Origin of the sequence: Methanobrevibacter sp. UBA412 (genome assembly GCA_002495685.1) — an archaeon.
Lineage (GTDB): Archaea > Methanobacteriota > Methanobacteria > Methanobacteriales > Methanobacteriaceae > Methanobrevibacter_A > Methanobrevibacter_A acididurans.
The window spans coordinates 181,136-238,806 of record DAGJ01000021.1; the positions used below are offsets into that span (position 1 = coordinate 181,136).

59 protein-coding genes, 1 tRNA gene and 1 pseudogene (1 of these 61 cut by a window edge) are annotated in these 57,671 nt (G+C 27.0%); 37 read left to right on the top strand and 24 right to left on the bottom strand.

Annotation, left to right across the window (positions count from 1 at the left end):
• The 3 genes from BP997_RS06325 to BP997_RS06335 all read left to right on the top strand — a co-directional run.
• Positions 1-242, top strand: a 242-nt coding sequence (locus BP997_RS06325; protein ID WP_413829038.1) for a heavy metal-binding domain-containing protein, incomplete at its 5' end; no start/stop codon positions are given.
• 33 nt (positions 243-275) lie between these two features.
• Positions 276-614: a heavy metal-binding domain-containing protein gene (locus tag BP997_RS06330; protein WP_409198610.1), complete on the top strand. Its 339-nt coding sequence runs from the start codon at positions 276-278 to the stop codon at positions 612-614.
• Positions 615-621: 7 nt separating this feature from the next.
• A complete protein-coding gene (locus BP997_RS06335; protein WP_413825222.1) occupies positions 622-1,425 on the top strand; it encodes a hypothetical protein in 804 nt (267 codons plus the stop codon).
• Between the two features lie 14 nt (positions 1,426-1,439).
• Here the strand turns inward: BP997_RS06335 and BP997_RS06340 are convergent, their stop codons facing one another.
• Positions 1,440-2,402 carry a transcriptional regulator gene (locus BP997_RS06340; RefSeq protein ID WP_409198612.1) on the bottom strand — a complete coding sequence of 321 codons (963 nt, stop codon included), beginning with the start codon at positions 2,400-2,402 and terminating at the stop codon, positions 1,440-1,442.
• A 149-nt stretch (positions 2,403-2,551) separates the two neighbouring features.
• Here BP997_RS06340 and BP997_RS06345 point away from each other — a divergent pair, with 149 nt between their 5' ends.
• The 21 genes and pseudogenes from BP997_RS06345 to BP997_RS06445 all read left to right on the top strand — a co-directional run bounded on the left by BP997_RS06345 (position 2,552) and on the right by BP997_RS06445 (position 22,134).
• A complete protein-coding gene (locus BP997_RS06345) occupies positions 2,552-3,820 on the top strand; it encodes a TiaS agmantine-binding domain-containing protein (RefSeq protein ID WP_413825219.1) in 1,269 nt (422 codons plus the stop codon).
• A 128-nt stretch (positions 3,821-3,948) separates the two neighbouring features.
• On the top strand, positions 3,949-4,902 hold the full coding sequence (locus tag BP997_RS06350; protein WP_413825217.1) for a DUF3100 domain-containing protein: 954 nt from the start codon (positions 3,949-3,951) through the stop codon (positions 4,900-4,902).
• A gap of 2 nt (positions 4,903-4,904) precedes the next feature.
• A complete protein-coding gene (locus tag BP997_RS06355; RefSeq protein WP_413825214.1) occupies positions 4,905-5,387 on the top strand; it encodes a hypothetical protein in 483 nt (160 codons plus the stop codon).
• Between the two features lie 68 nt (positions 5,388-5,455).
• The gene (locus BP997_RS06360; RefSeq protein ID WP_413825211.1) at positions 5,456-6,877 is read left to right on the top strand and encodes an MmgE/PrpD family protein; all 1,422 of its coding nucleotides are present in this window, start codon (positions 5,456-5,458) and stop codon (positions 6,875-6,877) included.
• A 14-nt stretch (positions 6,878-6,891) separates the two neighbouring features.
• Entirely contained in the window at positions 6,892-7,794 is a 903-nt protein-coding gene (locus tag BP997_RS06365; RefSeq protein WP_413825208.1) for a peptidase, read from the top strand.
• 30 nt (positions 7,795-7,824) lie between these two features.
• Entirely contained in the window at positions 7,825-8,673 is an 849-nt protein-coding gene (locus BP997_RS06370; protein WP_413825205.1) for a fumarate hydratase, read from the top strand.
• Positions 8,674-8,715: 42 nt separating this feature from the next.
• Positions 8,716-9,552, top strand: a complete 837-nt coding sequence (locus BP997_RS06375) for a citryl-CoA lyase (protein WP_413825202.1) — start codon at positions 8,716-8,718, stop codon at positions 9,550-9,552.
• Positions 9,553-9,571: 19 nt separating this feature from the next.
• Positions 9,572-10,084, top strand: a complete 513-nt coding sequence (locus BP997_RS06380; RefSeq protein ID WP_413825200.1) for a nitroreductase family protein — start codon at positions 9,572-9,574, stop codon at positions 10,082-10,084.
• Between the two features lie 196 nt (positions 10,085-10,280).
• Positions 10,281-11,279 carry a response regulator gene (locus tag BP997_RS06385; protein ID WP_413825197.1) on the top strand — a complete coding sequence of 333 codons (999 nt, stop codon included), beginning with the start codon at positions 10,281-10,283 and terminating at the stop codon, positions 11,277-11,279.
• Positions 11,280-11,346: 67 nt separating this feature from the next.
• Positions 11,347-11,745, top strand: coding sequence for a hypothetical protein (locus BP997_RS06390; protein WP_413825194.1), 399 nt, complete (start codon positions 11,347-11,349; stop codon positions 11,743-11,745).
• Positions 11,746-11,907: 162 nt separating this feature from the next.
• The gene (locus BP997_RS06395) at positions 11,908-12,270 is read left to right on the top strand and encodes a hypothetical protein (protein ID WP_409198622.1); all 363 of its coding nucleotides are present in this window, start codon (positions 11,908-11,910) and stop codon (positions 12,268-12,270) included.
• Between the two features lie 242 nt (positions 12,271-12,512).
• Positions 12,513-12,827, top strand: a complete 315-nt coding sequence (ahaH, locus tag BP997_RS06400) for an ATP synthase archaeal subunit H (protein ID WP_413829040.1) — start codon at positions 12,513-12,515, stop codon at positions 12,825-12,827.
• Between the two features lie 10 nt (positions 12,828-12,837).
• A complete protein-coding gene (locus BP997_RS06405) occupies positions 12,838-14,838 on the top strand; it encodes a V-type ATP synthase subunit I (protein ID WP_413825188.1) in 2,001 nt (666 codons plus the stop codon).
• Between the two features lie 106 nt (positions 14,839-14,944).
• A complete protein-coding gene (locus BP997_RS06410; protein ID WP_413825186.1) occupies positions 14,945-15,430 on the top strand; it encodes a V-type ATP synthase subunit K in 486 nt (161 codons plus the stop codon).
• Positions 15,431-15,443: 13 nt separating this feature from the next.
• Positions 15,444-16,130 carry a V-type proton ATPase subunit E gene (locus tag BP997_RS06415; protein WP_413825183.1) on the top strand — a complete coding sequence of 229 codons (687 nt, stop codon included), beginning with the start codon at positions 15,444-15,446 and terminating at the stop codon, positions 16,128-16,130.
• 11 nt (positions 16,131-16,141) lie between these two features.
• Positions 16,142-17,296, top strand: coding sequence for an ATP synthase A1 subunit C (gene ahaC, locus BP997_RS06420; RefSeq protein ID WP_413825180.1), 1,155 nt, complete (start codon positions 16,142-16,144; stop codon positions 17,294-17,296).
• The gene (locus BP997_RS06425) at positions 17,293-17,610 is read left to right on the top strand and encodes a V-type ATP synthase subunit F (protein WP_409198628.1); all 318 of its coding nucleotides are present in this window, start codon (positions 17,293-17,295) and stop codon (positions 17,608-17,610) included. Before ahaC ends, BP997_RS06425 begins: the two co-directional genes overlap by 4 nt.
• A complete protein-coding gene (locus BP997_RS06430; protein WP_413829042.1) occupies positions 17,607-19,364 on the top strand; it encodes an ATP synthase subunit A in 1,758 nt (585 codons plus the stop codon). The genes BP997_RS06425 and BP997_RS06430 overlap by 4 nt, the downstream gene beginning before the upstream one ends.
• 4 nt (positions 19,365-19,368) lie before the next feature.
• Positions 19,369-20,763, top strand: coding sequence for an ATP synthase subunit B (locus BP997_RS06435; protein ID WP_413825175.1), 1,395 nt, complete (start codon positions 19,369-19,371; stop codon positions 20,761-20,763).
• 61 nt (positions 20,764-20,824) lie between these two features.
• A pseudogene (locus BP997_RS06440) lies at positions 20,825-21,457 on the top strand (V-type ATP synthase subunit D); the annotation flags it as partial.
• A 521-nt stretch (positions 21,458-21,978) separates the two neighbouring features.
• Entirely contained in the window at positions 21,979-22,134 is a 156-nt protein-coding gene (locus tag BP997_RS06445; protein WP_409198631.1) for a hypothetical protein, read from the top strand.
• Here the strand turns inward: BP997_RS06445 and BP997_RS06450 are convergent.
• The 9 genes from BP997_RS06450 to dnaG all read right to left on the bottom strand — a co-directional run bounded on the left by BP997_RS06450 (position 22,131) and on the right by dnaG (position 29,901).
• On the bottom strand, positions 22,131-23,402 hold the full coding sequence (locus BP997_RS06450) for an ATP-grasp domain-containing protein (RefSeq protein ID WP_413825173.1): 1,272 nt from the start codon (positions 23,400-23,402) through the stop codon (positions 22,131-22,133). The two genes, BP997_RS06445 and BP997_RS06450, sit on opposite strands and share 4 nt — an antisense overlap.
• A gap of 115 nt (positions 23,403-23,517) precedes the next feature.
• A tRNA-Gln gene (locus BP997_RS06455) sits at positions 23,518-23,589 on the bottom strand.
• A gap of 95 nt (positions 23,590-23,684) precedes the next feature.
• The gene (locus tag BP997_RS06460; protein WP_413825170.1) at positions 23,685-24,080 is read right to left on the bottom strand and encodes a DUF1284 domain-containing protein; all 396 of its coding nucleotides are present in this window, start codon (positions 24,078-24,080) and stop codon (positions 23,685-23,687) included.
• 33 nt (positions 24,081-24,113) lie between these two features.
• Entirely contained in the window at positions 24,114-24,254 is a 141-nt protein-coding gene (locus tag BP997_RS06465) for a hypothetical protein (protein ID WP_413825167.1), read from the bottom strand.
• Between the two features lie 71 nt (positions 24,255-24,325).
• Positions 24,326-24,931 carry a biotin transporter BioY gene (locus tag BP997_RS06470; RefSeq protein WP_413825301.1) on the bottom strand — a complete coding sequence of 202 codons (606 nt, stop codon included), beginning with the start codon at positions 24,929-24,931 and terminating at the stop codon, positions 24,326-24,328.
• Between the two features lie 147 nt (positions 24,932-25,078).
• Positions 25,079-25,888, bottom strand: coding sequence for a type 1 glutamine amidotransferase (locus BP997_RS06475; protein WP_413825165.1), 810 nt, complete (start codon positions 25,886-25,888; stop codon positions 25,079-25,081).
• A gap of 28 nt (positions 25,889-25,916) precedes the next feature.
• Positions 25,917-27,284 carry a MurT ligase domain-containing protein gene (locus BP997_RS06480; protein ID WP_413825163.1) on the bottom strand — a complete coding sequence of 456 codons (1,368 nt, stop codon included), beginning with the start codon at positions 27,282-27,284 and terminating at the stop codon, positions 25,917-25,919.
• A gap of 184 nt (positions 27,285-27,468) precedes the next feature.
• The gene (xerA, locus tag BP997_RS06485) at positions 27,469-28,434 is read right to left on the bottom strand and encodes a site-specific tyrosine recombinase/integron integrase (protein WP_413825160.1); all 966 of its coding nucleotides are present in this window, start codon (positions 28,432-28,434) and stop codon (positions 27,469-27,471) included.
• A gap of 177 nt (positions 28,435-28,611) precedes the next feature.
• Positions 28,612-29,901: a DNA primase DnaG gene (dnaG, locus tag BP997_RS06490; protein WP_413825158.1), complete on the bottom strand. Its 1,290-nt coding sequence runs from the start codon at positions 29,899-29,901 to the stop codon at positions 28,612-28,614.
• A gap of 867 nt (positions 29,902-30,768) precedes the next feature.
• Here dnaG and BP997_RS06495 point away from each other — a divergent pair.
• The 4 genes from BP997_RS06495 (at position 30,769) to BP997_RS06510 (ending at position 34,353) form a co-directional block, all read left to right on the top strand.
• Positions 30,769-31,557 (top strand): RraA family protein, encoded by a 789-nt coding sequence (locus BP997_RS06495; RefSeq protein ID WP_413825155.1) that lies wholly within the window; start codon positions 30,769-30,771, stop codon positions 31,555-31,557.
• A 78-nt stretch (positions 31,558-31,635) separates the two neighbouring features.
• Positions 31,636-32,736, top strand: a complete 1,101-nt coding sequence (locus BP997_RS06500; RefSeq protein ID WP_413825152.1) for a UPF0104 family protein — start codon at positions 31,636-31,638, stop codon at positions 32,734-32,736.
• 343 nt (positions 32,737-33,079) lie between these two features.
• Positions 33,080-33,400 (top strand): H/ACA ribonucleoprotein complex subunit GAR1, encoded by a 321-nt coding sequence (locus tag BP997_RS06505; RefSeq protein WP_413825149.1) that lies wholly within the window; start codon positions 33,080-33,082, stop codon positions 33,398-33,400.
• A 20-nt stretch (positions 33,401-33,420) separates the two neighbouring features.
• Positions 33,421-34,353 carry a transcription initiation factor IIB gene (locus BP997_RS06510; RefSeq protein WP_409199069.1) on the top strand — a complete coding sequence of 311 codons (933 nt, stop codon included), beginning with the start codon at positions 33,421-33,423 and terminating at the stop codon, positions 34,351-34,353.
• A gap of 53 nt (positions 34,354-34,406) precedes the next feature.
• On the opposite strand, the gene BP997_RS06515 is transcribed toward BP997_RS06510, so the two are convergent.
• Together BP997_RS06515 and BP997_RS06520 are read right to left on the bottom strand one after the other, a co-directional pair.
• On the bottom strand, positions 34,407-36,395 hold the full coding sequence (locus tag BP997_RS06515) for an MJ1255/VC2487 family glycosyltransferase (RefSeq protein ID WP_413825147.1): 1,989 nt from the start codon (positions 36,393-36,395) through the stop codon (positions 34,407-34,409).
• Positions 36,396-36,447: 52 nt separating this feature from the next.
• Positions 36,448-37,548, bottom strand: a complete 1,101-nt coding sequence (locus BP997_RS06520) for a hypothetical protein (protein ID WP_413825145.1) — start codon at positions 37,546-37,548, stop codon at positions 36,448-36,450.
• Between the two features lie 200 nt (positions 37,549-37,748).
• Here BP997_RS06520 and BP997_RS06525 point away from each other — a divergent pair, with 200 nt between their 5' ends.
• Positions 37,749-38,513 (top strand): sulfite exporter TauE/SafE family protein, encoded by a 765-nt coding sequence (locus tag BP997_RS06525; protein ID WP_413827075.1) that lies wholly within the window; start codon positions 37,749-37,751, stop codon positions 38,511-38,513.
• On the opposite strand, the gene BP997_RS06530 is transcribed toward BP997_RS06525, so the two are convergent.
• The 4 genes from BP997_RS06530 to pyrH all read right to left on the bottom strand — a co-directional run bounded on the left by BP997_RS06530 (position 38,510) and on the right by pyrH (position 40,715).
• Positions 38,510-39,376, bottom strand: coding sequence for a heavy metal-binding domain-containing protein (locus tag BP997_RS06530; RefSeq protein ID WP_413825142.1), 867 nt, complete (start codon positions 39,374-39,376; stop codon positions 38,510-38,512). The genes BP997_RS06525 and BP997_RS06530 overlap by 4 nt on opposite strands.
• Positions 39,377-39,400: 24 nt before the next feature.
• Complete coding sequence (locus BP997_RS06535) at positions 39,401-39,724, bottom strand: YbjQ family protein (protein WP_413825139.1); 324 nt, start codon at positions 39,722-39,724, stop codon at positions 39,401-39,403.
• A gap of 92 nt (positions 39,725-39,816) precedes the next feature.
• On the bottom strand, positions 39,817-40,008 hold the full coding sequence (locus tag BP997_RS06540) for a DUF2116 family Zn-ribbon domain-containing protein (protein ID WP_409198646.1): 192 nt from the start codon (positions 40,006-40,008) through the stop codon (positions 39,817-39,819).
• Positions 40,009-40,037: 29 nt separating this feature from the next.
• Positions 40,038-40,715: a UMP kinase gene (gene pyrH, locus BP997_RS06545; RefSeq protein ID WP_413825136.1), complete on the bottom strand. Its 678-nt coding sequence runs from the start codon at positions 40,713-40,715 to the stop codon at positions 40,038-40,040.
• A gap of 271 nt (positions 40,716-40,986) precedes the next feature.
• On the opposite strand from pyrH, the gene prf1 reads away from it, so the two are divergent.
• From prf1 to BP997_RS06565, 4 genes are all read left to right on the top strand, one after another.
• Positions 40,987-42,216, top strand: a complete 1,230-nt coding sequence (gene prf1 / locus BP997_RS06550; protein ID WP_409198648.1) for a peptide chain release factor aRF-1 — start codon at positions 40,987-40,989, stop codon at positions 42,214-42,216.
• A 56-nt stretch (positions 42,217-42,272) separates the two neighbouring features.
• A complete protein-coding gene (locus tag BP997_RS06555) occupies positions 42,273-42,494 on the top strand; it encodes a hypothetical protein (RefSeq protein WP_409198649.1) in 222 nt (73 codons plus the stop codon).
• 310 nt (positions 42,495-42,804) lie between these two features.
• Positions 42,805-44,139, top strand: coding sequence for an NADP-specific glutamate dehydrogenase (gene gdhA, locus BP997_RS06560; protein ID WP_409198650.1), 1,335 nt, complete (start codon positions 42,805-42,807; stop codon positions 44,137-44,139).
• Positions 44,140-44,693: 554 nt separating this feature from the next.
• On the top strand, positions 44,694-44,999 hold the full coding sequence (locus BP997_RS06565) for a hypothetical protein (protein ID WP_409198651.1): 306 nt from the start codon (positions 44,694-44,696) through the stop codon (positions 44,997-44,999).
• Positions 45,000-45,060: 61 nt separating this feature from the next.
• Here BP997_RS06565 and BP997_RS06570 read toward each other — a convergent pair whose 3' ends face one another.
• The 6 genes from BP997_RS06570 to BP997_RS06595 form a co-directional block, all read right to left on the bottom strand.
• Complete coding sequence (locus tag BP997_RS06570) at positions 45,061-45,675, bottom strand: orotate phosphoribosyltransferase-like protein (protein ID WP_409198652.1); 615 nt, start codon at positions 45,673-45,675, stop codon at positions 45,061-45,063.
• A gap of 35 nt (positions 45,676-45,710) precedes the next feature.
• Entirely contained in the window at positions 45,711-46,661 is a 951-nt protein-coding gene (locus BP997_RS06575; RefSeq protein ID WP_409198653.1) for a Gfo/Idh/MocA family protein, read from the bottom strand.
• A 216-nt stretch (positions 46,662-46,877) separates the two neighbouring features.
• Entirely contained in the window at positions 46,878-47,747 is an 870-nt protein-coding gene (hemC, locus tag BP997_RS06580) for a hydroxymethylbilane synthase (protein ID WP_409198654.1), read from the bottom strand.
• A gap of 57 nt (positions 47,748-47,804) precedes the next feature.
• A complete protein-coding gene (gene cfbE / locus BP997_RS06585) occupies positions 47,805-49,295 on the bottom strand; it encodes a coenzyme F430 synthase (protein WP_409198655.1) in 1,491 nt (496 codons plus the stop codon).
• A gap of 32 nt (positions 49,296-49,327) precedes the next feature.
• Positions 49,328-51,202 carry a bifunctional NADP phosphatase/NAD kinase gene (locus BP997_RS06590; RefSeq protein WP_409198656.1) on the bottom strand — a complete coding sequence of 625 codons (1,875 nt, stop codon included), beginning with the start codon at positions 51,200-51,202 and terminating at the stop codon, positions 49,328-49,330.
• A 33-nt stretch (positions 51,203-51,235) separates the two neighbouring features.
• Positions 51,236-51,694, bottom strand: coding sequence for a pyruvoyl-dependent arginine decarboxylase (locus BP997_RS06595; RefSeq protein ID WP_413825133.1), 459 nt, complete (start codon positions 51,692-51,694; stop codon positions 51,236-51,238).
• Between the two features lie 343 nt (positions 51,695-52,037).
• Here BP997_RS06595 and BP997_RS06600 point away from each other — a divergent pair, with 343 nt between their 5' ends.
• Together BP997_RS06600 and speB are read left to right on the top strand one after the other, a co-directional pair.
• Complete coding sequence (locus BP997_RS06600) at positions 52,038-52,445, top strand: translation initiation factor IF-5A (RefSeq protein ID WP_409198658.1); 408 nt, start codon at positions 52,038-52,040, stop codon at positions 52,443-52,445.
• Between the two features lie 121 nt (positions 52,446-52,566).
• Positions 52,567-53,478 carry an agmatinase gene (gene speB, locus BP997_RS06605; protein ID WP_413825130.1) on the top strand — a complete coding sequence of 304 codons (912 nt, stop codon included), beginning with the start codon at positions 52,567-52,569 and terminating at the stop codon, positions 53,476-53,478.
• A 19-nt stretch (positions 53,479-53,497) separates the two neighbouring features.
• Here the strand turns inward: speB and BP997_RS06610 are convergent, their stop codons facing one another.
• Positions 53,498-54,025 carry a nitroreductase family protein gene (locus BP997_RS06610; protein WP_413825127.1) on the bottom strand — a complete coding sequence of 176 codons (528 nt, stop codon included), beginning with the start codon at positions 54,023-54,025 and terminating at the stop codon, positions 53,498-53,500.
• Positions 54,026-54,178: 153 nt separating this feature from the next.
• On the opposite strand from BP997_RS06610, the gene BP997_RS06615 reads away from it, so the two are divergent.
• Together BP997_RS06615 and ade are read left to right on the top strand one after the other, a co-directional pair.
• Positions 54,179-55,426, top strand: coding sequence for a TIGR00300 family protein (locus BP997_RS06615; protein ID WP_413825124.1), 1,248 nt, complete (start codon positions 54,179-54,181; stop codon positions 55,424-55,426).
• Positions 55,427-55,484: 58 nt separating this feature from the next.
• The gene (ade, locus tag BP997_RS06620; RefSeq protein ID WP_413825121.1) at positions 55,485-57,203 is read left to right on the top strand and encodes an adenine deaminase; all 1,719 of its coding nucleotides are present in this window, start codon (positions 55,485-55,487) and stop codon (positions 57,201-57,203) included.
• Positions 57,204-57,211: 8 nt separating this feature from the next.
• Here ade and BP997_RS06625 read toward each other — a convergent pair whose 3' ends face one another.
• A protein-coding gene (locus tag BP997_RS06625) for a DUF447 domain-containing protein (protein WP_413825118.1) crosses the window boundary here: on the bottom strand, positions 57,212-57,671 show its 3' portion. Its footprint extends 173 nt past the window's final position; only the last 460 of its 633 coding nucleotides appear in the window; the start codon falls outside the window, past its right edge; it ends in the stop codon at positions 57,212-57,214.

Sequence of the window (57,671 nt, forward strand, 5' to 3'; positions counted from 1 at the left end):
GAAGTCGTGGTGTTGGTGGAAATGTTACTGCTGGTGTTAGATCTTTATTTGGTGGTGAAATTAAAGAATATGTGAAAATGATGGAAGAAACACGTAATGAAGCATTAAATAGATGTATTGAACACACTAAAGACTTAGGTGGAAATGCAATTATTTCATTAAGATTCGATTCTGACAGTATTTCTCAAGATATGCAAGAAGTATTAGCATATGGTACTGCAGTTGTAGTAGAAAAAGAATAAATTTAAAATAGAATCATGTTGAGGTGAAAAATTATGGTTTCAATTGATGAGTTTCCAATTTCTTCTGCTAATTACCTTCCGGGTTTTAAAGTTGTTGAATCTAAAGGTTTTGTTTATGGTTTAACTGTTAGAAGTCGTGGTGTTGGTGGAAATCTTACTGCGGGTGTTAGATCTTTATTTGGTGGTGAAATTAAAGAATATGTTAAAATGTTACAAGATTCACGTGAAGAAGCATTAAATTTATGCATAGAACATGCACAACAATTAGATGCAAATGCTATAATCTCATTAAGATATGATTCTAACAGCATTTTTCAATATATGCAAGAAGTATTAGCATATGGTACTGCAGTAATAATAGAAGAAGAATAATGAGTAGGTGTTAAATATTTTCAATGAAAAATTAAAATTCAAAGATAAAGAAATTTCAAAAACAATTCTTGGAACAGCTACATTCACAGGAGAAACATATTTCGGACATAGATCTCGTTTATATGAATTAGATTTAGAAACTCAACCTGAAAATATAGCTAAAATAATCCAAAAAGCTTATGATTTAGGTGTAAGATCTATAAACTTAGTTAATCATGAAAATTTATTAAAAGCTTATGATATGGCATGTGAAAATGGTGTTGAAATGGAGGTCATTGCAACAATCGGTAAATCTAATGTGAATTATTTAATGCCTGATTATGAAAAAGCAAAAGAAGTAGATTGGTTAAGTGATATTCATAAATTAAGTAAATACAATCCAAGTATAATGTTAATAGATGAATTTTTAGTTAACAGTTATGACTGGAAATACCTTGAAAATATGTTAAATCAGATAAATAAATTAAACATTTTCAGTGGACTAATAACTTTTTCACCATTTGAAACAACAAAAAAATTATTAGATTCTCCAATAAGAAATGATTTTGATTTTTATATGATACCAGTTAATAAATATGGTTACACTATGGATAGTGAATCTTTCTTAAAAGATGATCAAATCAAGTTAACAAAACTATTAAAAGAATTAGATAAAAAAATAATAATTCAAAAAGCATTAGCAGTAGGTATACTACAACCTAAAGAAGCATTTGAATTCATTAAAAAATTAGAATTTGCTGACATGATAACTGTTGGAATAGCTAGTATAAAAGAAGCAGAATCAACATTTAATACTTTAAATAATTTATAATATATTATTTTTTTTTAATTATCTCTTCTTTCTTTAACTATTTTTAAAAATTCAGCAGAATCTCCAACTTCTTTCATTTCCCAGGATTTAACTACAGGTATACCATCTAGTGATTCACCAATTTTTTTATTATTCACTATGAAAAAAGAGTCAGATAATGTAATTAAAGATAAATCTTTTAAAGTTATTGCCATTTTTTTAAGTGTTTTTGAGTTCCGATTATTCTCTAAATTAGTAATTAATGGGTTATTTGGATTAATTTTAGGATTATTTAATTTAGCTAAAGCATCAAAAGGACTTTTTTCTGTTGAAACTATTCCAAAACCTAATTTAGCTAAATCTTTAACACGATTATCATTAGTAGATAAGTCAGCTTTTAATTTTATTTCTTCATCATTTTTATATGGTTTGAATAGGTCAATATCTAATGTTATTTTTGTGTTTAAAATATCTTCTAAAGCCATTGCTGTTTCAGTATTCGCTCTAACTTTACCATTCTCATATTTATACATTGTTGCCCGTGAAACATGAGCTAAATCAGCTAAATCTTTTAGGGATAAAGAATATTCTTCACGATATTCTTTTAAAACATTTCCATTAATTTGAACATAATACCCTCCACGATCTGCTAAAATTTCAGGGTATTCATCATACATAATCATATTTTTAAGAGTTTGAACACCTATTGTAGGAATACCATGTCTTTCATAAACAACATCTTCTTCAAGAAGATGATTTTTACTTTTTAAACCAACAAGTATAGGTGAAGCTAAAAAAGAATTAGATAATCCTCTAATTTCTTCAACATGTGCTTCATTAACACTATCAACATTTATAAGGATTTTTAACATTAATAATAATGCTTTTTTACGAGCAATCATATCAAAACAACTATGTTCATAAATATGAGATGTTTCAAATCCTTCATTAATTAATAGTTGATGTATCCCTTGTATCAATTGAGCCCTATTATTCATAGATAATTACCTCAGTATAAAATCTTAAATAATTTTTTTATCCAGTTTAAACTAATTAATATATTTAAATAAGAAAATATTAATTATTATAATATATTATATATTTTGGAAACTATATAATAATTATTATAAATTATTTTTTCTTGTAGGTGATTTTTATAAAATTTCTTCATATAGGTATAGATGATACTGACTCTCCAAATGGAATGTGCACAACTTATTTAGGTGCTAAAATAATCGACGAATTAAAAGAAAACAAAATTGAAATAGAAGGTTTTCCAAGATTAATTAGATTAAATCCATTTGCCCGATTTAAAACTAGAGGAAATGGCGCAATACACTTCAAAATTCCATATGAAGGTACAGATATTAATTTTGTTAAAGAATTAATTTTAAAAACTGTTTCAGATTTAGCAATGTTTGATTGTGACAACACTAACCCAGGTGTTGTATTTTACAGTGGTGAAATAACTCCTGAAATGATTGATTACTCATATAAAGCTATTCATTCAGTTATTACCATAAAAGAAGCTGAAGATTTTGCCAAAAAAATTGGTGCAGATATTTATAAATTTAAAAAAGGAAGAGGAATAATTGGATCTCTTGCTGCAATAGGATGTCCATTGAAAGATTATACCTATGAATTATTAGCTTACAGGATACCTGAAAATTATGGTACTAAACGTGCAATTGATTATGATTCAGTGATTGAAATGGATAAAAAAACTTTTCCGGATACTTTTGAAAATTATGATAAAGCTGAAGATTATATTGCCATTGAACCAAAAACTCCATGTCCTGTAATGTATGGAATTCGTAGTAACTCTCCAGATACATTATTATTAGCGAAAAAGATTGTTAAATTAAATGAACCTGTTGAAAGGTATAGAATTTATTTAACTAATCAGCATACAGATATGCATGTTGAAAAAGCGAAAAAAATTGAGGACATGAAACAATATAGTTGTTATATTATTCAGGGTAAAGTTAAAAATAAACCTAAAATAATTGAAGGTGGCCATATGTTTTTCAATTTATATGATGAATCTGGAGAAATTGCATGTGGGGCATATGAGCCAACCAAAGATTTTCGTAAGGTTGTTAAAAAATTATTACCTGAAGACATAGTTAAACTTTATGGTGGAATAGGGGAGCACGGAACATTCAATATAGAGAAATTTCAAGTAATTAAATTAATAGATGTTGAATATAAAAACCCAAAATGTAAATGTGGAAAAAGAATGACTTCTGCAGGTAAAAATAAAGGTTTTAAATGTAAAAAATGTGGAAATAAGATTAGTTCAAATCAAAAAGTCCCTGAAACAATTTCACGTTCCCTTGTTGAAGGTAAATTCTATGAAACACCTATTTCTGCACGAAGACACTTAGCTAAACCAATTGTTAGAATGAATTTATAATTATTGAAAAAATTAAATACTATTAATTTATAAATTTGAAGTTAATAAAGAATAATTAATTATAATTTTAAAACTGTAAGATAATATTTTGAACTTCAATAATAAAATGTTTATAATTTTTTCTTACCTTGGAAGTGAGAGTTATATCTGCTAAAAAAGATCAACCACATGAACATGCATTTCGTGAAAAAACGGATAAACAAATTAAAAAGCCTTGGCGGGAATATAAACTTCATATAACCGTTTTAATTATATCTATTATTTCCATGTCTATTGGAGTTCAAAAGATTTACTTATCAAAAACAGTAAGTATTGTATTAATGCCTTTACTTTATGCAATGATAATTGGTTTAATACTATATTTAGCTAAACCTATAAAATTCGTTGGTAAAAAGCAATCTAAAATGGCTGAAGGTGCTATGTTAGTTTTTATAGGTCCTTTACTTGCTAAACTTGCTGTTGCTAGTGGTCAATCTTTATATGTTTTAGCTCAAGTAGGCCCTGCACTTATTTTACAAGAATTAGGTAATTTAGGAACAATTTTCTTTGCATTACCTATCGCATTACTATTAGGATTTAAACGTGAATCAATTGGTATGACAAGTTCAATTTGTCGTGAACCTAATTTAGGGATTATTATAGATAAATATGGATTTAAATCTCCTGAAGCAAAAGGAGTTTTAGCAGTTTTTGTTATAGGGACTATGATAGGTACAATTTATATTAGTTTTTTAGCAAGTGTTTGTGCATCTGTTTTACCATTACATCCTTATGCTTTTGCAATGGCAAGTGGTATTGGAAGTGCGAGTATGAATGCGGCAGCAATTTCTCCACTTGTTTATATGTATCCTAATATGGCCAATACATTATTAGCATTTGCAGGTTTCAGTAATTTATTATCTTTTTGTTTTGGAATATATGCAAGTATATTTTTAGGAATTCCTTTAACAGAATATTTATACAAACATTTAGAACCTATAATTGGAAGAAATGTGCCAGATGTTTTAAGTTCAATATCATTATCTTCTAAAGATACTTCAACTACTGAATCTTCTGAAGAAAAATCCCTGGGGGATGATTAAAAATGCCATTTGATCCAGATCCAAAAGTTATAACTTTTAAAAGAGTCCTATATTGGATTTTATTATTATTGATATTTTCAATCATCACTGTAATAGCAAATTATGTAGGTTATAAACATCCAATGGGTGAAGCACTTATAGGAATGTTTATTTTATCAGGTATTACATTAGTTGGGCTTTTAATGGAGAGACTCTTACCATATCAAATTTCAAACATTATTTATATAAGTATTATAGGATGTATACTTGCATTACCATTTGTACCAACATCTGGATTTGTAACTTACTATGTTTCTAAAGTAGATTTAATCTCAATTGTTACAGTATTCCTCGCATATGTAGGAATTGGAATTGGTAGAGATTGGAAAGACTTTAAACGTATTGGGTGGAGAGGAGTTATTGTAACAATATTCGTAATTTCAGGGACTTATATCTGTTCTGCAACCGTAGCTCAAATAGTATTAGTCTTAACTGGTGCAATTTAAAATATTTTTCTTATAAATTAATTTTTTACACTTTTTTTTATTTAAATAAATTAAATGAGAATTTAATAATGATTGTTGAAAAAATTTCAGATTTTATTTTAGAAACAAACTATGAAAACATATCTAAAAAGGATATTGAATTAATTAAGTTATGTTTTTTAGATTATTTAGCTGTAACAATTAAGGGTATTAATCAAACTCCTACTAAATATCTTATAAAAACTTTAAATGAATTAAATTATCCATTTTCTAATTCTAAACAATTTCAAGATTCTTGTAAAGTCATAGGATATGATAATTCTTATTTTAATACATTAAATGCAGGTTTTATTAATGGAGTTTCAGCCCATGTTTTAGAATTAGATGATGGTCATAGACTTGCACAATTACATCCTGGAGCAGTAGTATTTTCAACAGCTTTAGCAGTTTCACAATCAAATGATTCAAGTTCTAAAGAATTTTTGGAATCTGTTATAATTGGTTATGAAATATCAATAACTTTAGGAAAATTAGTAAATCCTAATCATAGGAATCAAGGATTTCATTCTACTGGAACAATTGGGGCTATAGCTGCTGGTGCAACTGCATCTAAATTATTGAAATTAAATAAAGTTCAAATCATTTCTGCTTTAGGACTTTCAGGAACGCAATCTTCAGGACTTTTAGAATCAGATCATCAAGGAAGTATGGGAAAAGTTTTACATGTAGGTAAAGCCGTTACAAATGGTATTTTAGCAGCTTACCTTGCAAAAAATGGTTTCACTGGTACAGAATCAATAATTGATGGGGATGAGGGATTTATTCATGCTATGTCAACTAACACTGTAATAAGTCATGATTTATTAAATGGTTATATAAATGAAAACTTAAAAAAATCCCATATTAATGAAGTTTATCATAAAAAATATCCATTCTGTAGACATATTCACTCTACAATAGATTCTATATTTAAATTAAAGAATCAATTAAATCACAATAAAATAAGCATAAATCAAATAGATAAAGTTATAGTTAATACATATAAAATAGCAGCAGAACATGATAATTATAATCCTCTTAATAAACAAGATTTAAAACAATCATTACCCTTTGCAGTAGCAATAGCCTTAATTTATGGCAATGTAAATATAGATTTAATTGGTTCTTTAATTAAAAAAGACTTATTAACTACAAATGAAAGTAACATTGAAGAAATTAATAATATAAAAAATTTATTAAATAAAATAATAATTATAAATGATGAAAATTTAACTAAATTGTTTCCAGAAAAGAGACCCGCAAATGTAAAAATTGTAGTAAATACAAAACATAATAATAAAATATTTGAAGATGAAACTTATTATCCATTAGGAGAAGCTGAAAATCCTTTAACTAAAATGGATATTTTAAAAAAATTTAAGATATTAAATCCTGATTATGATATGGAAAAACTTAAAATCATTGAAAATATGGAAGATTACAAACTTAATGAATTATTAAAAATTATTTAAAAGGTATATAGCTTATGAAAGAAACTAGAATATCACTTGAAAAATTAGGAATCCATGAAGCCACAACTGAATATGTGTCAAATAAAAGATTTAATGATAAAGGACAATACCGTTTAGAAGTTCCAGGAATTCAAACTCCAAATGCATTAAGTTCCCTCATTAATGCTTGTGAAGATGAAAATATAATAATCCACAGAGCCACACAGACTAAAGGGATCATGTTTTTAAGAGATTCTGAAATAAATGAAATGGTAGAATTAGCAAAAAGTGCTCGAATTGAACTATTTTTAAGTGTAGGTCCTAGAGCAACTTATGATACTAGTGCAACAGTCCAAACATCAGAAGGAAAACGTATAGGGTATCGTCTTAGAGGATTCGATAACCTTGTATACGCTATTGAAGATGTTAAAAGAGCAACAAATTTAGGTGTTAGAGGAATACTCTTATATGATGAAGGTTTACTTTATGCATTATCCCAAATGAGAGAAAATGGGGAAATACCTAAAGATATTCATTTCAAATTATCTGCACATGCAGGATGCAGTAATCCTGCATCAGCTAAACTATTTGAAAAAATAGGATTAAATTCATTAAATCCAGTTAGAGATTTACAAATACCAATGCTTGCAAGTATGCGAAAAACTATTAATATTCCTATAGATATCCATACAGAAAACCCTAAATCAACTGGAGGATTCATAAGACATTATGAAGTTCCAGACATGATTAAAGTAGCAAGTCCAATATATTTAAAAACTGGAGGATCAATAGCTAAAACTCATAACTGGGACACTACAAATACTGAGGCTAAATTAAGAATAAAACAAGTTGGATTAGTACAAGATGTTATAGACAGATATTATCCAGAAGCAAAAATGTCTCCAAAATCTTCTAAAGATTTAGCAATACCATTATAATAAAATTCATTTAAAAGGAAAAAAATATTTATGGATTTAACTAAAGAAGTATCAAAAGCAGTAATACAAGCAAGTACAACATATCCTAAAAATCGTTTAACTGCTTTTAAAAAAGCTATAAAAAACGAAACTAATGATAATGCAAAATGGGCTTTAAAAATCATGATGAAAAATGAGGAAATTGCTAAAAATAAAAAATTACCTATGTGTGATGACACAGGTATTCCCCATATTTTCATAGAGCAAGGAAAAAATTCTCCTATATCTATTGAAATTTTAAATGAAATCCAATTAGGTATTGCCGAAGGTTTAAAAAAATTACCCGGAAGACCAATGGCAGTTAAGGGTCAAGATATAGAAAGAATTGAACAATCCCAAGGATTATATGATTCACCTTCAATGGTTAAATCTGCACCAATATTATTAGATAAATCTCATAATGAAAACACAAAAATACATATCTTACTCCTAGGTGGAGGTCCTGAAATAAGAGCAAAAACTTATAGAGTTTTCCATAAACATTCCTATGAAGAAGTATTAAATTTTGCAATTGACTGGTTAAAATCATCTCTTCCAATGTTAGGTTGCACACCGTCTATTCCCTGTATCGGTATAGGCCGTACACATTTTGAAGCATCTTCCTTAATGATTAAATCAATGATTTATGGAAATTTATCTAATCAATCAAATTTAGAACAATTAATATCAAATGAGATAAATAAAACTAATATTGGTCCAATGGGTTTAGGTGGAGACACTACAGTTTTAGGTTCTTTTATTCAAATTGGAAATCAAAGAGCAAGTGGTGTTAGAATCGTTTCTATTAGACCTTCCTGTTTTGTTGAACCTAGAGTTGCTACAATTACATTGAAAAAATAAAATAATAATCAATTTAATTAAAATTTTTAAGGAAAAAAAATCATGGAACCTGAGAAACCAATCTTAAAAAAAGGATTCAAAATACCTGAACATAATTTAAGAACATCAATAACTAAAGTAGAACCTGATAAAATAATAACTAGGGGATATTCTCAAGATGATTTAATAGGTAATTTAAGTTTTTCTGATATGATATTTTTACTATTAAAAGGAGAATTACCTAATGAAAAACAATCTAAAATATTTTCACATGTATTAGTAAGTTTTTCAGATCATGGAGTTACTCCACCAAGTACACAAGCAACAAGAATAATTGCATCATCAGGATCACCAATTAATAATTCTGTTGCAGGGGGCCTGTTAAGTTTTGGAAAAAATCATGCAGGGGCGATAGAAAAATCAATGAAACTCTTTCAGGATAGTATTAAAAGTTTAAACCTTGAAAATCATAAATCTGAAGATGAAAACAAATTAATATCTAAATTAGCAATAAAAATAGTGAATAATTATTCTAAACAAAATTTCAAGATTCCAGGTTTTGGTCATAGATACCATCATAAAGATCCAAGAGCAGTTAAACTTTTATCATTAGCTATTAATGAAGGTGTCATAGGTCCACATACTAAGTTAGCATTAGTTATTGAAAGTTTATTATATAAAAAAAAAGGCATAAAAATGAATGTTGATGGTGCTAATGCAGGAATACTTTCTGATTTAGGTTTTGATAGTAGATTAGGTTTAGGAATATTCATGATAAGTAGAGTGCCAGGTTTAGTTGCTCATAGTTATGAAGAAATGACTGAAGAAGAAGAATTTCGCAGATTCTGTGATTTAGAAGATATAACTTATGAAGGTCAAGATTTTACTTCATTTGATTAAAAAAAATAGGTGATTTTTAATGGATTTTTTTGAAACAATAAATAAAAGATATAGTGTTCGAGGATTTAAAGATAAGAAAGTTGAAAAGGAAAAATTAGATCAAATTTTAGAAGCAGGTAGACGTGCCCCAACAGGGGTAAATTATCAGCCTATTAAGATTTTTGTCATAGATACTGAAAAAAATAAAGAATTATTAAAAGAAATATACCCTCAACCTTGGTTTGTTGAAGCTCCATTAGTTATATGTGTTGTTGCATCACATAAAGAAGCATGGACTAGACCATGGGATGGTAAAAACATAGCTGAGATAGATGCAAGTATAGTTATGGATCATATGATATTGGCAGCTACTGCATTAGGTTTAGGAACTTGTTATATTGCTGCATTTAAACCTTATGCTGCATTAAAGTTATTTGATTATGATGAAACTTTAGAACCAATTTTATTCACACCTTTAGGTTATCCCAATGCAGAACCTAGTGAACGAAATAATGTTAGAAAAAATTTAACAGATTTAGTTATTTATAAATAAAATAAACTTTTTTTTACACTAAAAAATTATAAATACTTTAAATTTTTCATTTTTTTAAAAATTTATTTCATAAAGCTTTTAAAACATGATAAATATATATTCATTCATCTAAATTTTTAATAAAAATTTTATCATTTTTTTTAAAAACTAATGATTTACAAAATTTTTCTTAACAATTAAATGGGGTTTTATAAAAATGGTTAAAAATAAAATTTTGATTGTGGAAGATGAAAAAATAACAGCAATGGATTTAAAGTTTAAATTAGAAGATTTAAATTATGAAATTTGTGGTATGGCTGTAAATGGTGTTGATGCTATAAACTTAGCAAATAAGGAAAAACCAGATTTAGTATTAATGGACATAACTCTTAAAGGGGAAATGAATGGTATTAATGCGGCTAAGTCAATTTTAAATGAAAACATACCTTTAATATTTTTAACTTCTCATACTGATGAAGATACTTTTAAAGAAGCTAACCAAGTACCTTCCTATGGTTTTTTAAACAAACCTTTTGACATGTTAAAACTTGAAAGAACTATTGAATTGGCTTTAAACAGATCAAAAATAGAATTGGATAAACTTCAAATGTCTAAAGGTGAAACTTCTATTTTAGCTACTCAAAATCCTAAATTACATGAACAAGCTGTAATAGAATTTGAAGCGGGGAAAAAATATAAAAATGAATTTTTAACAAGAAGAAAAGAAAATAATACTTTCACAGTTTTAATAATTGAAGATGAATCTATAACTGCTTTAGATTTAAAAGCTAAAATTGAAGATTTTGGATATATTGTACTTGGAATTGAAGACAATGGTGAAAAAGCTATTGAATTAGCTAAGGATAAAAAACCAGATTTAATTTTAATGGATATATCTTTAAAAGGTTCAATTTCAGGTATTGATGTATCTAAGCAAATTTCTCATTTGAATATTCCTATAGTTTATTTAACTGGTAGTTCTAATGATGAGAATATTAAAAATGCTTTAGAAACAGCACCTTATGGTTTTATTAGTAAACCAATTTTTGATTTAGAATTAGAACAAATTTTAGAGTTAACTTTAATTAAACATACAGATGATTTTGAAAAAATCTTTGGAACAGAAATTTCACAGACTCCTGATTCACAATCAACTAACAAGTCAAAAAAAGAACCTAAATTTAAATCTTTAATTCGAGGAATATTGAAAAAATAATTTCTCATTTTTTATATTTTTCATTAGATATACTATTTTAATAAAAAAATTTTTGTAGTTAATTAATATGATGCCTAAATTTATTTTTGCAAAAAATCAGAGTGAAATGTATAAAACTGCTGATTTATTAGAAGAAAAAAAATACAAAGTCAAATCTGAGGATAAAAATTATATTCTCCTTAGAAAAAATGCTTATGGAAATATTCTTATTCATATTGCAATTATTCTAATTGCACTATTCTATTTTAATTATATAATAATAATTACAATTATATACTTTTTATATAATTTTTATAAAAATTCAGTTGTGATTTTAATAACAACAGAATCTAAAGATGAAGATGGAAACCCATTAGATTTTATTAAATTAGAAGATTTAGAAGATTTTTATTCAGGTCCTGGAAATCAAGATAGAGATATGATTGAAGATTTTAAAAATGTTATTAAAAAAAGTAGAAAGAAATAAACTTTTTTTTATTTTTTCAAATATCTATATATACTAAAAAATTTTAATAGTATAGTAATAATTTGATGATTAAAAATTTTTAAATAGAAAGTTTTTTTCAAAAAATTATTTTTAAAAAATAATAATTTTAATTTATGATATTCTTTTTTGGAGAATTATGATATGAATTTAAGTAAAAACGAATTATTTGGAATAATCTTTTTCTTTGTTTTAGTTTCTTGGGCGATAGTACCATTTTTTATGTCAAGTTCATTCACATCATCTGATATTGGTTTTTCTGTGATTTTAATTGTCATAGGTTTAACTTATATGTTATCTGCTTTTGTTCCTCAATGGAATAAATCTGCAATAATGTCAGATGGGGTTGTTTTTGTTTTAACTTCACTTGTTCTATTTTCAGGATCTGATCGATTAATTTTCTTCATTTTTGGAGCAATTTTAATATTTTTAGCATTTTTAGCTTATGGTAAAAGATTACCTCCGAAATTGTTGAAATATTTTTATAGGGAACGATCTAAAAAATAATGTCTTTAAAAAAATTTAATTTAATATTTTTTTTTAAGACAAAAAACTTGTTTTTATGAATTTTAAAAAAATTAAATTAATTATTTTTTATTATAATATCTTTATATTATTGGTTTGCAATTTTTTATTAAAAAATAGGATTATTTTAAATAATTTTTGGTTTTTGAAACTAATTTTAGAATCAAATAGTAAAAGATATATATTAATCTAAATAGAAATTATTAATACCATGGTGATTTATTATGGCAGGGATATCAGAATCTATTACACAAATTAAAAAAGCTGAAACTGATGCTGATACCTTAGTTGAAGATTCTAAATTAGAAGCTTCCAATATTATCGAAGAATCAAAAGCGAAAGCTAGTGAATTTATCGATGCTGCTAAGGCATCCGCTAACGATGAAGCTAAAAATACTGTTTTTGATGCAGAAGAAAATGCAAAAAAAGAGGCAAAATCTATTACTGCACAATCCGAAAAGGATGCTCAAGCTCTTAAATCAAGTGCTATGGGTAATGTGGATGAAGCTGCTTCTTTTGTTGTCAAAAATATATTATAACGTGAGAATAATGTTCAAAACTGTGAGAATGCAAAAGCTTAAAATAATGGCATTGGATGAATATGTTCCAAATGTAGTGAAAAACCTACATGAGGAAGGTATTGTTCAAGTCGAAGATGTTTCTGAAAGCATTCAACAGAATCCAAAGACAGCTGAATTATTAGACCCTTCAAAAGTTACACCTTATACTGGTAAAATTTCTTCACTTCTTATGAAGACTACTAGTATTTCTGAATTATTAGGTGATGCTTTAAGTGTTAATTCTGGAATTAAGGATAAACTTAAAGGTTTTATATCTCCAGAAATTCCAGTTTTACAAGATGTTGAAGATATGGATACTGAAAGTTTTATTAAGTATACAGAATCTATTTTAACTGAAGTGGGACCTTTAACTGATGAAGTTCAAGATAAGTTGGCTAAACTGGATAGTGAAAAAAGTTCGCTTGAATCTAATATTAATGTTGCTAATAAACTTAAATCTGTTGATTTAGACTTAAGTTTATTAGAAGATTCAAAACATACTTCTTCTCTAGTAGGTCGGATGAATGTTGAATCTGTTGAGGAATATAAGAAAGAACTAAGCGAAATTACAGACCAACTCTTAATTGAAGAAGCTCATGATGAGGATGAAGATTATAAAATTCTCATAACTGTAGTTCCTACAAATCTTAGAGATGACGTTTTTATTTTACTTAGAAAATTTGACTTTGAACGATTGGATACAACTGGTTTAGAGGGAAAACCTGATCAGGTTATTGCTAAATCAAATTCTAGAATCCAAGAAATTGAAGTTGAAAAATCCCAAGTTAATTCTAGCTTAAAAGATATAGCTGATAAATGGGATGACAAAATACTTGTTTTAAAAGAACAATTAGAGATTGAAAAAGAAAGAAATGAGATTTATGCATCCTTTGGTAAAACTAAAACTACCAAAGTATTAGAAGCATATGTACCTAAACCTAAAGTAGATAAAGCTATCGAAGTATTAGATAAAACTACTGAAGGTAATTATGTTTATGAATTAGAAGATATACAAGATAAGGATGAAGATGTTCCTATTCTTCAAAAAAATAATTCTTATGCAAAACCTTATGAAACTCTTGTACAAATGTATGGACCTGTAAAATATAATGCTATTGATCCTACTATTTTTGTTGCAATAACATTTCCATTTTTCTTCGGTTTCTGTTTAACCGATGGTGGATATGGAATAATCGTAACTTTATTAGGATATATATTATATAAAGGTATGGGAAAGATGAATGAAACTTTTTCCGACTTTGGAAAAATTGTTATGGCTTGTGGTATATGGGCTGTAATACTGGGATTAATTACTAATGGATTTATTGGGGACTTTTTCACAAGATTCCTTGGAATAACTATTCCTACAGTAATTCCTATGTTTGATGCTTTTAAACATCCAGCAAATATTTTAATTGTTGCTATTGCTGTTGGTATTCTTTATACTAATATTGGTTTCATTATTGGAGCAATAAACAACCTTAGAAATGGGGATAAAAAAGAAGCATTAGGTTCTCAAATAGTATGGTTTATCTTAGAAATAGGTATAATCTTACTAGCTGCAGGATATATGGTTCCAGCAATTGGTCAAATCGGAATTATAGCTGGTTTAGCATTAGTTGTATTAACCCTAATTTTACTAGTATATGCATCTGGAATATATGGTGTGATGGATGTATTTGGATTTTTAGGAGATGTTTTATCATATGCTCGTCTTTTAGCTCTTTGTTTAGCTACTGGTGGTATTGCTATGACTGTAAATATCTTAGCACAACTTGTAGGTACATCTATTCCATATGTAGGAATATTAATAGCTATATTTTTATTTATCTTTGGACATATTGCAAATTTTGCATTCCAAGTATTAGGTGCTGGAGTAAATGCATTACGTTTAAACTATGTTGAATTTTTCGGACAATTCTTTGTTAATGGAAAAAACATGTTTGAACCTTTTAAAGCAAAAAGAAAATTTACTAAAGTCAAAAGATAATTTTGCTTACAAAAATTAAATTAAAAATTTTTATAAATAATTTTATACAATTACAAAATTCAAATTTCAAATAAATATTATAAACTAATTAAAAGGAGAATAAATTATGGTGGAAATTGTATTAGGTACTGCACTTGCAGCTGTTGGAGCTGGAGTAGCAGTTGGTTTCGCAGGTTTAGGATCAGGTTTAGGTCAAGGTTTCGCAGCATCTGGTGCTGTTGGAGCTGTAGCAGAAGATAATAGTATGTTCGCACGTGGTATTATCTTTTCAGCTTTATGTGAAACCCAAGCTATCTACGGATTCTTAATTGCAATCTTATTAATGGTATTTTCAGGATTACTCGGTGGTGGAGCTGGATTAAGTACTGCTGCAGGTATTGTAGCAATTGGTTCAGGTGCAGCAATTGGATTTGCAGGACTCGGTTCTGGTATGGGTCAAGGTCTTGCAGCAGGTTCCGCTGTTGGTGCTGTAGTTGAAGATAATAGTATGTTCGCACGTGGTATTATTTTCTCAGCATTAGAAGAAACCCAAGCTATTTACGGATTCCTTATAGCTATCTTACTTATGGTATTCGGTGGAATATTAGCCTAGGAGGTCAAATATAATGAGCTCTGGGGCAGAAAACATAGTTTCTAACATCATGTCTGAAGCTCAGAATAAAGCTGATGGAATTATTCAAGAAGCACAAACTCAAGCAGACACTATCATCAAATCTGGTGAAAAGAAAGCTGAGGCTGCTAAAAATCAAATATTAGTAAGTGGTAAAAAACAAGCTGATATGAGACATCAACAAATTATATCTGAAGCTAAAATGAATGCAAGAAGATTTGAATTAGAAGCTAAAGAAGAAGTAATCAATGCAGCTTTTGATAAAGCTACAAATGATTTAAAAAACATTGCATCTACAGATAAAGAAGAATATACCAACGCTTTAGTTGAAATGATTAAAGAATCAGCTACTGAAATTGGTGGTGGAGAATTAATCATTCAACTAAAAGAAGAAGATATTCCTAAAATTAAAAGCAATCTAGATGTAATTGCCGCTGAAGTAAAAGCAGTTGTTACAAAAAATAAAAAAGATCAATTAAACCTTAAAAGTATGGCAAAAACTGTTTCTGCAAATACAGGAACAGAAACCAAATTTGTAATTGGTGAACCTATAAACACAATCGGTGGAGTTATAGTTAAAACCAAAAACGGTGAAATTGAAGTAAATAATACTATAGAATCTAGAATGCTAAGAAACAAAAAAGAATTACGTTCTGAAGTTGCTAAAATATTATTTAAATAGGAGGATGAATTATGGCTGGTGAAATAACTTCAATTGTATCACAATTAGGTCTTACTCCTGAAGTATTCCTAATATTAGTTATCTTTACATTTGTGGTAATAGCTGCAATCGTAGTTGTTGTTGTAACCGTACCGATCTTAAAAATCTACCCATATCTTAATCCTATTTCTAGAGTAAGAGCACGTAAAGGAAGATTATTAACAGAAAAACAAATTTCTGAACTCGTTGAAACTTCAGACATTTCTGAAGTAGAAAACTATTTAAGTGGAATTCCAGATTACAGTGATATTGCTGAAGGAGAATCAGTTGAAAAAACTTTAGATACCAAAATGGGTGAAACTTATGATGTTGTTGCTAGATTAGTACCAAAAGATATTGCACCTGCATTTAAAGTATTTTCAAAGAAATCTGATATTAGTAATATTAAAAGTTTACTTGCTGCAAAAGCAGTTGGTCTTAATCAAGATGAAACCTCTGATTTATTAATACCTACTGGAAAATTATACGAAGATATTGAAAGATTAACTGATGTTAATTCTGTTAATGATGTTGTTGCAGGTTTAGATAATACTGAATACGCAAATGTTTTATCTGAAGCTTTACCTATCTATGAAGAAAAGAAAGTTTTACTTCCTTTAGATTCAGCTTTAGATAAGTATTACTTACAATCCTTATTAAAAGCAAGAGTAGTACCTTCAGAAGCAAATACTGAAATATTATATTCTTATCTTGGAAATCAAGTAGATGTAGCTAACATTAACTTAATAATACGTGCTAAAGCAGATAAATTAGATTATGATGAATTAGAACCATACATTTTTAATAATGGTTATCAATTAAGAGAATGGAAACTTAAAGACTTAATGGAATCTGAAGATATACTTGGAGTAATCTCAAGTCTAGATGGGACAAAATATGCTGAAGTTTTAAATGCTGTAGTTCCACAATATAATGAAACAGGTTCAATTGATGTCTTTGAAAAAGCTTTAAATAAATTTTTATCTGAAGCTGCTCACACATACTCTATGAAAAAACCATTAGGTATTGGTCCTATAATAGGTTTCTTAACTTTAAAAGAACAAGAAATACATAATCTTAAAGTAATTGCTAGAGCTAAAAGAGAAAAAGAATTCCCTACATCTCAATTACGGGAGATGTTAGTATGAGTGAAATAGCTATTATAGGTGATTTAGATACTGTCACTGGTTTTAAACTTGGTGGAGTAAAAAAAGGTAAAGTTGTTAAAACAGATGAAGAAGCAATAACCGCTTTTGATTCATGTATAAATGAGCAAGTTTCAATTATTTTAATAACAGAAAAGATTGCAAGCAACATTAGAAAACATATTAATAGAACTATAGGTAATGAAGTTTTACCTATGATTATTGAGATACCTGATAAATCTGGTTCAGAAGCAACTGAAAACGAACAAATGACAGACCTTATTAAAAGAGTTATCGGGGTAGAGATGGTTAAATGATTATTGAAGGAAATATTATTAAAGTTGCAGGGCCTGTTATTCTAGCTGATGGAATGAGAGGAACTCAAATGCACGAAATGGTTAAAGTGGGTGACGATAAACTCATTGGTGAAATCATTGAATTAGAAGGTGACACCGCAACCATTCAAGTATATGAAGAAACAGCAGGTATTAAGCCTGGTGAAAAAATAGAAAGTACAGGAGGTCCATTATCTGTAGAACTCGCACCTGGTATAATGGGTTCAATTTATGATGGAATTCAAAGACCTTTAGATGAAATCAAAAAATTAACTGGAGATTACATTGCAAGAGGTATTGATGTTCCTTCCGTAGATAAAGAAAAGAAATGGGATTTTAAACCTTTAGTAAAAGTAGGAGATAATGTAATAACCGGAGATCCATTAGGTGAAGTTCAAGAAACTAGTGCTGTTCTCCATAAAATATTATTACCTCCAACTATTGAATCTGGGGTAGTTAAATCTATTCAATCAGGCGAACATACTGTAGAAGAAATTATTGCAGAAATCGAAAAAGATGATGGTACTATTGCAGAAGTTGCAATGTTACAAAAATGGCCTGTAAGAAAAGGACGTCCTTATAAAGAAAAATTAGATCCAGATATACCATTAGTAACTGGTCAAAGATCACAAGATACTTTCTTCCCAGTTGCAAAAGGCGGTACAGCTGCAATCCCAGGTCCTTTCGGATCAGGTAAAACTGTAACACAACAACAATTAGCTAAATGGGCTAATGCAGATATAGTTGTATATATTGGATGTGGTGAACGTGGTAACGAAATGACAGAAGTACTTACTGAATTCCCATTCCTTGACGATCCAAAAACAGGTAATCCTCTAATGGATAGAACTATCCTTATTGCTAATACTTCTAATATGCCAGTAGCTGCTCGTGAAGCATGTGTATACACAGGTATTACAATTGCTGAATACTTCAGAGATCAAGGTTACGATGTAGCACTTATGGCAGATTCAACTTCCAGATGGGCTGAAGCTATGAGAGAAATCTCAGGAAGACTAGAAGAAATGCCAGGGGAAGAAGGTTACCCAGCATACTTAGCATCAAGATTAGCACAATTCTATGAAAGAGCAGGAAGAATCCATACTTTAGGAACTACTGAATTAGAATCTTCTATTAGTGTAGTCGGAGCAGTATCCCCTCCAGGAGGAGATTTATCCGAACCTGTTACTCAAAACACATTACGTATATGTAAAGTATTTTGGGCATTAGATGCATCATTAGCAGATAAACGTCACTTCCCTTCAATTAATTGGTTAACTAGTTACTCATTATATGTTGACGATATTGAAGGCTGGTGGTCTAATGAAGTAGGAAATGACTGGAGACCAAATCGGGATAAAGCAATGGCTTTATTACAAAGAGAATCCGAACTTGAAGAAATTGTTCAATTAGTTGGTCCAGATGCTCTACCTGATTTAGATAGAGTAACCTTAGAAACTACTCGTATGTTAAGAGAAGATTTCTTAGGACAAAACGCTTTTGATGATGTCGATACATACTGTCCTCCTCAAAAACAACACGATATGCTTAAAATAATATTATTATTCCAAGATGAAGCATCCGCAGCTGTTAAAAAAGGAGCAGATATAAAAGATATTGTTGCATTAACTGTAAAAGACCAAATTGCAAGAATGAAATATGTTCCTTCTGAAGAATTTGCAGCTAAAGCTAAAGAAATTGAAGCTGAAGTAGTTAAAGAATGTAGTGAGGTGTAAACAAATGAATACTGATATTAAAACAAGAGAATACACCACAGTTACAGAAGTTACCGGTCCTTTAATGGTCGTTGATGGAGTTGAAGGTGTAGGTTACAACGAAATTGTAGAAATTGAAACTCCTAACGGAGAACACAGACAAGGACAAGTTTTAGAAGTAAAACAAGATGTTGCAGTTATTCAAGTATTTGAAGGTACAAGTGATTTAAACACTAAAAACACTAAAACTAGATTTACTGGTGAAACAGCAAAAATCGGTGTATCCAAAGAAATGATGGGACGTATCTTTAATGGTACTGGTAAACCTATTGATGGTGGTCCTGAAATAATTCCTGAAAAAGAATTAGATATTAATGGAGCACCAATGAATCCAGCATCTCGTGAATTCCCAGAAGAATTTATTCAAACTGGTATATCAACCATTGATGGAATGAATACTTTAGTAAGAGGACAAAAATTACCAATCTTTTCAGGATCTGGTTTACCTCACAATGATTTAGCAGCACAAATTGCTAGACAAGCTAGAGTATTAGGTGGAGAATCTGAATTTGCAGTAATATTTGCTGCAATGGGTATTACTCACGAAGAAGCAAATTTCTTTATGAGAGATTTTGAAAGAACTGGAGCATTAGAAAAAGTAACAGTTTTCATGAACCTTGCAGATGACCCTGCTATTGAAAGAATTTTAACTCCAAAAATGGCTTTAACAACTGCTGAATATTTAGCATTTGAAAAGAATATGCAAGTATTAGTTATATTAACTGATATTACAAATTACTGTGAAGCATTAAGAGAAATTTCTGCAGCAAGAGATGAAGTACCTGGAAGACGTGGATACCCTGGATACATGTATACTGATTTAGCTGGTATGTATGAACGTGCAGGCCGTATACAAGGAAAAGAAGGATCAATCACTCAAATGCCTATTCTTGTAATGCCTCAAGATGATATTACTCACCCTATTCCTGATTTAACCGGATATATTACAGAAGGACAAATTGTACTTAATCGTAATCTTCACAGAAAAGGTATTTACCCTCCTGTAGATCCATTACCATCCTTATCTCGTTTAATGGGTGGGGGTATTGGAGAAGGAAAAACTCGTCCAGACCACAGTGGAGTATCTGACCAACTTTATTCTGCTTATGCAGAAGGTCGTGAATTAAGAGATTTAGTTGCTGTAGTAGGTGAAGAAGCTCTTACAGAAAGAGATCGTAAATTCTTAGAATTTGCTGATAATTTCGAAAACCAATTTATTACACAAGCTAAAGATGAAGACAGAAGTATTGAAGAAACCTTAGATCTTGGTTGGAAACTTTTAAGTATCTTACCTAAAAATGAACTCAAAAGAGTTAAAGATGAATTCATTGATCAATATCTTCCAAAGGCTGAAGAATAAGATAAAACTATATGATATTAATTTTCAATTAATATCTACTATCTTTATTTAGGAGGATAAAATGGCAGAAGAAATAATAAGCGGGATAAATCCAACTCGAATGGAGTTACTTGCACTTAAAGATAGAGAACAACTCGCAGTCAAAGGTCACAGTTTACTTAAAGAAAAACGTGATGCTTTAATTAAAGAGTTTTTCGATATTTTAGATAAAGTTCAAGGAGCTCGAGATGAATTGAATGAAGAACTCGCAGAAGCTTATGAAGATTTAACTGCAGCTCAAATCCAAATGGGTGATTTGGCTGTACAAAAAGCAGCTCTTTCTGTTACTGAATCTATGGATGTTGATATTAAATCTAGGAATATTATGGGTGTTTCAGTACCTGTAATTGATATGAAAGCACAAAATAGAACTATCCTAGATCGAGGTTATGGATTCAATGATACATCTATTAGGTTAGATGAAGCAGCTAAAAAATTTGAACATTGTTTGAAATTATCCATTCAACTTGGAGAAATTGAAAAAACAATTTATTTATTAGCAGCCGAAATTGAAGCAACTAAACGTCGGGTTAATGCTCTTGAACATATTATGGTTCCAAGATTACAAGCAACTATCAAATCCATTGATATGAGATTACAAGAAATGGAAAGAGAAAACTTCGTTAGACTTAAAATGATTCGTGCTACAATAGAAAAGAGTCAAGAAAGTGGAATTGAAGATGCTAAGAATTCTCGTCAAGATTATGAAGCTAAAGAATTAGCTGAAGCTGAAAAATTAGCTAAAAAAGAATCTACTATTGGTAAAGTTAAGGAAGCTGTAAAAAGCAAAATTCCTTCTAAAACTAAAAAGGATTCAGAAAAAACAGAAGATTCTACTTCCAAAGTAAAAGCGGAAGTTGAAAAACCTGTTAAAAAATCTTCTAAGAATAGCGATGAAAAATCTGTGGATGAAGAAAAACCAAAGAGAAAATTTAAGATGAAATCATTTAAAATTAGATAATTAAAATTATATTATTTAGTTTTAATATTTTTATTAATTTTTTTCTAAAAATAAAACAGGAGTCTAAAATTTTATTATTTAATATAAAATTTTTTAATGACTCTTTTTATAATTTTTTTTTAATGATTAAAATTATATATTAGTTTTTTTAATATTATATTACTAAAAAATTTTCAAATTTTTATAAGTTCTTAATTTTTGAGAAGTGTGGATTTATGCAAAGAAACCCTATAGATCAATTTATGAAAGATCCAGATCATGTTGCTAAAGTGTTTATAATAATTCAGATTGTTCAAATTGCTACTACCGCAATTTTGGTTATTGGAACAATTCTTTTTATATTATATTTAGCAGGTGTTATTCATTTTTAAATATTTTTAATATTCTCGTTTATTGTACTTTCTATTGCATTACTATTTTTAATTAGTTTTTTTACATTATTTGCTTGGTCTATTATTGTGACTAAAGGTTGGTTTTTTTCTATTATCACATTTGGGTAAGGTATATCAAATACATTATCTTTATTTAAATTTCCTATTTTTATAGTATTTGTTGAATATATTATCTTTTTAAAACTATATCCTTTATATTTGGGTATTTCTATTATTTTTCCTTGGCATGCTTTAATATGAGCATCTAATAAATTTATTTTTAAAAGTTTTTCAATACATTCATATGTGCCTTGTACACGAGGGTTTACTTCAATAATATAAATATCATTTTCTAATATGTTGTTGTTTTTGGTATTTTCAGATAATATCATGTCAACCCCATTAGATCCAATTAATTTTAAATCTTTAATTATTTCTTGGGATATTTGATTCATGTCTTCGTTTAAATTATCTATACCTATTTCATCATTTGGTATTGTGTATTCATTTAAGCTTTGTAAACTTTTAATATTCAATGGTATTATATTTCCATTATAAACAAATGATTTATTTTTTTGATAATCGTTAATTGTTAGTAATCTACTGTTTATTATGGTTTTTGCTTCATGATTGTTACTTAATACTGATGAACTAATATTTATTCCTTTAATATGCTCTTGTAATATTAATTTTTGATTTTCAGTAATTTTTTCTAATTTTTCACTATTTTTTTCATTACTCTTAAATTCATTTAAGCTATTATAATTTAATAATCTGACACCATAACCACCACTTCCTTTACATGGTTTTAGTATATATGACTTGTCTACATTATTTTTTAGAATTTCTTCTACGTCATGTATATCTTTTATCTTAAAAGTTTCAGGAGTTAAAAATTTATTACAAATATACTTATAAAACTTATATTTATCTTCAACTTCACCAACATTTTTATTACCTAAAATTTTTCCACGATACTTTTTAAATTCACCTATAAAATCTGAAAAAGATATACCTGCACACAAAATTATGTAATCTACTTTTTCTAAAAATTCCCTAGATTTATCTAAAAGTTCTAATGGATCATATTTTTCTTCAAAAAAACCACAAGACGCATCTGTTTCCTGATTAAGTAAATGTATTTCATCAAAAGGTTTATTAAAATCATAAGTAGCATAATAACTACTGGAATATACCTCAAAATTTAATTTAAGTGCTGAATTAACAAGAGGTCTAGTATTAACTCCCATAATAAGTAATTTTTTCATAATTATCAAATTCTCCTAAAAAATAAATTTAATTTTATAAAAAATTAGTTAAATTCATAAAGCAATATATAAAAATTTTAAAAACATGTAAAAAAATAGCTTTTTATAGATAATATAGTCCCGAGCGGAGTCGAACCGCCGTCTCCGGGTCCAAAGCCTAGAAGGATTACCACTACCCTACGGGACTAAAAATCAGTTGCAATACACAGATTACAACATATTATTATATTCTTCAATCTCCTATTTAAACTTATCGTATAAATTATTTAAAAAAATTAATTTTTATAAAAAATTTTGATAAAACAAACATTTATCAATCCAACCACAATCCCCACAAATAGTTTTCACACTATCCTCAGAATTAAATATATTATTTATCTCTTCAAATAATTCACTTGTAAGAAATTCTTTTTCAGAATTTTTAATTTTACTTAAAATTATTTCATCCATTAATACAATATCCTCATTAGTCTGGAAATCTTTACAAAAACCATCTTCATTAAGATTAGGGCAAAATTTACAAATATCATCTGCAGAATTACATAAAACAACTAAATTATTATTATTTTTTAAAATTTCTACTATATGATCCATATTTTTAACAAATTCATCACTATAACCATATCCCTGATACCCTTGAATACATAATAAATGATGAGCTCGAAGTTTAATTTTCATAAAAATAAAATTCTCCTTAAATTAACTAAGTTTTCATAATTCTTGATACATTAATAATTGTTCTAATGGGATATTACAAGAATTTTTCTTTTTAGACTTCTTAATCTTATGATTTTCTAGCTGATATTTTTTATCAGACTCTTTAACTTTTTCAAAGAATTCTAAAACATCCATTTTATCAAATACCCTAAAAATATGACAAATTATTATTATAAATAAAAAAAATAAAAAAAGTAAAAAGATATTTAATCTTTAGGTAAAAATACCTTAGATACTAAACCTGCACTTAAAATTTTAACAATATCTCCAATAATAAATGGAGCAAGACCCATAACAATTAATTCAACAGGTCCAAGAACAATTCCTTGTGTGAAATAAGACCAAGCAGCTAATCCTGCAAGTCCAGGAATATATATTATTGCAAAATTTGCAATAGCAACAACAGCAGTCATTCTAGTGAAATTTCTAGATTCAACATATCTTTCAGAAATTAATCCAACAAAATATGCAGCTAATACCATTCCAACAAAGTATCCACAAGTAGATCCTAATAAAGTAGCTATTCCACCAGTTGCACCAGCAAACCATGGAATTATAGTAGCACCTATACCAATATATAATATTTGGCTTAATGCCCCATATTTTTTACCTAAGAATAAACCTGCTATTAAAACTGCAAAGGTTTGTCCAGTGATAGGTACTGGGGTAAAAGGTAAAGGAATAATAAATTGTGCCATAATACCAGTGAAACATGCCATCATAAAAGCCATAATTACTTTTGTAACAGTATTGGATTCTTGAATTTTATTAAATGCGATTTCCCTCTTATTATAATATGAATTAATATTTATATTCATTTTAATACTCCTATTTTAAATATTATTTATAATTTATTTTAAAAATAAGTTTCTTATTTAATGGATATCACTTTATAATCCATTAGTATAAAATTTATAAAAACTTTTATAAAAAATTTTCTAATTTATATACTATTTTTTTTAATGTTTTTTATATTCTTTTAAATCCTTTATTCGTTTTTTGTACTTCCAGTACTTACTTAATTCATTATCATTATGTAATTCTATTAATTTGTTAGCCATAGCATTACGTGCTTTAATTTCAATTTTATCATCAATAGTCGGTAAAGAATCAATATCATATTTATTCTTTAAAGCATTTAATATTAAATAATCAGCAATATGTGGATTTTTTGGCAATAATGGTCCATGTAAATAACTACCTATTACATTTTTAAAAATTATGCCCTCTTTATTATCTTTACCATTATTACCATAACCTAACTTAACTATACCAAAAGGTTCATAATTATGGTAAGTACGACCACCATGATTCTCAAATCCAACAACACTTTTTGGATTTAAATCTAAATTATTTTCAATTAAAATATTCCCAATTAATCTTTCATTGTTAGATTCTGTTTTAATATCTAATAATTCCAAGCAAGGAATATCATTACCTTCAGCATCACAGTAATCATTACCTAACATTTGATAACTACCACAGATAGCTAAAATAACACCATCATTATTAATATAATTATCTATCATACTTCTTTTATCAAATAAATCCTTAGAAACTATGTTTTGTTGATTATCCGAACCTCCTCCAATTAAAATCATATCAATATTATCATCTTTAACGGTTTTTGTTCCTAAAGTTGAAATTACTTGATTAACTTTGATTCCTCTCCATTCACATCTTTTTTCAATACATATTAAGTTACCAATATCTCCATACATATTTAAAATATCAGGATACATGTTTACAATATTTAATTCCATTTTCATAGTAATCTTTAAGTATTTTTATTTAAGTTTAGTTTTCATAAATTTTGTCATGTTTTTCATATAAAATTTTTCTAGCTTCAGGCATACCTGTAAAAGTCCCAACAATATATGATCTATTATTTTCAGACAATAATTGATCAATTCCAGATTTTAAATCAAACTTATCTTTTCCAGGATAAATTCTAATTTTATCTGTGGGAAAATTAGTATATTTTAATCTTAAAGCAGCATCTTCAGCTCGTGTTCCGGCACAATAAAAATTTTTAACTTTTTGAATATTATTTATTTCATCAAAGTTTGCATCCCAAATCCAAGAAACATCTTTTCCATCTGCAGCATAATCGTTTAAAATAAACATTATTGATTTTTCATTTGGATTTGTATGAAAAGCAGAAAAAACTTCACTTAAACCTACAGGATTTTTACTCAAAACAAGAACAACTTCTTTATTTCCTAATTTAATTGTTTCCATACGTCCTAATTTATATTCGAAACTTTGAATTCTACTTTGTATAGTTTCATAATCTAAGCCTAATTCACTAGATAATGCTATGACAGCTAAACAATTATATAAATTATATAATCCCATAACATTTAATCTAAAAGATTTTTGTTCGTTACAATATCCAATTGTGAAATCATAATAACCATCATAAGGAGTTACTGAAATTAATTTATAATCAGAGAAAGGATTACTAGCACCACAGTTATTACAATGATACTGTCCAATGTTTCCATAATTAATAAAATCATATTCTAATCTATTCCCACAGATTGGACAAAATACAGATTCTAATACTTCAACATCTTTTTTAGAATTTTCAGTCTCACCATGACTATAATAAACTTTAGGATTTGGTAAATCATTAAAATATAAACATGAAGGATCATCTGCATTTAATATTAATACTGTTTGAGGATTAGTTATAGAATCATGAACCAGTTTAATAGTATTTTCTACTTCCCCAAATCTGTCTAGTTGATCTCTAAAAAAATTAGTTATTACAATATAATTTGGGTTAATATGTTTTGTAACTTTTGGAACGGTTCCTTCATCTACTTCGAATATGCCACAATCATAATGGTTTTTTTTATTTATTATAAAAGAAGTCACTACACCAGTTACTAAATTTGAACCATTAAGATTTGATGCAATATTTTCATAAAAACCATTTAAAACATGGTTTAATAAGTTGTTAGTGGTAGTTTTGCCATTGGTACCTGTAATTATAATAGTCCTATCACATTTATTTACCATTTTGGAGAGAAGATTAGGTTCTATTTTCATACTTACTTTTCCAGGCAATGCAGTTCCTTTCTTCCCACTAAGTTTTAAAATTTTGTAGGTAAATTTACCTACACTAATAGAAAATTTTGTGTTTAAATCCCCTTTCATTTAATCATCTCCATATTTTTCGAGATTTTATTTATTAAATGTTTCTTCAACACATTAAAATTATTTTATTTAATATTTAAATCTTTTGTTAAAAATATAGGTAAAATATTTTATTTTTCTTTTATATCTAATTTTTTAGAGCCCTATACCTTTTTTAAGATTAATTAGTAGTTTAATTAGTTTTTTATGAATGTTGTTGATGTTTTGCTATATCATAAATTTCTTTTATTGTACCCATATCTACACTAGTATAAATTTGTGTTGTTGACAAACTAGAATGGCCAAGTAATTGTTGTATAACTCTAATGTCTACACCATTTTTTAATAAATGTGTTGCAAAAGAGTGTCTAAGTATATGAGGAGTAACCCTTTTATTTATACCCACTTTTTTAGCATATATTTTTATCATTCTTTGAATATATCTTGGAGTGATTTTATTATTGTCACGATTTAAAAAAAGGTATTCTGAATTGGAATTTCTTACATTTAAGTATTGTTCTATTAATTTCTTAGTATCATCATCAAAAAGTACAATACGATCTTTGTCTCCTTTTCCTCTAACCCGAATAGTTCTTTCTTCAAAATCTATGTCTTTAATAATTAAATTTACTAATTCAGAAATTCTTAATCCAGAAGAGTAAAGCACTGCTAATATTACTTTATCTCTAAGTTTTGTTTTTTGTTTTAATTGACTATCTGAATTTGGATCCCAAGTAACTGAATTTATAAGGTTTTCTACTTCTGTTTCATTCAATGATTTTGGTAATGATTTTGTTCTTTTAGGAGGTTTAACTTCATTTAAGAATGATATTTTATTAAATTCTAAAAATTTTTTACATACTACTGTTACTAAATATATGTAATTTTGTGTAACATGCTTATCCCTTTTTAAGATTTGTATATACCTTTTAAAACTTCTTAAAAATCTTTTTTCATCATACAAATCCTCTTGTTTATTTAAATATTTCATAAAATTATGTATTATGGATTTATAAGTTTTTATGGTGTTCATGGAATAATTTCTAATTTCTAAATCAATAAAATATTCTTCAAACATATCATTGAAATTAAAAATATTCATAATATTTTCTTTGTTCCCATTTTTATCATATGAAGGTAAATTTATTGGTGATTTTGGGGTTTCTTCCATACAATCACTTCCTGTTTTTAAATTCTTAATCAAAACATTTGACTATTATTAATTTATGTTCGTTATATTTATGTGTAAGTTTATGAAAATTTTCATATTAAAAAAAAACTTAGAATATGTAAAAAAAGCGAATTTAATTTAAAAAAATAAAAAAAGATTAAAAAGATAGTATAAATTTTAATTTACAGTAATAATTCTTAAACTATCAGGTTTTTTAACCATATGACTAGATTTAAAAGCTACTAAATTTTTAATTCCCTTAGATGCTGAAACATCTGCTAATCTTTGGGAAATTACTCCATCAAATATAACAGTATTTGCATCTGGATTGTTTTGTTTGAGTTCATCATAAAGATTTTCAACACTAACTTCTTTGATAATATTTAAGGAATCATCTAAAATTTCACTATTACCAGTACCAGTAAGTTTTCCTAACATATTTTTCATAGAATTGATTTCACTATTATGTTTCTTTTCAATTCTATTGTTACCATTTCGTTTATTAGTACTATTATTATATCTATTATTTTTACGATTGTAACGATTATTATTATTGTTATTGCTGTTATTGTATTGGTTGTTATTGTTATTAGATTTATTATACTTATGATTTTTAGACTTGTTATCTTCAAGTGAAATTGTATTAATTACTTGATCTAAAGGTACTTTGTCACGTAATGCAACCATTACTTCATCTTTTTCAAGATCTTCAACTTCTTTACCTCTTGGAGCTTGTGTAACATAATCAACATCTCCAACTTGAACAAGTTCTTTTAATATAAGTTCTCCTCCACGATCACCATCAACAAATGCAGTTACAGTCCGATGTTTAGTTAATTCTGCAACACCAGCAGGAATATTAACCCCTTCAACAGCTACAGTATTTCTTATACCATATTTTAATAAGTTTAAAACATCACTTCTACCTTCCACTACAATAATAGCATCAGAAGTATGAACACTAGGACCTGCAGGAAGCTTTTCTTCTCCATATTCTGAAATTTCATGAATTCTCATAGATTCTCTAATTTCTTCAATCATTTTCATACTTTCAGGTGAAGATGTTTCCATCATAGTTGTATAAATTTCTTTTGCACGATTTACAACTTGCTGTCTTTTAACAGCTCTAACATCTTCAACTTTGAGAATAGTTATTTCAGCTTCACAAGGACCAACTCGATTAATAGTTTCAAGGGATGCAGCTAATATAGCGGTTTCAATTCTATCTAAACTAGATGGAATTACTATTTCACCTTTAGCTCTACCTCCATTGGAATGAATAATAACTTGGATTCTTCCAATTCTACCTGTTCTTTGAAGTTCTCTTAAATCTAAATCATTACTTAAAAGACCTTCAGTTTGTCCAAAAACCGCACCAACCACATCAGGTTTTTCCACGATTCCATTTGCATTTATTTGTGCATGAATAAGATATTTAGTTGTAGTTAATTCTTCTCCTTTTCCCATCTTAAGCCTCCGTTTTATTAAGCTTAGATACTTTTAGAGATAATTTAAAATCCTGTAATATTATTTTAATTATTAATTTATAATACTCAGAAAAACAATTAATTATTTAATTGTTAAATTATACTTTTGTAATTGTATTTTGATAATAATATTTTATAATAGCTATATATTGAAGCTAAATCTAATTTTTATCAATTAGACAATGATACATCAAATATACTTAAAAAATAGAATTTACTTTTACTTATTGAAGTTGAGAATATTAATAACATGAACTCTTTTTATAGAAAAATCTTCAGTTTTCCATAATTAAAAAGTTTTTATTAAAAAAAATTTTTATAATTTTTAAAAAGTTTACAAACTATAAATAATTTTTATCTATTTTTAAATCAATTAGTAAGCTTATTTTTATATTTTTTTCTAAATTTTTATTATTTTTAATTAAAATTTTTATATACCTAAATTTTTAAAAAAATTCTAAAATAACCTTAATCCTTATCTAATAATTGATTTTCCTTTTTAATTCTTGTTAAATCCCTTAATTAATTCTCCTGTCTTTTGTTTAACTTCATTAATTAATTTTTGTAATATTTAGTAAATTGTAAATTTATAAACTCAATTTTTGAGTATAATATGATTATTAGTATCTAACTAAATTTTTGTATAAACAGGTATATAAAATATTTTATTATCTTTCATGTTTTAACATTATAAATTTAATTTTCCAATTTTCTTATTAGTTAATTTAAAAATAATTATATACTTTTAAAATAAAAAATTAATCGTTAATAATTAATAAAAATTCTATATTTTATTACTAATTAAACGATTAATTTTTTCATATAAAAAAATTTGAGGCGTAAATTGATGTCAAAAGGAAAATTATCAGCAAAAACTTTTTTAAATAACATAAATAATAACAAATTCGATGATTTATCTGATTTAAAAGATTTTAGTACCATAAGTTTAGATGATCCTCGATTAATTAATAAAACTTTTAATATTGAAGATTTAACTTTAAATGAATCTAAAAATAATATTGAACAATATCAAGAGTTAAAAATTATTTTAGAAACCGCTTCTGCATGTCAAATATCCGATGCAGTTAATGCAGTTACAGGGGAATCTGGAGTAATAAAAGGATTGAAATCTATTAATAATCAAAGAGCTTACGGTAGGGCAGTAACATCTAAAGCATCTTCAAAAGATTGGGGGGCTTCACTTTTAGCAATAGATGCTGCAAAAGAAGGAGATTTTCTATTATTATACACTACTGGAGAACCCGCAGCAGTTTGGGGGGAATTAGCTTCAACTTGTGCTAAAGAAAAAGGAATAGTTGGAACTGCTGTTTATGGTGCAACAAGAGATATTGATGTACTGTTACATTTAGATTATCCTGTTTTTGCATTAGAAACACTACCTAATGCAGGTAAACCTTCTGGTATTGGGGAATTAAATGTTAACTTACAAATAGAAAATTATTTAATAAGTCCCGGCGACTTTATCTATGCTGATGAAAGTGGAGTAGTTATTGTTCAAAAATCTATATTTTCTAAAGTTATATTAGAAACTTTAAAAATCAAAATTAATGAATCAAAAATTATTAACCAATTAAAAGCTGGAAAATCTTTATCTACTGTAGTAGGGCTTAGATAAACAAAAATTTTTTATTTTAATCTATCATTTATTTCACTATTTAAAACACATTTATAATTATTAAAAGAGGTTTTGTTTTTGACTTCATCTGAAAAAAGTAGTGCCCAAACAATATATTCATTTATTTTAGATAATAAATATGCTATTATTGTAAGTTTTATCATTGTTCTTGCAATGTTATTTGTAATGATAGCTCTCTCTGGACTAGATTCTATAATAGCTAATTTGAGCCGTACAAATCTCTTTCTTTTTGGTTTAACATTTATAGTTCAAATTATTGTAATTTTATTATGGGCTTATAGGTGGAAAATTATTTTATATCATATGCATGACTCACCTGGGTTTAAAAATGTAGTTGGCATATTACTTACTAGTATTTTTGGGAATAATATAACTCCTGGCGCTATTGGTGGGGAACCATTAAGAGCATATATACTTAAAGAATATAATGGAACTCCATTTGAAGTTGGTTTTGCTTCAACTATGGCTGATAGAGTTTTTGAAATGTTTCCTTTTGTAGTAATTAGTTTACTTGCAATCATTAGTATAATAACATGGAATTTAGGTATAGTATCTAAACTTTTCTTATTATTCTTAATTGTTGCAGTATTCTCTTTATTTTTGATTGTTATTTACACAGGTTTTAATAAAGAATGGTCTATGAATTTGGCTGAGAAAACCATAAATTTTTTCTTACCTTTTATAAATAAATTTACTAGAAAAACTTATAATCAAAGTCATTTAGTTGAAACTGCAAATGGTTATATTAACAATTTTAATACTAGCTTTCGTATGATGATTGAAGATAAACATTTATTTGTAAAAGGTATTTTTTTAGCTTTAGTTTGCTGGTTTTTAGATTTATCCAATTCTTATTTAGCATTTATGGCTATAGGTATACATCCGCCTATTGCACCTTTTATTACAGTTTATACTATTGCTATACTTTTATCATTTTTACCTACTTTACCAGGATCTTTAGGGATTACAGAAATTGTAATGATAGCATTATTTGTTCCTGTAGGCATTTTTGCAGATCAAGTATTAGCTGCTTCTGCTCTTGAAAGATTAGCTTCTTATGTTTTCCCTACTGTTTTAGGTATTTTAGCTAGTTTATATTATGTTAAAATTTTTTCTAAAAAACATTTAGAAAAGAAAAATGAAAAGCTAATTAATTGATTAAAAATATTTTTAATCATTATTTCTTATTTTTTTCTAATATTTTTATTAATTAAAATGTTTTTATCAAGCTATTTAATAATTTATTAAAATATATTAGATTTTTTGTTTATATTTATGTGTTTATTTAATCAAATTTAATTATTATAGTAAATTTAGGTTACTTTTATACAAAGTAATTTATTACTATTGTTTCAAACGAATTAAGAGAATTTTTTCTATTTAAACTAAATAGTAATATTTTTAAATGGGTTTTAAATTTATATTTAATATTATCGTAAAGTTTATATATGATGAATGTAGAATTTTATATATACATACTCATCTATTTTAATTGATTTTTATGAAAGTTTTAGGGAATATTTCACATATAGCAAAATCTGGTAAACTCATAGCAACCACCACTCAAACACCTCCTTCAGGAGCTTATGTTTTAACAGAAAACAAAAAAAAGATTGGTAGGGTAAATGATGTATTTGGTCCAGTAAAAAATCCTTATGTTTCTATTAATTTATTCCGTTCAACAAATAAAGAAGAATTAGAAAATATGATTGGTGAAAAACTGTATGTATCACCTAATAAAAATAAACGGGGGAAAAAAGCACGAAAAAAGAAATGGAAGAGATGGAACAAAAATACAACAAAAAAGGCAAAAAGCCAGTAAACGTCTCTGAAAAAGAAAGAATGATACATGATGTATCAGTCACCGAAAAACAAACAAGATGCCCTGAATGTGGATCAGAAGATTTAATTGGTGATTATGAGCGTGCAGAAGTCGTTTGTGCTAACTGCGGTTTAGTTATTGATGAAAATTTAGTAGATATGGGTCCAGAATGGAGAGCATTCGACCATGAACAAAGAGATAAACGTACCCGGGTAGGAGCTCCAATTACTTACACCATCCACGATAAAGGTTTAAGTACAATGATTGATTGGAGAAACAAAGATATTTATGGAAGAGATATCCCCGCTAGAAATAGAGCTCAATGGTATAGACTTAGAAAATGGCAAAGAAAAATAAGAATATCCGGAGCAACAGAACGTAATTTAGCATTTGCATTAAGTGAACTAGACAGAGATTCATCAAGATTAGGACTTCCACGGAGTGTAAGAGAAGCTGCATCTGTAGTATACAGAAGTGCGGTAGAAAATAAACTTATTAGGGGAAGAAGTATTGAAGGAGTTGTAGCAGCTTCATTATATGCTGCTTGTAGAAGATGTAAAGTTCCTCGTACTTTAGATGAAATTGCAGAAGTTTCTAGAGTAAGTAAAAAAGAAGTTGGAAGAACATATAGATTCTTAACAAGAGAATTAAATATTAAATTACCTCCAACATCACCAGTCGATTATGTACCTAGATTTGCAAGTGAACTAGGATTATCAGGTGAAGTACAATCAAGATCTATTGAAATAATAGAAAAAGCAATGGAAAAAGGATTAACATCAGGTAGAGGTCCAACAGGTGTTGCAGCAGCAGCTTTATACATAGCTTCTGTACTACTTGGGGAAAGAAAAACACAAAGAGATGTAGCAGACATTGCAGGAGTTACTGAAGTAACAATAAGAAATCGTTATAAAGAACTCACAGAACAATTAGACATGGGAGTAACATTATAAACATTTAAAAATTTTACTTCCCATAAACTTTTTTTTAAATTACTAATATATATTTAATAATCTTTACTAAATTTTTGAATATCACGTTCTACTTCATTTAAGATAGCAGAATTATCCGTATTTTTAACTTTATCTAAATTTTCACGATATTTAGGAATATTTTTTATAAACTTACGAATTAACTTATTATTTAACTTATTATGGAATTCCCCATAACCTAATTTTTTAACATAAAAACCATTAAGGATTTGTTCAAAATTACCATTAGCAGGAATACTATAAACAGGTTTCTTAAGATAAATAGCTTCTGAAATCATTGTGAAACCACCATTAGTTAAAATAGCTTTAGCAGTACGCATATCTTCATAAATAGCATCTTCATTAAATGAACGATAAGTTAAATTTCCATCAACCAAATCTTTATTAAAACCATAAACAATAAAATTCTCTTTAACCTTCTTTAAATTTTCCATTAACTCAATGTTAGAATCACTAGTTTGATAAACAACAATATGATCCCCATTTTCAGGTTTTAATTTCATAATATCCTCACGAATAACTGGAGGATAAATTGCAGTAATTTCAGGGTGTCTAAGTGGAGGGAAAAAGAAACTAGTTAAAATATGTTTTTCAGGACGTATAATATAAGCTTTAACTACAGCTTTAGCAACTAACATATCCATTTCATGATTTTTTGGGTAATCATAATCAGTTTGGGTAATCATATGAATATTATCTAAACTAATCATAGGAACATTAATTAATTTACTTAACATACTAGCATAATTCTCAAAATCAGAAATAATCAAATTAGGTTTAACAATTTGAGATTCTTTATATAAAACATCATAACCCTCTTTTAAATTAGTTGGATTAGCTTTAACAGCTTTTAAAAAAGTAGCCTTATTTTTAACAGCATTATTCTCATAAACAGTGTTAAATCCACCAATTTCAAAAACATTATCAAATTTATTGTTTAAATATTTGTAAGCCCTATCACTTGAAAAAATATATACATCATGATGTTTTATTAATTCCTCAATAATAACACTGCTTCTAATCGCATGCCCCATACCTTCTCCACAAACTGAGTAAAAAATTCTTTTTCTTTTATTATTTTTTAAATTTTTACTCCCTTTTTTAATTGGTGGGGATGAATAATCATGTTTAGGAGTATTATGTTTAAGTTTAGAAATACTTCTAAATTTCTTATCCTCACTTAAATTACTAGGAAGGTGTTTTTGTTTAAGATTATGTTTCTGATGAAAAGTGCCTTTACCAATATTCATTTTAGATTTTTCAGCAATTTGATCTAAATCATTTTTTTCTAATGCTGTTATAGGATCATGTCCAAATTTATAATTTAATTCTTCAGCACTAGTACGTTTACCTCTAAAATCATTGATAGTACTTTTACCATAAGTCTTCAATAAACTATATAATCCTTCTTCTTCTAATCTTCGGGTGGATACACAAATCTTAGGTTTTCTTAAAACTTTAAACTCTTCCAATTTAGATAATCTTTCAATATAATCAGTATCTTCACCAAATGTTAATCTTTCATCAAAACCTCCAGCAATTTCATGTAAATACCTTTTAGATACTATTCCATAACATCCTGCACCATGAGGTTTAATATTTTCCGCAGCTATCATGAACCAGTTAGCCATATCATGTAAAAATTTATCTTTATGTTTTTCAGACATTGGAGTCATTTGTGTAATACCAATACCTAACAATTCTCCCTCAAATTCCGCTACTAAATCTTCTAAATAATTAGGAGTTAATCTTAAATCAGAATCTAAAAATAATAATATTTCCCCTTTAGCAATTTTAGCACCATTATTACGTCCAACTGCAGGTAATCCTCCTTGAACAATTTTACAATTATAATCTTCAGCAATTTTGACTGTATCGTCATTAGAATCATTGTCTGCAACAATAATTTCATAACTATCAAAATTTTGAGATTTAATACTTTTTAATAATCTTGGAAGATATTTTTCCTCGTTATATGTTGGTATAATAATACTTAACTTCATTTTCATCATCTAAAAAATAAATTTATAAAATACAAATTTTCTCATAATCTTATTATAAATAAGAATAAATATTCCAACTTTCACTAAACCAATCACATTTACCCTGCAGTGATCTAGCTAAACTATTCTCTAATTCCATTTCATTATAATTTGAATTAAACTGTGCATGTATACTATTATCTGTTTCTGTAATATTTAATGTATTATATTGACTTAAATCACAATTATCTGATGGATTCATAATAGTAACATCATAATATTCAGGATTTGAACCAATAAATGCTACTGAAAACCTTAATAATATGATAAATATTAAAATTAAATGAGGAAGAAGAACCCTAAATATTTTTTTATATTCACTCCATTTCTTTGGAATATCAATACTATCTTTCTCATCTTCTACCCATTTTTTAATTCCAAATATTCTCCCAATCCAATAAGTAAAGCTAGAATAATCATAATAAATTACTAAAAATCCATATAATCCTCCAACACAAGGGGTTGAAAAAAAACCTCCATCCATAACTCCAATTAATCCAAGAGTCATAGTAAATGATAAAAATAATCTACTGAACTTAGATTTATTTTGAACACTTTTTAACATTATTAAGAAAAGGACTGGTATCAAAACAAACAAATACTTAGTATACCAAGGAACATACTGAGATAATGAATTTCCAATATGTATTCCCTCTGGAATACTAACTAATACTGCATTAATTAAAGTTCCTAATACTGATTTATAAACATGAGAATGAAGTATACTAGTACTAGTCATACTTGGATCCATTGAAGTGAATATAGTGAAAACTCCAATACCAAAATTATATCTTATTATTACTTCAGTAACTAGCCCCCATAAAGCTAAACTTAATAATAATAAAAAACCTATTTTTAAATAAAAATCATGATCTTTTTTTAAAAAACTTGGCCAAGGTATTTTTCTTATAATATTCCAATTTTCCATTTCACTAAAAATTAAGAATATTCCAAAAATAGCAAAAAATAAAATATCTTTACCTTTAGAAGAACCCATTAATACTAAATGTAAAAAGGGACGTATAATTAAATCCACACTATTTGAAAAAAATAGGATTATGGATAATATGATGAAAACAAAACCCAATTTTTGATATTTATTTAATTTAAACATTTTTTACCAGAATCCTTAAAAAAGGTATTAATTTTGGAAATTTAATTCATATAATTTTTTTAAAGAATAAAATTTAAGTTATTTAAAGTATTAACTTTAAGTAATATAATCATTTTTATTTTATTTAAAAAATAATTTAAAAATTAGTATGGAGGAGAATAAATATTTTCACATTATTTTATTTTATTGGTTTAATTTTCATTGGGATTATAGCAGGTATAGCATCTGGTTTATTAGGTGTAGGTGGAGGATTTATAATGGTTCCTCTACAATTTTTCCTTTTAACATCTTTAGGTGTAGATTCTAGTCTAGCTTTAATGGTATCTTTTGGTACAAGTTTAGCAATAATTATACCCACTTCTATTAGTGGAGCATATAAACACAATAAAGAATTAAAAAATATTTTAAAACCAGGAATTATTTTAGGTATATTTGGTATATTTGGAGGATTTTTAGGAGGTTTTCTAGCATCATATGCTCCTACAAGAATATTACAAATATTTTTTGGAATAGTTTTAATAATTATTGCAATTAACATGTTTTTAAACAAAAAAACTGGAAAAACTAAACCTAAAATTAAATTCAATATATTATCTGCAGCACTAATTGGTGTAAGTGTAGGTGTGCTTTCTGGTTTACTTGGAATTGGTGGAGGGGTATTTATTGTAACAATTCTGTCTGTAATTTTAGGATTTTCAATGATAGAATCAATAGGTATTTCTAGTGTATTTATTTCATTAGCTGCCATTGGTGGGGTAAGTTCATATATAATTACAGGATTAGGAGTAAATACTTTACCTTATTCCTTAGGTTATGTTAGTTTAGTAAACTTTTTTGTAATCATTTTGTTTTCAATTCCATGTGCATATATTGGTGCAAATTTGTCCCATAAATTACCTGAAAGAAGGTTACAAGAAATATTTGCAATATTACTAATTATTCTTGCAATTAAAATGATAATTTAAGACCAAGTTATGCTTTTTTCAATAACTACTCCAGTACCATGAGCAGTAACATTACAAATTGTTCCATTACCATCTAAGATATCATACTCTAATGTTAAATCTAAAATCCCATTACACCCATCATTTTTTGCTTCTTTACATAAATTCGCTATGGCTTGATCTTTAATTTTTCGTAAATCTTTCAATAATAACTCTTCTTCTTTATCAAAACCCATAGGACGTTTAGCTTTATAAATAATTTTACCTTCATAAATTCCATTATACTTTATCACTTCTTGATTCCATAAATGGGTAGTACTTAAAAGTAATATTCCTAAATCATTAATGTCAATTTGTAAATTTTCATCAAAATTGTTTATATTTTTATCAGGTTTTATAATTGGAAGTTCTTCTCCAGTTATTTTTGATTTGATTTTTATATAAATTTTATATAAAAAACCTGTTATCTTTTTAAATATCCCTGAAATATAAGATATCATAGCTAAAATTATAATTATTATAAAATAATTAATTAAAGTAGGAATTGCAGCTTGTAATATTACAATCACACTTCCAATTGTTATAAAATTAAATCCTAAAGTAGGGTTAGCGATAATAAATCCATAAACTACCGTTACAGCAAATAATATAAATGCACTAACAGCTCCAGTGGTTTCTTTCATATATTTTTGTGCAAAATAAGTTTCCACATAACCTGCTACTAATGGTGAGAAAACTAATCCTAAATTCCAACCAAAAATATCTAAATGAATCATTAAACAGAATTCATACGTTAATAATCCAGCTATAGTTCCAAGTGTTATACAGAATGTTGCCTCTCCAAAATTATCCAATCTTTTTTGCAAATCTGTATTTAATTTCATTTTATAATCCCAATTTAAAAAAAGTTATTTGTATGATATTGCTGTACCGTAAGCAGTAACTAAAATTGTATTTCCCATAGTTCCTCCAAGATTATTATAAGATATTTTAAGCCCAATTATAGCATTAGCTCCTTTTTCAGCAGCTTTTTCTTTCATACTACTTAATGCTATTTCTCTAGCTTTTTGAATTTCTTCTTCATATTTGGAGGTTCTTCCACCTACTACATCACGAACTCCGGAAAATAAGTCTTTATAAACATTAGATCCTATTAAAGATTCACCAGTAACTAAACCATGATATCTTAAAATCTTTTTATTCTCTAATGTGTTTGTTGATGATAAAATCATTTTTTATTCTCACCTAATAATGAATTATTTTTTAGTTTTTAAATAAAAAAGTTTAATAATTAAAACCATTTTAAAACAAAAAAAAGATTTTTTTATCTTAAAAAGGTCATGTATGCCCATATTCCAACAAAGACAAGTATTAATACAAAAATTAAAACTCTAGATTTTCTTCCTTGTTCTTGTCTCATTTTAATAACTTTATCACAATCTGGGGAGCATGTTTTTTCATTCATTGGTATTGGGGTTCCGCATACTGGACAATGTTTATGTGGTTCTACTGCCATTTTATCTTTTCTCCTTTTTTTTAATATAATTATTCTGAAATTACTTTTGTTCCAATTTTTTCGCCATTAATGGCTTTTATCAAGTTTTTAGGATCATCACCATTACAGATTACAGTTTCTAGTGAGGAACGTTTAATCATTTGTATTGCTGTCATGTCAAAAAATTCATAAGTTCCAGCTTTCACATCTTTTCCTTTAATAAATTCCATCATATCACTTGCAGTAATTTCATTAATTAATTCTGCATCACTAAATTTGTTAGGATCTTTATTATACATTCCATCTACAGAAGTTAAGTTTACTAAAAGGTCTGCTTTAACATATTCTGCTAAAATAGCTGCAACTGCATCAGTACTATGAGCAGGTTCTGTTCCACCCATAACTACTATTTTTCCACTTGAGGAATATTCTAAAGCTTCTTGGAAGTTGTGTGGGACTTTTTGATATGCTTTATTTTCTAGTGCAGAAAGTAAAAGTTTTGCATTGATTCTTGTTACTTCTATACCTATATCATCACATTTAGCTTCTCCACACTCTAAATCTCTAACAACTTTTATATATTCTCTTGCAGGTTTACCTCCACCTACAACAATAAATAATTCATGTTCTTCACTTAGTGATTTTAATATTTCAGCATATTCTTTAAATTTTTTTGAATCAAATTCTTGTATTAAAATTGATCCTCCAATTGCCGCTACTATTCTCATTTAAATCAAGTCACCCGTAATTTTTTAATAAATTATATTTAAATATAAAATTTTTTTTATCTAAATAATTTAATAATCTATTATATTTATTTAAATCATGATATTTAAATATTAAAATAAAGTATTGAAATTTTTATTAAATTATATATCTAAGTAAGTACAAATAGTATTAATATTATATGATTTTAAATAATATATTCAAAAAAATATTTTTTTAACATTTTAATTAAAAATTAATCATTTTAATCATTTTAAATATGGAGTGAAATAATTGTCAGACGTATCTTCAAAAGAATTATATGAATTTAAAAGAACTTTACGAGAGTTAGGTGAAAAAAAAGGAAGAGGTACTGAATTAGTATCTGTTTATATCCCTCGTGATAAACAATTAAGTGATGTAGGAAAACAAATGAGAGATGAACTTGGACAAAGTTCTAATATTAAAAGTAAAACTACTAGAAAAAATGTTCAATCTGCGATTGAAGTAATAATGCAAAGAATAAGATTATTTAAACATCCTCCTGAAAAAGGTTTAGTACTATTTACTGGAATGATTCCAAAAGGTGGACCTGGTACAGAAAAAATGGAAACCTTTGTTTTTGAACCACCTGAACCGATACAAACATATTGGTACATTTGTGATAATGTTTTCTATTTAGAACCTTTAGAAGAAATGATTGAAACAAAAGAGGTTTATGGTATCGTAGTTTTAGATAGAAAAGAATCTACTATTGCTACTTTAAAAGGTAAAAAAATTGAAATTTTAAAACATTTAACTAGTGGTGTTCCAGGTAAACATAAAGCAGGAGGTCAATCACAAAGAAGATTTGATCGTGTAATTGATTTAGCTGCACATGAATTTAAAAAAAGAATTGGGGATCATGTAAATCAAGCTTTTTTAGATATTGAAGATTTAAAGGGTGTTATTTTAGGTGGACCAGGTAATACTAAGGAAGAATTTTTAAAAGGTGAATATCTTCATTATGAAATTAAACAAAAAGTAATAGCAACTATTGATACTTCTTATACTGGAGAATTTGGAATTCGTGAAATCATTGATAAATCCATGGGAATTTTAGATGAAATGGATGTAATGAAGGAAAAACACATTGTTCAAGGATTCTTAAAAGAATTAATTAATGAAAAAGGTTTAGCTTCTTATGGGGAAGATGAAGTTAGAAGAAATTTACGAATTGGAGCGGTAGATACTCTTTTATTATCTGAAGATTTACGTTCTGAAAGAAAAACTTACCAATGTCCTGTTTGTGAATTTCAAATAAGTAAAACCATAAAAAATGGTGAAGCTGATGAAGAATTAGTTTGTAAAGAATGTAATGAGAAAATGAAAATCATTAAATCTGAAGATATTATAGATGAACTAGTTTTACTTGCAGATGAAACAGCCTCAAATGTAGAAATAATATCTACTGAAACTGAAGAAGGAATGCAATTATTTAGAGCTTTTGGTGGTATAGCCGCTATTTTAAGATATCATATATAAAATTGAAAATATTTTTATAGTTTGAAATTAAATTAATAAACAGTGGAGCAACAAATATGAAATTGGTTGAAGAGGAAATTATTAAAGGAAGATTTTCAGTTCTTGTGAATAATAAAGTTATTGATGTGGATAGTACAAAATTAGGATCAACTCGTAAAGAAATATTAAGTTCTATGAAAGAAATTGTTGATGAATATGATGAATTTTTCATTCCTGGAACTATAATGTTAAGTGATAAAGCTACTTTTCATTTAAGAATGCAAGAATCTTGTGAATAATTTTTTATTATAAAATTTAATATTCCACTTTCAATATTTTTTTAATTTTTATTTTTTTATCATATTTTACTATTTTTTGAAAATGAGTTTTTTCCAATATTTTTTTTATTTTTCTAAGAATTTTTTTATTTTTTTATTTTTTAATGAGTATTTTATCCATTGATTTTTTTATTTTTCTAAAAATTTGTCAATTTGTATAAAATAGAATAGTATAAAAGTTATGAAACTATACATAATATTAAATAATTAAATTATACTGAATATTTTTTAATTATTAATTTTAATAACATAAATTCAAATGGAGGATATTATGTCATACGTTGATGAGGTAATTAGCCGTACAATAAAAGAAAATCCTAGTGAAGTGGAATTCCACCAAACTTTAAATGAAGTATTAAAATCAATTGAAGTAGTGGTAGATGAAAATGAAGATGCATACAGAAGAAATGCTGTATTAGAAAGATTAGTAAACCCTGAAAGACAAATAAAATTTAGAGTCCCTTGGGTAGATGATGAAGGTCAAGTACAAGTAAATACTGGATATCGTGTACAATTTAACAGTGCATTAGGACCTTATAAAGGAGGACTTCGTTTCCACCCTTCAGTAAACATAGGAATTATTAAATTTTTAGGATTTGAACAAATATTTAAAAATGCATTAACTCGCCTCCCAATAGGTGGAGGTAAAGGAGGATCTGACTTTGATCCTAAAGGAAAATCCGACAGAGAAGTTATGGCATTTTGTCAAAGTTTCATGACAGAAGTATACCGTCATATCGGAGATACTCAAGATGTACCTGCAGGAGATATTGGAGTAGGTGCAAGAGAAATAGGTTTCTTATTCGGTGAATACAAAAGAATCACAAAAAGATTTGAAGGAGTATTAACTGGAAAAGGATTATCATTCGGAGGTTCTTTAGCTAGAACAGAAGCTACAGGATATGGATTATTATATTTAACTAATGAAATGTTAAAAGCAAATGGTCAAAGTTTAGATGGTAAAACATTATCCGTATCAGGATCAGGTAATGTAGCAACATTTGCAATACAAAAAGCACAAGAATTAGGAGCTAATGTCGTATCTGCTTCAGATTCATCTGGATGGATTTATGATCCGGAAGGAATTGATCTTAAATTATTAAGAGAAATTAAAGAAATTAGACGTGGAAGAGTTAAAGAATATGCAGAAGAAAGAAAATCTGCTGAATACCACGAAGGTACAGGAGTATGGAGTATTAAAGCAGATGTAGCTTTACCATGTGCTACTCAAAATGAATTAAATCTTGATGATGCAAAAGCTTTAGTTGATAATGGTGTTTTCGCTGTAGCTGAAGGTGCAAACATGCCTACTACTTTAGATGCTACAAATTATTTACTAGATAATAACATATTATTCGCACCAGCAAAAGCTGCAAATGCAGGTGGAGTAGCTGTATCCGCACTTGAAATGAGTCAAAATGCTGAAAAATTACATTGGAGTTTTGAAGAAGTAGACAACTTACTTAAAAGAACAATGGTTAATATATTCTCAGACTTAGATTCTACATCAAAACAATATGATGCTGAAGGAAACTATGTATTAGGTGCAAATATTACAGGTTTCAAACGTGTTGTTGATGCAATGAATGCACAAGGAATCGTTTAAACACAATTTATATTTAGGTGAACATATAATCTTTTGTTCACCACTCACTTTTTTTATTAAAAAAATTGTTTTAACTTTAATAATTCATTACTTATATTAATGAAACAATTTTTTATTAGATAGATTAAATTTAAAAAATTTAATATTTTCAAAATTAAAATAATTATATAATTTAATTAACATTAATGTTTAGCTTTTTTCTATGTTCTTTTTTATTATTTGTAGAACAAAATTACTTAATTTTTATTTTTAACAAATATTTTATTATAAAGTTAGTATTTTTTGAATTTTTGTATTGTTCGTTAAAAATTTCATTAATTTTAAAAAAAGAATTTGTATAATTTTAAATTTTTAACGTTCAATATAGTTCCCCACGTGCTTTAGTTTATTAAAAAAATACAATAAAAATTAAACATAATTATTATGTTGTTTAATTTTTAAATCGTATTACATTACTTTATATACTACTTTTTCCTTATGTATATACAAAGTTAAATAAAAACTTTAATTCATTGTTAGTTTAAAAATTTTGAAAAAATAAAAGGAAGAATAAAATGAAGCAAGGATATTACTTTACTGGAAATGAAACTTTTAAAATTAACCCAAATATGATAAATGAAATAAAACAAGATTACATAAATGGAAAAGAAACCAAATCTTTACTATTTAAAAAATATTATCGAAAATACAATATTGATCGATTTACTTTTATAAATATAATCGAAGATATTAATCAAGAATTAGGAATAAATAAAAGAGTATCTATTAATAAAAAAGCCATTAAATTAATGGATTCTAAAATGGGAATGAATCAAAAACCTAATTATTATAATCCGTCCAATTTTAACAAAAAATATTAAAAATAAATAAATTTCAAGAAATAAAAAAAAGTAAAAAATAGTAAGTAAAAAATTATTAAATTTATAATTTACTTACTTTTATTAAGGATTCTACAGGAACTCCTTCTACTTCTGAAAGGCCTGCTTTATCAATTAATACAGTACAAGCAATTGGTTCAGCACCATGGTCTCTAACTGAATTAATCACTTCTCTCATAGTTTTACCACTAGTGATGACATCATCAACTATAACAACCTTTTTTCCTTCAACAGATCCGAAATTGTTACTTATAGCTCCTTCACCGTCTCCGTTGTTATCTACTTTTTTGTGTTTATTTGGATGATATACTGCTAATGATGTTTTTTTACATGCCATATCTTCTATAAAATCTGCCATTAAAACTGAAAATGGTATACCACTAATAGCTACTCCAATAACAGTATCAATTTCACCATGAGTCATTGCCATATCACCTAATGCTGCAGATATATATTTAAGTCGTGATGAACTTGCACCTAAGCTTTTCCAATTTATAGCAAAATCTGCTGGTTGTTTTATTTCTTTTTTTTCGTCAGCTTTTTGGAGAGTCAACCATCTTGCAGTATCCATAGAAACATTAAGTTCATCTGCAATTTCCCCAGTAGTGAATCCATGGCTTCTAAGTTCACTAGCTCTTTTTATAAGTTTTGTATTCATCGAATCACTAAGTTAAACTTTTATTTATGATAAATTTAAATTTTATCTAATGGTATTGGTATGTGTTCTTTAGAAGATTTATTTGCAGCTAAAACCATTCTAAGTGCGTTAAGACCATCTTCACCAGTTATTACTGGTTTTTCATTATTAACAACACATTCTAAAAAAGAACTTAATTCCTCTTTTAAGGGTTCTTCGTGTTTTATTTGGATGTCTTGAGCAAATTTACCATGAACATCAATACTTTGATCGATATAATCTACTGAGATAATACCATCAGTTCCTGTAATTTCAATTTGTCGACGTTTGTAAGGTGTTAACCAATTTACTTCTAATATTCCAGTTACATCTTCAAAATTTACCATGATTTCAGCATGGTCTTCATATTCACATTTATCAAGAATACTTCCCATAGTTGCATAAACTTGTGATACTTCTTCATCAAATAAGTAATACATTACATCTAAATCATGTATAGCTAAGTCTATTGCTACTCCTACATCTTTTATTCTTGGTGGGAATGGTCCTACTCTTTTAGCAGATGCAGATACTACATCTCCAATTACATCATTTTCAATTAATTCTTTAGCTTTTTGTACTGCTGGATTAAATCTTTCAACATGTCCAGTACTTAATATAACCCCTTTTTCTTTTGCAGCTTTAATCATTCCTTCTGCTTCTTCTTCAGTGAATGCAATTGGTTTTTCTACTAAAACATGTTTTCCATGTTCTATAGCTTTCATAACCACATTATAATGATGTGTGGTTGGTACACAAACACTAACAACTTCAATTTCAGGATCATTTAATAAGTCTTCAATATCATTATAACCTTTGGTATCATATTTTTTACACACTTTCTTTAAGGTTCGTTCACTAACATCTGATACAGCTACAAGATTTGCATTTTCTAGTCTGTAATATACACGGGCATGGTTATAACCCATTGCTCCAACACCAATAACTCCTACATTAACAGTTCTCACAATCATTTCCTCCAAATTTTTTTTTAAAAAATTTTGAATAATAAAATTTTTAAGTATCTTTGACTAAAATTTTTAACTTAAATATTATATTAATATATAAATATATGTTCTATATTAAATTAACCATTCATCCATTATACTTTTTATTTATTTAAATAATTTAATATGTTCAGTTTATACTAAGTTTTTTTAACATTATCCCTATATTTAAAAAAATTAAATGTATTCTATCATTTCTCGACCAATTTTAACCCCTATTTCTTTCGCATCTTTAATAGAACCACTAACAGAAGATTTATATAATGTATCCCCTTTTTTATCTAATAATATAGAATTAAGTACTAATTCATTATTTTTCATTGAAGCTATAGCTCCTAATGGCCATTGACATCCTACACCTACTTCTTCAAGGATAGTTTTTTCAGATAACACTTGTTGGAAACTAATATAATCATTTAACTTTTGAATTATTTCCTTTTTGTCTGAATCTTTTCTTGCAATAATAGCAATTGCTCCTTGTCCTGCTGCAGGATAAATGTAATCTGTTGGAAATACCTTTTTAATATATTTAGTTAAACCTAAACGTTTTAATCCAGCTTCAGCCATTATTGTAGCATTAACTTCTCCTTTTAATACTTTTTGAATACGAGTTTCAATATTACCTCGAAGAGGTTTTAATTTAAAACCTTTATTATAATGGTTACAGAAAGCTTCTCTTCTTAAACTACTACTTCCTAATGTGCAACCATCTGATAAATCTTCCCAATTATACTGAGAAATTAAAACTTCATTAGGAGATTCTCTTGAGGGTATGGCAATTATTTCAAGATCCTCATCTAATTCAGTAGGGACATCTTTAAGACTATGGACTGCAAAATCTACTTCTTCTTCTAATACTACTTTGTCTAACTCTTTAGTGAATAAACCTTTAGAATCCATATTATACAATTGAGAATTAGTAATTTTATCTCCCTTAGTTTTTATAATTTTAATTTTAATTTCTTCATTACTTATCTTAGATAATGAGTTATTAATTTCTTCAGTTTGTGCAAGAGCTAATTTGCTTCCTCTAGTTCCAATTATCATCTAATTTCGCCTAAATTTTTATTTTTTTTTTTTTTTTTTTAATTAATCATATAATATTTATCTTTTATTTAAATCAGAATATTTTGAACGATAAATTAACAAAATATTCTTTTTATTCTTAACAACTAAATCAATAGCATCTTTAAAATTTTCAAAATAAGGAATTTCAACTTCCATCTCATTTTTTAAATTCCATCCTAATTCATCAGTTAAGATTAAATCAATACTATCTTTATCAATTTTAACTTTTAATAATTTTATTAATTCTGTTTCATTAATTTCCTCACAAGTTATACCATATTTTCCACCAAGGATAACTACATAATTATCCATATTTTTAATCATATCCATAGAAATTTTTATAGATTCAACATTTAACCCAGGATTAACTTCCTCAATAATCACTTGATTATTAATCTCCCTTTTTGAAGTTCTTCCAGGTATTCCATTAAATTTTTTTAAACCATTTTTAATATCTTCATATTTAATATCTAAAGATAAACAAGATGTTATGGCACATAAAACATTTGAAACATTATGTTTTCCTGGTGCAAATGTTTGAACTTCTAAATTTCCATCAATTTGGTTTCCACTAATTGTTTTCAAATCTTTAAATTCGATGTTTATTATGGTATTGTCTAAAGAATATTTTATATTTTTTATTTTAACTGTGGCATTATCATTTTTTGGATTAGTTGAAAAGGAATTAATCTTTTCACTAAATTTTTCTAATTCTTCAGGATAATATTTTTTTAAAGTTTCATATTCAATAGTAATTAATTTACAATCAAATACTTGTTTTTTAGCTTCTCTAGCGTTAGATGTATTTTTAGCAATAGAATAATTTTCCACTAAATTTGTTAATATACCAATATCTCCTAATCCAGAAACACCCAATGAACTTTCAATAATAACAGATTCATAATTAAATTTTAGATCGTTTTTTTCATCAAATTCAAAATTACATGGAGGATTAACTATTTTTTTACTTAATTTTATTGTTTCAATCATACTTGCAGGAGTTATACTAATATCGTTTTTTAGAATAACTTTCTTATCACCATTAAATATGAATGCTCCAAGACTAGAAAGTAATAATAATTTTTGTTTATATTCTGTTAAAATTTCTTTAAGAATGAAAGCAGTACTAGTTTTTCCTTTCACTCCAGTAATCTCAATAAGTGGAATTTTTTCTTTTTTCCGTTTTTTATTCCAATTTTCTAAAATTAATTTCACTGCTTGATGATGAGTTAAAAAAATATAATTATTATTACTATTATTTTCACCGATAATTTCAGTTTTATTTAATGGGCAATGTATTGGGGAAATAATGAAAAATTTTTCATTTGAGTCAATATTTTTGTTAATTTTTTTAAATTCTTCTAAATTTTTTAGTAATATTATATTATTAGATTCAATTTGAAATTTTTCATTTTCATTTAATGTATTATAAATATCATAAGCATAAATTTCACTAAAGCCTAGATTAGACAATTCTATGCTAATTGTAATTCCACCATGTGTTAAATCTATTACTAGTGCTTTCATTATAATTCAACCAAATTTAAAGTATGTAATGTTTAAAGGCTTCTACTATTTGCACTAATTCCACCTTCATTTAATTTATCTTTAACTTTTTTATAAAAATATTTGTTATTAGTTCTAATGAAAACAACATCTTTTTCAGATTTTTTAAATATTAATTCTTCCATATAATTGATTTCTTTATGGATTTGTCCGTCCATCACATAAACTGCTTTTTTACCTTTCTTTAAAAGTTTTACTCGTATTTCACTATTGTCTGAAACTAAAAATGGTCTTAATCCTAATTTATATGGGCATATTGGTATAATTATAAATCCTCCAACTTTAGGATCTACTATTGGGCCTCCTGCAGACATGGAATATGCTGTTGAACCACTAGGTGTAGATATTATTAATCCATCAGCTCTGAATTCTTCAACCATTTCACCATCAACACTGATTTCGAAGTGTAACATTTTTGCAGGTTTAGCTGTCATAATTACTACTTCATTTAATGCAGGGAATCTTTGGTTTTCATGTGATACTGTTAATTGAGTACGGTTTTCTTTATAATAATCTCCATTTAAAATATGGTCTAAAGTTTCAAATGTTTTATTAACTTCAATTTCAGTTAAAAATCCAACGGTCCCCATGTTAATACCGAATATTGGTATTTCTCTAGTAAGTTGGTTTTGTGTTCTAAGTAAAGTTCCGTCCCCACCTAATATTACGGCCATATCTGTTTTGAAGTTTTTAAGAGGTTGAGATAACTTTTCGAAGTTTATATCAAAGTCAAGATTTTTTAAATGTTCACTTATCTCAGGAGATTCTTCAATGGTTTCTTCTATTATTCCTTTTAGATTAGGATTTATTTTAATCTCTTCTAATTTGTTAGCTAAACTTTCTTCAATAACAACATTAATACCTTTATTAAGTAAGTATTCAATTATTTTCACTGAAAATAACATGGATTTATATTCATCTACTCTACTTACTATTCCTATGCATTTAATGAGTTTAGTTTCATCATTATTAATGATATTAATGATTTTATTATGTAATTCTTGATTACTTGCTGCAATAATCACAGTTCTTTCATAAATGCTTAATTCGTTTGTTAATTTTTCCCCATATTTATTGGTTACTATTGCTCCAGATTCTTCAACGATTAATTTACTTGCAGCGATGTCGATTATTCTACTACCTCTTAAATCTAAGAAAACATCATATTTTCCGCTAGCAATATATGTTAATTCTAAAACTACAGAACCTAAAACTCTCATTCTTCTTGCAGTGTCTATTAATTTACTTGCTGAAAAAGTTTTTGTTTTTGTAAATCCTCCTAATGTGATATTAGTTAAATCAGTTTCTGTGGTGGGTTCCATTTTTTCCCCATTCATTAAAGCTCCTTTTCCTTTAACTGCTTCATATGTGTTACCACTAGAATAATTTTTAACAAATCCTGCTTGAACATCTTCAAGAGTTGCAACTCTACCTTCAGGGACTTCAGCAACTGCTACGGATATACCAAATGCTGGAATGTTTTTTATGGCATTGTTAGTTCCATCAAGAGGATCAATTAAGAAAATATATTTAGGTTTAGTTTCTTCAGATTCTAAATCAGATTCAACTGTAGGAGTATCTGGATTTAATTCTTCAGTAATATGTGCTGGTCTTTGTGTCCCTTTTCCTAATTTTAATTCTCCAATTTCTTCACTTATTAAATAAGAATAAAAATTGGCATTTTTTAAAATTTTTATAACTTCGTTTTCAGCTACTATATCAATATATGAAGTTGGTGTTCCATCAGCTCCTATTTTAACAAATTCTGCAGATTTAGGATTTCCAACATATACTTTTAATAATTTTTCAACATTAGTGATAATTTGTTTTGATATGTTTTCACACATTTTTATTTCATCATCATCCATTTTTGTAATCCTCCTTTTTTTGTTACAAATAATTTATTCAATAATATCATCATTTATGTAAACTACTGAAGCAATAACTGAACCTTTGTTTTCTACTGTATGTGTACTGGTTTCCACAATTAAATCTTTAATTTCCACATTACGTTTATTCATCATATATTTAACCATATTGATTGCTTCTTCTTTTATTCCATCTTCTTTATCATTTATTCCAGTTGTTTCAACTACACAACCTAAACGATCACCTATAGCCACAGCAACACATGCATTTATAATATTACCTTTTTTTTTACTAGTTACTTCAGATAACACACAATTTACCATTGCTCCAGGTTTTAATTTAGGTAATGGTATTAGTTCAGTATTTGGTCCTAACATGCTTGATACTTTTATTAAGTTAACATCACCAATACCTGCTTCACTTAATGCATTATCAAATGCATTTAATTTTGTTGGGCCTTCTGCTTTTCCTGATACAATAGCTATTTTCATTTTTATCAACAATTTTTGTCATGTATAATTTTAAATAATATTTTTTCAATATAATCTAATTATATTTTATATTGATTTAATCTTTATAACTTATTATTAAAATTTATAATCATTTATTTAATTAATATACATAACTTCCGAATAGTTTATATAAAAAGTTAACCTAATATATTATTGTCTAATTATTATAGATTTAGGTTAAAGTAACTATAAATTAAATTCTTATTTTAAGATTGATTCAGAGAAAAAGTATCATTACGTAGTTATAATTTTATTTAACCTAAAAAGATTATTTATGATACTAATTTAATTCAAAAAAAATTATTATAATGAGGTTAAAATAATGGCAACTAAAGTCGTAGAAATTAAAACATTAAAAGTAGGTAAATATATTGTATTAGGTGGAGAAGCATCTAAAATTACTAGTTTAACAACATCATCTCCAGGAAAACACGGAGCTGCAAAAGCAAGACTTGAAGCAGTTGGTGTTTTTGATCATCAAAAAAGAAGTATAGTTAAACCAGTTAACACTAAAGTAGATATACCTATAATTGATAAAAGAGTAGGACAAATACTCTCTATCCAACCTACAACTATTCAATTAATGGATATGGAAAATTATGAAACATTAGACCTTCCAGTTCCAGATGAAGAAGACTTAAAAGAACGTCTTGTTGAAGGTGGAGAAGTAGAATATATTCTCGCAATGGGTAATATGAAAATCATGAGAACTAAAGGAAGTTCTCGATAAATTTTTAAAATAATAAAAATTTTTATAAAAAATTTTATAAAAATTAAATTTTCTTTTTTTTTAATTTTTAATATTTACTCTTTTTAAAAAAATAATTTAAAATATAGGATATTAAAAAAACATGTTATTTAACACTTATGAACCTTGGAAATTTGCATTTGCACAAGAAACTTCTAATTTAGAAGACATAAAAAATCTAAATTTTCATAATTTATCTAAATCAAAACAATGGGGAATAATAGGTGTTCCATTTGATAGTACATGCTCCTATCATAATGGTTCTAGATATGCGCCTCTTGTCATAAGAGAAGCATCTTATGGTTTTGAAAGATTTAACACTAACTTTCAAAAAAATTTAAGTACTATTTTCTATGATTTTGGGGATAGTAATATCATAAATGGAAATTGTAAAAAAACATGTGAAATAGTGGAAGAAAATGTCACTGATTTATTAACCAATAATATATATCCTCTTATTATTGGAGGAGAACATAGTCTTACTTTAGGTTCAATAAAAGCATTAACAAAATATTATAATATTTCTGAAATTACAGTTATACATATTGATGCACATAGAGATATTATAGAATCTTATCAAAATGAGAAATACTCTCATGCCACAATTTTGAGAAGAATCCATGAATTGAATCCTAAGGAAATAATTCAAATTGGTATTAGATCTGCTTCAAAAGAAGAAAATGACTATGTAAAAAATCAGAAAAATATTAAAACTTTCACACCTACTGATTTACAAACAGATTTTAATAAATTAATAAATTATTTAAAATCAATAAAAGGTCCAATATATTTAACTATAGATATGGATGGATTAGACCCATCTATTGCACCTAGTGTTGGAAACCCCACTCCTAATGGTTTAAAATCACAAGATATATCTGAAGTTATGAAAATTATTTCAAAAAAAGAAATTATAGGTTTTGATTTAATGGAAGTAGCAACAAATAAATTAGGAGATATTACTGCAGTTTTAGCAGCTAAATTTATATTAGACTTTTTAACATTACTTCCATAAAATTTTTAAAAACAATTTTTTACCATTTTTCCCAATGAATTTTAGTTTCATCCCACTTATTTTTAATATTCTGTTTTCCTTTTGGATGGCCTATAGCTATTAAATTAAAAGGGATTATGTTTTTAGGTAAATTAAAATAATTTTTTAATTTATTCACTCTCTCTTCAGAGGGATAAATTCCGGTCCATACGCCACCTAAACCTAAAGCTTCTATTGCTAAAAGTATATTTTCTGTTGCAGCAGAACAATCTTCTATCCAATAATCTTCAGAATCTTTTAATGTTTTTTTCATATCTCCAGTAACAATGATTCCAGCTTTTGCATTTTTGAACATTTTTGCATATTCATGTATGTCTGCCATATCGTTAAGTGTAATTCTATTTTGAATTATAATAAAATTCCATGGTTGGAAATTACATGTTGATGGTGCTGCCATACCTGCTTTTAATATTGTTATTAAATCCTCTTTTTCGATTTGTTCTTCACTATATTGTCTAACACTTTTTCGATTAAGTATATTGTTTAATATAATATCTTTTTCATTCATTTATCTCACTAACCTTAAAAGTTTTATCAAAAGATAAAATTTTATATAATACTTTGTATAATATTTAATTATAATTTATTTTTTTATAAAATAACATATAATAATTTTTATTTTAATAAATAATGTAATGATTTAATTTAAGGAGAGAAATCAATGTACGAACGACAAATTGAACTTTCAGGCCATATAATTGATTCTTTAGCTTTACCTAAAACTATGGATATTATAATGGATAAAGGTGGAGATTTTGATATTATCAAATTTGATGTTGGAAAAAGAAAATCAGATATAAGTAGAGCTAAAATGATGGTTTCAGCAGAATCTCCTGATGTTTTAGACGGTATATTAGATGAATTATCTGTTCTTGGTGTTTCAATAGCTGAGATTAAAGAAGCTAATTTAGTAGCTTCTCCTAAAGATAAAGTAGCTCCTGAGGGATTTTATTCAACTACTAATTATGTTACTCATGTTTTATATAAAGGTAATTGGTTGCTTGTTAATAACACTGAAATGGATTGTATGATTTTAATAGATGAAACAAAAGGAAAAGCTTATTGTAAACCTTTAAATGATTTAAAAAAAGGAGATAAAATTGTTGTAGGTAGAGATGGGATAAAAGTGGCTCCTCCTGAAAGAGTAAGAGGTAAACAAGGTGGATTTGAATTCATGAATAGTGATGTGTCTTCAGAAAAACCATTATTATCCATTGCTAAAGATATTGCATCTGAAATTAAAGAAGTTAAAAGTAAAGGTGGAAAAATTGCTCTTGTAGGTGGTCCAGCTATTGTTCATACAGGTTCTGCTAAGTTTATAGCTGCATTAATCCGAGAAGGAATAATTGACGTGGTTTTTGCAGGAAATGCATTAGCTACTCATGATATTGAATCTGATCAATTTGGAACTTCTTTAGGGATTAATGTTGAAACAGGTGAAATTGTGTCTCATGGACATACTCATCATATGAGAGCTATTAATAGGATAAATAAATCTGGATCAATTGAAGCAGCAGTTAAAGATGGTACTTTGAAAAGTGGAATCATGTATGAATGTGTTAAAAATAATGTTCCTTATGTTTTAGCAGGTTCTATACGTGATGATGGACCTTTACCTGATGTTATAACTGATACAGCAGAATCTCAAGCTAAAATGAGATATTATTGTCAAAAAATTGATATGTGTTTAATGGTCTCTACAATGTTACATTCTATAGCTACAGGTAATATGTTATCTGCTAGAGTAAAAAGTATCTGTATAGATATTAATCCTTCAACAGTTACAAAACTTGCTGATCGTGGAAGTGCTCAAGTCATGCGTGTTGTAACTGATATTGGAGCATTTTTACCAGTTCTTTATGAATGTTTACATGAAGACAGTTTTATTTCTGAAAATTTACCAAAATAAATTAATTTAATTCATTTTTTTTATCTTTCCATTTTTATTTAAAGAGGTTATTTGTTTTATGGTTTCTAAGATTAAAGTTAATATTTTAGATTTTAATTTAGATGATATTTATCCTGCTGAAATTCTTATTAAAGATGGTCTTATTTTTAATATTTCTAAATTAGATTCCAATGAACCTTTAGATTATGAAGGAATTCTTCTTCCAGGATTTATAGATAGTCATATTCATATTGAATCTACAATGTTATCTCCAGCTAATTTTGCAAGTGCTGTTTTACCTTTCGGAACTACTTCTGTAGTAGCTGATCCTCATGAAATAGCTAATGTTTTGGGTGTTAAAGGTATTGACTTCATGATTTCAAATGGAGAAAATGTTCCTTTTGATTTTTATTTTTCAGCACCTTCTTGTGTTCCTGCTACTAATTTTGAAACTAATGGTGCTAATATTGATGTTGAAACGATTAAAAATTTATTTGAACTTCCTAATGTTATTTGTCTTGGTGAAATGATGAATTTTCCAGGAGTAATTAATGATGATTTAAATGTTAACTTGAAATTAGATTTAGCTAACAAATTAGGTGTTCCTATTGATGGTCATGCCCCTTTATTAAATGGTGAAGATTTGATAAAATATGTGTCTAAAGGTATAAGTACTGATCATGAATGTAGTAGTTTTGATGAAACTATAGAAAAAAAACATTTAGGCATGAAAATCATGGTTCGTGAAGGTTCTTCTGCCAAAAATATGGATGCTCTTTTTAATATTAATAATCGTATAAAGTATTGGACAAATGAATCCAAGTTTGGAAACATTTCTGTAGATGATTATGAAAAATTATTAAAACATCCAATATTTGATTTTTTAGTAAGTGATGATAAAAATCCTATAGACTTAAAAAATGGCCATTTAAACCAACTAATAAAAAAAGCAATTAACTATGATATAGAACCGATTGAAGCAATAAAAATGGTAACATTAAATCCTGCAAATCATTATCATTTAAATTCCGGTGAAATATCTGTTGGTAAAAAAGCAAATTTTACTTTAGTAAATAATTTAAAAGACTTAAACATTAAATTAACTATAGTAAACGGTGAAATAGTTGCTAAAGATGGGAAATCACTTTTCAAAGTAAAAAAACCAAAAGTATCAAATACTTTTAATGTAAATCTTAAAAAACCTGAAGATTTTGATATAAAAACAAAAAAAGATAATAATGTAAATGTAAAAATAATTGAAGCTTTTAATGGGGAATTAATTACAAACTCAATTATTGATACCTTAAAAATTGAAAACAATATAATACAATCTGACACTAAAAAAGACATATTAAAAATAAGTGTAGTAGAACGTTACGGTCATAATATTGTGTCAAACGGTTTTATAAAAGGATTTGGTATTAAAAAAGGAGCAGTTGCAACATCAATATCTCATGATTCCCATAATATAATAACTATTGGTACTAATTCAATAGACATGGCAAAAGCTGTAAATGAATTAATCCAAAATCAAGGAGGATTAACAGTTTCTTATAATAATACTAAAAAAAGTTTAAAATTGCCAATTGCAGGATTAATGAGTGATGAAAGTATAGAAATAGTATCTACAAATTTTGAAAATATGAAAAATTTAGTTCGAAAATTAGGTTCAAAATTAGATGACCCTTTCATGACATTATCTTTCATGGCATTACTTGTTATCCCTGATTTAAAATTATCAGATAAAGGTTTATTCAGCCTAAATGAATTCGGATTCGTAAATGTAATACAAAATTAAACTTAAGTTTATATTTCATATCCTTTATTTTTTAAACTTTTTTTAATCATTTTCATAGCTTCTTTATCCTGTTTACTACCAACTTTATTTATAACTCTACTATTCTCATTAAAACGTCCTAAAAAATAGTCTAATTTTTCATCTTTTACTTTATCAACTCTACTATAATTTACAAGTGATTCAATAATACAATGAATACCACGATTAATTGCAACAACATCACTTTTGTTTTTAGTAATATCACTCACATTAGAACAAATATATGTTGATTCAACCGGTTTTATAGGATCATCTTTTTTAATAAAATTTTTTGTATTATCAACACTAGCTTTAAAATACGCATCAACATCTTTCAATATTAATGAATCCTTATTAACATAATATTCAGATGGAATATTGTCTATAATAGCTAAAGTAAAATAAATAGGATTTGATGTAATATTAACCATAAACTCTTTATTTTTTAGA

Bases quoted from the DNA above. Each gene is read 5' to 3' on its own strand.
- BP997_RS06330 (WP_409198610.1), top strand. From the start codon at position 276: ATGGTTTCAATTGATGAGTTTCCAATTTCTTCTGCTAATTACCTTCCG.
- BP997_RS06340 (WP_409198612.1), bottom strand. From the start codon at position 2,402: ATGAATAATAGGGCTCAATTGATACAAGGGATACATCAACTATTAATT.
- BP997_RS06355 (WP_413825214.1), top strand. From the start codon at position 4,905: ATGCCATTTGATCCAGATCCAAAAGTTATAACTTTTAAAAGAGTCCTA.
- BP997_RS06360 (WP_413825211.1), top strand. From the start codon at position 5,456: ATGATTGTTGAAAAAATTTCAGATTTTATTTTAGAAACAAACTATGAA.
- BP997_RS06365 (WP_413825208.1), top strand. From the start codon at position 6,892: ATGAAAGAAACTAGAATATCACTTGAAAAATTAGGAATCCATGAAGCC.
- BP997_RS06370 (WP_413825205.1), top strand. From the start codon at position 7,825: ATGGATTTAACTAAAGAAGTATCAAAAGCAGTAATACAAGCAAGTACA.
- BP997_RS06375 (WP_413825202.1), top strand. From the start codon at position 8,716: ATGGAACCTGAGAAACCAATCTTAAAAAAAGGATTCAAAATACCTGAA.
- BP997_RS06380 (WP_413825200.1), top strand. From the start codon at position 9,572: ATGGATTTTTTTGAAACAATAAATAAAAGATATAGTGTTCGAGGATTT.
- BP997_RS06385 (WP_413825197.1), top strand. From the start codon at position 10,281: ATGGTTAAAAATAAAATTTTGATTGTGGAAGATGAAAAAATAACAGCA.
- BP997_RS06390 (WP_413825194.1), top strand. From the start codon at position 11,347: ATGATGCCTAAATTTATTTTTGCAAAAAATCAGAGTGAAATGTATAAA.
- BP997_RS06395 (WP_409198622.1), top strand. From the start codon at position 11,908: ATGAATTTAAGTAAAAACGAATTATTTGGAATAATCTTTTTCTTTGTT.
- ahaH (WP_413829040.1), top strand. From the start codon at position 12,513: ATGGCAGGGATATCAGAATCTATTACACAAATTAAAAAAGCTGAAACT.
- BP997_RS06405 (WP_413825188.1), top strand. From the start codon at position 12,838: ATGTTCAAAACTGTGAGAATGCAAAAGCTTAAAATAATGGCATTGGAT.
- BP997_RS06410 (WP_413825186.1), top strand. From the start codon at position 14,945: ATGGTGGAAATTGTATTAGGTACTGCACTTGCAGCTGTTGGAGCTGGA.
- BP997_RS06415 (WP_413825183.1), top strand. From the start codon at position 15,444: ATGAGCTCTGGGGCAGAAAACATAGTTTCTAACATCATGTCTGAAGCT.
- ahaC (WP_413825180.1), top strand. From the start codon at position 16,142: ATGGCTGGTGAAATAACTTCAATTGTATCACAATTAGGTCTTACTCCT.
- BP997_RS06425 (WP_409198628.1), top strand. From the start codon at position 17,293: ATGAGTGAAATAGCTATTATAGGTGATTTAGATACTGTCACTGGTTTT.
- BP997_RS06430 (WP_413829042.1), top strand. From the start codon at position 17,607: ATGATTATTGAAGGAAATATTATTAAAGTTGCAGGGCCTGTTATTCTA.
- BP997_RS06435 (WP_413825175.1), top strand. From the start codon at position 19,369: ATGAATACTGATATTAAAACAAGAGAATACACCACAGTTACAGAAGTT.
- BP997_RS06445 (WP_409198631.1), top strand. From the start codon at position 21,979: ATGCAAAGAAACCCTATAGATCAATTTATGAAAGATCCAGATCATGTT.
- BP997_RS06450 (WP_413825173.1), bottom strand. From the start codon at position 23,402: ATGAAAAAATTACTTATTATGGGAGTTAATACTAGACCTCTTGTTAAT.
- BP997_RS06460 (WP_413825170.1), bottom strand. From the start codon at position 24,080: ATGAAAATTAAACTTCGAGCTCATCATTTATTATGTATTCAAGGGTAT.
- BP997_RS06465 (WP_413825167.1), bottom strand. From the start codon at position 24,254: ATGGATGTTTTAGAATTCTTTGAAAAAGTTAAAGAGTCTGATAAAAAA.
- BP997_RS06475 (WP_413825165.1), bottom strand. From the start codon at position 25,888: ATGAAAATGGAATTAAATATTGTAAACATGTATCCTGATATTTTAAAT.
- BP997_RS06480 (WP_413825163.1), bottom strand. From the start codon at position 27,284: ATGAAAGGGGATTTAAACACAAAATTTTCTATTAGTGTAGGTAAATTT.
- xerA (WP_413825160.1), bottom strand. From the start codon at position 28,434: ATGGAAGAAACCCCAAAATCACCAATAAATTTACCTTCATATGATAAA.
- dnaG (WP_413825158.1), bottom strand. From the start codon at position 29,901: ATGGGAAAAGGAGAAGAATTAACTACAACTAAATATCTTATTCATGCA.
- BP997_RS06495 (WP_413825155.1), top strand. From the start codon at position 30,769: ATGTCAAAAGGAAAATTATCAGCAAAAACTTTTTTAAATAACATAAAT.
- BP997_RS06505 (WP_413825149.1), top strand. From the start codon at position 33,080: ATGAAAGTTTTAGGGAATATTTCACATATAGCAAAATCTGGTAAACTC.
- BP997_RS06510 (WP_409199069.1), top strand. From the start codon at position 33,421: ATGATACATGATGTATCAGTCACCGAAAAACAAACAAGATGCCCTGAA.
- BP997_RS06515 (WP_413825147.1), bottom strand. From the start codon at position 36,395: ATGAAGTTAAGTATTATTATACCAACATATAACGAGGAAAAATATCTT.
- BP997_RS06520 (WP_413825145.1), bottom strand. From the start codon at position 37,548: ATGTTTAAATTAAATAAATATCAAAAATTGGGTTTTGTTTTCATCATA.
- BP997_RS06530 (WP_413825142.1), bottom strand. From the start codon at position 39,376: ATGAAATTAAATACAGATTTGCAAAAAAGATTGGATAATTTTGGAGAG.
- BP997_RS06535 (WP_413825139.1), bottom strand. From the start codon at position 39,724: ATGATTTTATCATCAACAAACACATTAGAGAATAAAAAGATTTTAAGA.
- BP997_RS06540 (WP_409198646.1), bottom strand. From the start codon at position 40,008: ATGGCAGTAGAACCACATAAACATTGTCCAGTATGCGGAACCCCAATA.
- pyrH (WP_413825136.1), bottom strand. From the start codon at position 40,715: ATGAGAATAGTAGCGGCAATTGGAGGATCAATTTTAATACAAGAATTT.
- BP997_RS06555 (WP_409198649.1), top strand. From the start codon at position 42,273: ATGAAATTGGTTGAAGAGGAAATTATTAAAGGAAGATTTTCAGTTCTT.
- gdhA (WP_409198650.1), top strand. From the start codon at position 42,805: ATGTCATACGTTGATGAGGTAATTAGCCGTACAATAAAAGAAAATCCT.
- BP997_RS06565 (WP_409198651.1), top strand. From the start codon at position 44,694: ATGAAGCAAGGATATTACTTTACTGGAAATGAAACTTTTAAAATTAAC.
- BP997_RS06570 (WP_409198652.1), bottom strand. From the start codon at position 45,675: ATGAATACAAAACTTATAAAAAGAGCTAGTGAACTTAGAAGCCATGGA.
- hemC (WP_409198654.1), bottom strand. From the start codon at position 47,747: ATGATAATTGGAACTAGAGGAAGCAAATTAGCTCTTGCACAAACTGAA.
- cfbE (WP_409198655.1), bottom strand. From the start codon at position 49,295: ATGAAAGCACTAGTAATAGATTTAACACATGGTGGAATTACAATTAGC.
- BP997_RS06590 (WP_409198656.1), bottom strand. From the start codon at position 51,202: ATGGATGATGATGAAATAAAAATGTGTGAAAACATATCAAAACAAATT.
- BP997_RS06595 (WP_413825133.1), bottom strand. From the start codon at position 51,694: ATGAAAATAGCTATTGTATCAGGAAAAGCAGAAGGCCCAACAAAATTA.
- BP997_RS06600 (WP_409198658.1), top strand. From the start codon at position 52,038: ATGGCAACTAAAGTCGTAGAAATTAAAACATTAAAAGTAGGTAAATAT.
- speB (WP_413825130.1), top strand. From the start codon at position 52,567: ATGTTATTTAACACTTATGAACCTTGGAAATTTGCATTTGCACAAGAA.
- BP997_RS06610 (WP_413825127.1), bottom strand. From the start codon at position 54,025: ATGAATGAAAAAGATATTATATTAAACAATATACTTAATCGAAAAAGT.
- BP997_RS06615 (WP_413825124.1), top strand. From the start codon at position 54,179: ATGTACGAACGACAAATTGAACTTTCAGGCCATATAATTGATTCTTTA.
- ade (WP_413825121.1), top strand. From the start codon at position 55,485: ATGGTTTCTAAGATTAAAGTTAATATTTTAGATTTTAATTTAGATGAT.